The organism is Lactobacillus sp. ESL0260 (genome assembly GCF_003692935.1).
Lineage (GTDB): Bacteria > Bacillota > Bacilli > Lactobacillales > Lactobacillaceae > Lactobacillus > Lactobacillus melliventris.
Genome location: NZ_REHO01000003.1, coordinates 1 through 57,671 on the forward strand (window position 1 = coordinate 1; position 57,671 = coordinate 57,671).

At 35.9% G+C, this 57,671-nt stretch carries 55 protein-coding genes, 3 tRNA genes, 1 rRNA gene, 1 pseudogene and 1 riboswitch (1 of these 61 running past the window's edge); of the genes and pseudogenes, 30 read left to right on the forward strand and 30 right to left on the reverse strand.

The genetic code is table 11. The features are described from left to right. The first annotated feature begins 19 nt into the window (after positions 1-19). Positions 20-136: ribosomal RNA gene (rrf, locus tag F5ESL0260_RS00525) — 5S ribosomal RNA — on the forward strand. Positions 137-146: 10 nt separating this feature from the next. Then, positions 147-219 (forward strand) — tRNA-Asn (locus F5ESL0260_RS00530). 78 nt (positions 220-297) lie between these two features. Here the strand turns inward: F5ESL0260_RS00530 and F5ESL0260_RS00535 are convergent. Further along, entirely contained in the window at positions 298-1,224 is a 927-nt protein-coding gene (locus F5ESL0260_RS00535) for a LysR family transcriptional regulator (RefSeq protein WP_122025474.1), read from the reverse strand. Between the two features lie 118 nt (positions 1,225-1,342). Between F5ESL0260_RS00535 and F5ESL0260_RS00540 the strand changes: the two genes are divergently transcribed. Then, positions 1,343-3,223 carry a flavocytochrome c gene (locus F5ESL0260_RS00540; protein ID WP_122025521.1) on the forward strand — a complete coding sequence of 627 codons (1,881 nt, stop codon included), beginning with the start codon at positions 1,343-1,345 and terminating at the stop codon, positions 3,221-3,223. Between the two features lie 49 nt (positions 3,224-3,272). On the opposite strand, the gene F5ESL0260_RS00545 is transcribed toward F5ESL0260_RS00540, so the two are convergent. After that, positions 3,273-4,112, reverse strand: coding sequence for a triphosphoribosyl-dephospho-CoA synthase (locus F5ESL0260_RS00545; RefSeq protein WP_233557690.1), 840 nt, complete (start codon positions 4,110-4,112; stop codon positions 3,273-3,275). 176 nt (positions 4,113-4,288) lie between these two features. Next, the gene (locus F5ESL0260_RS00550; RefSeq protein WP_122025475.1) at positions 4,289-5,203 is read right to left on the reverse strand and encodes a LysR family transcriptional regulator; all 915 of its coding nucleotides are present in this window, start codon (positions 5,201-5,203) and stop codon (positions 4,289-4,291) included. A 543-nt stretch (positions 5,204-5,746) separates the two neighbouring features. On the opposite strand from F5ESL0260_RS00550, the gene F5ESL0260_RS00555 reads away from it, so the two are divergent. The 8 genes from F5ESL0260_RS00555 to F5ESL0260_RS00590 all read left to right on the forward strand — a co-directional run bounded on the left by F5ESL0260_RS00555 (position 5,747) and on the right by F5ESL0260_RS00590 (position 16,178). Further along, a complete protein-coding gene (locus F5ESL0260_RS00555; RefSeq protein ID WP_122025523.1) occupies positions 5,747-6,946 on the forward strand; it encodes an MFS transporter in 1,200 nt (399 codons plus the stop codon). 21 nt (positions 6,947-6,967) lie between these two features. Further along, positions 6,968-8,737, forward strand: coding sequence for an FAD-dependent oxidoreductase (locus tag F5ESL0260_RS00560; protein WP_122025476.1), 1,770 nt, complete (start codon positions 6,968-6,970; stop codon positions 8,735-8,737). Positions 8,738-8,777: 40 nt separating this feature from the next. Beyond that, positions 8,778-9,692, forward strand: a complete 915-nt coding sequence (locus F5ESL0260_RS00565) for a shikimate dehydrogenase (RefSeq protein ID WP_046324097.1) — start codon at positions 8,778-8,780, stop codon at positions 9,690-9,692. Positions 9,693-9,707: 15 nt separating this feature from the next. Continuing rightward, complete coding sequence (aroD, locus tag F5ESL0260_RS00570) at positions 9,708-10,466, forward strand: type I 3-dehydroquinate dehydratase (protein WP_122025477.1); 759 nt, start codon at positions 9,708-9,710, stop codon at positions 10,464-10,466. 319 nt (positions 10,467-10,785) lie between these two features. Further along, positions 10,786-11,787, forward strand: a complete 1,002-nt coding sequence (locus F5ESL0260_RS00575) for a LacI family DNA-binding transcriptional regulator (RefSeq protein WP_122025478.1) — start codon at positions 10,786-10,788, stop codon at positions 11,785-11,787. Between the two features lie 175 nt (positions 11,788-11,962). After that, a complete protein-coding gene (locus F5ESL0260_RS00580; protein ID WP_122025479.1) occupies positions 11,963-13,174 on the forward strand; it encodes an MFS transporter in 1,212 nt (403 codons plus the stop codon). Next, complete coding sequence (locus tag F5ESL0260_RS00585) at positions 13,167-15,143, forward strand: alpha-amylase family protein (protein WP_122025480.1); 1,977 nt, start codon at positions 13,167-13,169, stop codon at positions 15,141-15,143. The genes F5ESL0260_RS00580 and F5ESL0260_RS00585 overlap by 8 nt, the downstream gene beginning before the upstream one ends. Positions 15,144-15,152: 9 nt before the next feature. Further along, complete coding sequence (locus F5ESL0260_RS00590; protein WP_122025481.1) at positions 15,153-16,178, forward strand: alpha-L-fucosidase; 1,026 nt, start codon at positions 15,153-15,155, stop codon at positions 16,176-16,178. Between the two features lie 225 nt (positions 16,179-16,403). On the opposite strand, the gene F5ESL0260_RS00595 is transcribed toward F5ESL0260_RS00590, so the two are convergent. Both F5ESL0260_RS00595 and F5ESL0260_RS00600 read right to left on the reverse strand, forming a co-directional pair. Next, complete coding sequence (locus tag F5ESL0260_RS00595) at positions 16,404-16,667, reverse strand: type II toxin-antitoxin system prevent-host-death family antitoxin (protein WP_233557691.1); 264 nt, start codon at positions 16,665-16,667, stop codon at positions 16,404-16,406. Positions 16,668-16,812: 145 nt separating this feature from the next. After that, entirely contained in the window at positions 16,813-17,940 is a 1,128-nt protein-coding gene (locus F5ESL0260_RS00600; RefSeq protein WP_122025482.1) for a helix-turn-helix domain-containing protein, read from the reverse strand. A gap of 138 nt (positions 17,941-18,078) precedes the next feature. On the opposite strand from F5ESL0260_RS00600, the gene F5ESL0260_RS00605 reads away from it, so the two are divergent. The 4 genes from F5ESL0260_RS00605 to F5ESL0260_RS00620 are packed head-to-tail and all read left to right on the forward strand — an operon-like array spanning position 18,079 to position 23,243. Beyond that, complete coding sequence (locus tag F5ESL0260_RS00605) at positions 18,079-19,266, forward strand: MFS transporter (RefSeq protein ID WP_370448570.1); 1,188 nt, start codon at positions 18,079-18,081, stop codon at positions 19,264-19,266. An 18-nt stretch (positions 19,267-19,284) separates the two neighbouring features. Beyond that, complete coding sequence (locus tag F5ESL0260_RS00610) at positions 19,285-20,853, forward strand: family 78 glycoside hydrolase catalytic domain (protein ID WP_122025483.1); 1,569 nt, start codon at positions 19,285-19,287, stop codon at positions 20,851-20,853. A gap of 22 nt (positions 20,854-20,875) precedes the next feature. Next, positions 20,876-21,790 carry an ROK family protein gene (locus tag F5ESL0260_RS00615; RefSeq protein WP_122025484.1) on the forward strand — a complete coding sequence of 305 codons (915 nt, stop codon included), beginning with the start codon at positions 20,876-20,878 and terminating at the stop codon, positions 21,788-21,790. Then, positions 21,780-23,243: a glycoside hydrolase family 1 protein gene (locus F5ESL0260_RS00620; protein WP_122025485.1), complete on the forward strand. Its 1,464-nt coding sequence runs from the start codon at positions 21,780-21,782 to the stop codon at positions 23,241-23,243. Before F5ESL0260_RS00615 ends, F5ESL0260_RS00620 begins: the two co-directional genes overlap by 11 nt. Before the next feature lie 62 nt (positions 23,244-23,305). Here F5ESL0260_RS00620 and F5ESL0260_RS00625 read toward each other — a convergent pair whose 3' ends face one another. From F5ESL0260_RS00625 to F5ESL0260_RS00665, 9 genes and pseudogenes are all read right to left on the reverse strand, one after another. Next, positions 23,306-23,536 carry a cytochrome b5 domain-containing protein gene (locus F5ESL0260_RS00625; RefSeq protein ID WP_110445406.1) on the reverse strand — a complete coding sequence of 77 codons (231 nt, stop codon included), beginning with the start codon at positions 23,534-23,536 and terminating at the stop codon, positions 23,306-23,308. A gap of 70 nt (positions 23,537-23,606) precedes the next feature. Further along, positions 23,607-24,494 carry a lysophospholipid acyltransferase family protein gene (locus F5ESL0260_RS00630; protein ID WP_122025486.1) on the reverse strand — a complete coding sequence of 296 codons (888 nt, stop codon included), beginning with the start codon at positions 24,492-24,494 and terminating at the stop codon, positions 23,607-23,609. Beyond that, positions 24,491-25,438, reverse strand: coding sequence for a glycosyltransferase family 8 protein (locus F5ESL0260_RS00635; protein WP_122025487.1), 948 nt, complete (start codon positions 25,436-25,438; stop codon positions 24,491-24,493). The genes F5ESL0260_RS00630 and F5ESL0260_RS00635 overlap by 4 nt, the downstream gene beginning before the upstream one ends. Before the next feature lie 20 nt (positions 25,439-25,458). Further along, positions 25,459-26,298, reverse strand: coding sequence for a glycosyltransferase (locus tag F5ESL0260_RS00640; RefSeq protein ID WP_046324106.1), 840 nt, complete (start codon positions 26,296-26,298; stop codon positions 25,459-25,461). A gap of 10 nt (positions 26,299-26,308) precedes the next feature. Next, positions 26,309-27,073, reverse strand: a complete 765-nt coding sequence (locus F5ESL0260_RS00645) for a 1-acyl-sn-glycerol-3-phosphate acyltransferase (protein ID WP_122025488.1) — start codon at positions 27,071-27,073, stop codon at positions 26,309-26,311. A 283-nt stretch (positions 27,074-27,356) separates the two neighbouring features. Further along, positions 27,357-28,192 (reverse strand): annotated as a pseudogene (locus F5ESL0260_RS00650) (PTS system mannose/fructose/sorbose family transporter subunit IID). A gap of 15 nt (positions 28,193-28,207) precedes the next feature. Beyond that, complete coding sequence (locus F5ESL0260_RS00655) at positions 28,208-29,053, reverse strand: PTS sugar transporter subunit IIC (protein ID WP_122025489.1); 846 nt, start codon at positions 29,051-29,053, stop codon at positions 28,208-28,210. 18 nt (positions 29,054-29,071) lie between these two features. Next, the gene (locus tag F5ESL0260_RS00660) at positions 29,072-29,566 is read right to left on the reverse strand and encodes a PTS sugar transporter subunit IIB (protein ID WP_110445413.1); all 495 of its coding nucleotides are present in this window, start codon (positions 29,564-29,566) and stop codon (positions 29,072-29,074) included. A 23-nt stretch (positions 29,567-29,589) separates the two neighbouring features. After that, complete coding sequence (locus F5ESL0260_RS00665) at positions 29,590-30,003, reverse strand: PTS sugar transporter subunit IIA (protein WP_158593797.1); 414 nt, start codon at positions 30,001-30,003, stop codon at positions 29,590-29,592. Between the two features lie 161 nt (positions 30,004-30,164). Between F5ESL0260_RS00665 and deoC the strand changes: the two genes are divergently transcribed. Together deoC and F5ESL0260_RS00675 are read left to right on the forward strand one after the other, a co-directional pair. After that, the gene (deoC, locus tag F5ESL0260_RS00670; protein WP_122025491.1) at positions 30,165-30,872 is read left to right on the forward strand and encodes a deoxyribose-phosphate aldolase; all 708 of its coding nucleotides are present in this window, start codon (positions 30,165-30,167) and stop codon (positions 30,870-30,872) included. 108 nt (positions 30,873-30,980) lie between these two features. Beyond that, on the forward strand, positions 30,981-31,700 hold the full coding sequence (locus tag F5ESL0260_RS00675) for a GntR family transcriptional regulator (protein ID WP_122025492.1): 720 nt from the start codon (positions 30,981-30,983) through the stop codon (positions 31,698-31,700). Positions 31,701-31,755: 55 nt separating this feature from the next. On the opposite strand, the gene F5ESL0260_RS00680 is transcribed toward F5ESL0260_RS00675, so the two are convergent. The 8 genes from F5ESL0260_RS00680 to F5ESL0260_RS00715 all read right to left on the reverse strand — a co-directional run bounded on the left by F5ESL0260_RS00680 (position 31,756) and on the right by F5ESL0260_RS00715 (position 39,133). Continuing rightward, positions 31,756-32,496: a DUF4097 family beta strand repeat-containing protein gene (locus F5ESL0260_RS00680; protein WP_122025493.1), complete on the reverse strand. Its 741-nt coding sequence runs from the start codon at positions 32,494-32,496 to the stop codon at positions 31,756-31,758. Between the two features lie 357 nt (positions 32,497-32,853). Further along, positions 32,854-33,588: a DUF4097 family beta strand repeat-containing protein gene (locus tag F5ESL0260_RS00685; protein WP_122025494.1), complete on the reverse strand. Its 735-nt coding sequence runs from the start codon at positions 33,586-33,588 to the stop codon at positions 32,854-32,856. 203 nt (positions 33,589-33,791) lie between these two features. After that, on the reverse strand, positions 33,792-34,682 hold the full coding sequence (locus F5ESL0260_RS00690; RefSeq protein ID WP_122025495.1) for a DUF4097 family beta strand repeat-containing protein: 891 nt from the start codon (positions 34,680-34,682) through the stop codon (positions 33,792-33,794). Between the two features lie 80 nt (positions 34,683-34,762). Further along, on the reverse strand, positions 34,763-35,572 hold the full coding sequence (locus F5ESL0260_RS00695) for a DUF4097 family beta strand repeat-containing protein (RefSeq protein WP_122025496.1): 810 nt from the start codon (positions 35,570-35,572) through the stop codon (positions 34,763-34,765). A 2-nt stretch (positions 35,573-35,574) separates the two neighbouring features. After that, positions 35,575-36,219 carry a DUF1700 domain-containing protein gene (locus F5ESL0260_RS00700; protein ID WP_122025497.1) on the reverse strand — a complete coding sequence of 215 codons (645 nt, stop codon included), beginning with the start codon at positions 36,217-36,219 and terminating at the stop codon, positions 35,575-35,577. After that, positions 36,200-36,526, reverse strand: coding sequence for a PadR family transcriptional regulator (locus tag F5ESL0260_RS00705; RefSeq protein ID WP_046324117.1), 327 nt, complete (start codon positions 36,524-36,526; stop codon positions 36,200-36,202). The genes F5ESL0260_RS00700 and F5ESL0260_RS00705 overlap by 20 nt, the downstream gene beginning before the upstream one ends. Before the next feature lie 555 nt (positions 36,527-37,081). Then, positions 37,082-38,167, reverse strand: coding sequence for a DUF4097 family beta strand repeat-containing protein (locus F5ESL0260_RS00710; RefSeq protein ID WP_158593798.1), 1,086 nt, complete (start codon positions 38,165-38,167; stop codon positions 37,082-37,084). Positions 38,168-38,257: 90 nt separating this feature from the next. Continuing rightward, complete coding sequence (locus F5ESL0260_RS00715) at positions 38,258-39,133, reverse strand: alpha/beta hydrolase (RefSeq protein ID WP_122025499.1); 876 nt, start codon at positions 39,131-39,133, stop codon at positions 38,258-38,260. A 139-nt stretch (positions 39,134-39,272) separates the two neighbouring features. On the opposite strand from F5ESL0260_RS00715, the gene F5ESL0260_RS00720 reads away from it, so the two are divergent. After that, the gene (locus tag F5ESL0260_RS00720; RefSeq protein WP_122025500.1) at positions 39,273-39,794 is read left to right on the forward strand and encodes a zeta toxin family protein; all 522 of its coding nucleotides are present in this window, start codon (positions 39,273-39,275) and stop codon (positions 39,792-39,794) included. A gap of 63 nt (positions 39,795-39,857) precedes the next feature. On the opposite strand, the gene F5ESL0260_RS00725 is transcribed toward F5ESL0260_RS00720, so the two are convergent. The 3 genes from F5ESL0260_RS00725 to F5ESL0260_RS00730 all read right to left on the reverse strand — a co-directional run bounded on the left by F5ESL0260_RS00725 (position 39,858) and on the right by F5ESL0260_RS00730 (position 40,397). Continuing rightward, a tRNA-Lys gene (locus tag F5ESL0260_RS00725) sits at positions 39,858-39,933 on the reverse strand. An 84-nt stretch (positions 39,934-40,017) separates the two neighbouring features. Beyond that, positions 40,018-40,158, reverse strand: coding sequence for a hypothetical protein (locus F5ESL0260_RS09430; protein ID WP_158593799.1), 141 nt, complete (start codon positions 40,156-40,158; stop codon positions 40,018-40,020). A gap of 166 nt (positions 40,159-40,324) precedes the next feature. Further along, a tRNA-Lys gene (locus F5ESL0260_RS00730) sits at positions 40,325-40,397 on the reverse strand. Between the two features lie 140 nt (positions 40,398-40,537). On the opposite strand from F5ESL0260_RS00730, the gene yycF reads away from it, so the two are divergent. The 8 genes from yycF to F5ESL0260_RS00770 all read left to right on the forward strand — a co-directional run bounded on the left by yycF (position 40,538) and on the right by F5ESL0260_RS00770 (position 49,829). After that, positions 40,538-41,254, forward strand: coding sequence for a response regulator YycF (gene yycF / locus F5ESL0260_RS00735; RefSeq protein ID WP_046324122.1), 717 nt, complete (start codon positions 40,538-40,540; stop codon positions 41,252-41,254). Positions 41,255-41,315: 61 nt separating this feature from the next. Beyond that, entirely contained in the window at positions 41,316-43,169 is a 1,854-nt protein-coding gene (gene walK, locus F5ESL0260_RS00740) for a cell wall metabolism sensor histidine kinase WalK (protein WP_122025501.1), read from the forward strand. Then, on the forward strand, positions 43,159-44,493 hold the full coding sequence (locus F5ESL0260_RS00745; RefSeq protein WP_122025502.1) for a hypothetical protein: 1,335 nt from the start codon (positions 43,159-43,161) through the stop codon (positions 44,491-44,493). The genes walK and F5ESL0260_RS00745 overlap by 11 nt, the downstream gene beginning before the upstream one ends. Positions 44,494-44,495: 2 nt before the next feature. Then, positions 44,496-45,323 (forward strand): two-component system regulatory protein YycI, encoded by an 828-nt coding sequence (locus F5ESL0260_RS00750; protein WP_046324125.1) that lies wholly within the window; start codon positions 44,496-44,498, stop codon positions 45,321-45,323. A gap of 15 nt (positions 45,324-45,338) precedes the next feature. Continuing rightward, on the forward strand, positions 45,339-46,136 hold the full coding sequence (locus F5ESL0260_RS00755) for an MBL fold metallo-hydrolase (protein WP_122025503.1): 798 nt from the start codon (positions 45,339-45,341) through the stop codon (positions 46,134-46,136). Between the two features lie 64 nt (positions 46,137-46,200). Next, positions 46,201-47,409, forward strand: coding sequence for a S1C family serine protease (locus F5ESL0260_RS00760; RefSeq protein WP_110445430.1), 1,209 nt, complete (start codon positions 46,201-46,203; stop codon positions 47,407-47,409). Positions 47,410-47,900: 491 nt separating this feature from the next. Then, positions 47,901-48,380 (forward strand): 23S rRNA (pseudouridine(1915)-N(3))-methyltransferase RlmH, encoded by a 480-nt coding sequence (gene rlmH / locus F5ESL0260_RS00765; RefSeq protein ID WP_122025525.1) that lies wholly within the window; start codon positions 47,901-47,903, stop codon positions 48,378-48,380. 33 nt (positions 48,381-48,413) lie between these two features. Continuing rightward, on the forward strand, positions 48,414-49,829 hold the full coding sequence (locus F5ESL0260_RS00770) for a sucrose-6-phosphate hydrolase (protein WP_122025504.1): 1,416 nt from the start codon (positions 48,414-48,416) through the stop codon (positions 49,827-49,829). A gap of 40 nt (positions 49,830-49,869) precedes the next feature. Here the strand turns inward: F5ESL0260_RS00770 and F5ESL0260_RS00775 are convergent, their stop codons facing one another. Both F5ESL0260_RS00775 and F5ESL0260_RS00780 read right to left on the reverse strand, forming a co-directional pair. Next, positions 49,870-50,523: an energy-coupling factor transporter transmembrane protein EcfT gene (locus F5ESL0260_RS00775; RefSeq protein ID WP_046324129.1), complete on the reverse strand. Its 654-nt coding sequence runs from the start codon at positions 50,521-50,523 to the stop codon at positions 49,870-49,872. A 9-nt stretch (positions 50,524-50,532) separates the two neighbouring features. Continuing rightward, positions 50,533-51,963, reverse strand: coding sequence for an ATP-binding cassette domain-containing protein (locus F5ESL0260_RS00780; protein ID WP_158593800.1), 1,431 nt, complete (start codon positions 51,961-51,963; stop codon positions 50,533-50,535). Beyond that, positions 51,932-52,023: riboswitch (TPP riboswitch) on the reverse strand. (Overlaps the previous gene by 32 nt.) A gap of 160 nt (positions 52,024-52,183) precedes the next feature. Between F5ESL0260_RS00780 and F5ESL0260_RS00785 the strand changes: the two genes are divergently transcribed. Beyond that, positions 52,184-53,122, forward strand: coding sequence for a helix-turn-helix transcriptional regulator (locus F5ESL0260_RS00785; protein ID WP_122025506.1), 939 nt, complete (start codon positions 52,184-52,186; stop codon positions 53,120-53,122). A 30-nt stretch (positions 53,123-53,152) separates the two neighbouring features. Here the strand turns inward: F5ESL0260_RS00785 and htpX are convergent, their stop codons facing one another. The 3 genes from htpX to F5ESL0260_RS00800 all read right to left on the reverse strand — a co-directional run bounded on the left by htpX (position 53,153) and on the right by F5ESL0260_RS00800 (position 55,836). Then, the gene (gene htpX / locus F5ESL0260_RS00790; RefSeq protein ID WP_122025507.1) at positions 53,153-54,049 is read right to left on the reverse strand and encodes a zinc metalloprotease HtpX; all 897 of its coding nucleotides are present in this window, start codon (positions 54,047-54,049) and stop codon (positions 53,153-53,155) included. 16 nt (positions 54,050-54,065) lie between these two features. After that, positions 54,066-54,626, reverse strand: coding sequence for a LemA family protein (locus tag F5ESL0260_RS00795; protein WP_110445437.1), 561 nt, complete (start codon positions 54,624-54,626; stop codon positions 54,066-54,068). A 109-nt stretch (positions 54,627-54,735) separates the two neighbouring features. Then, positions 54,736-55,836, reverse strand: coding sequence for an SLC13 family permease (locus tag F5ESL0260_RS00800; protein WP_122025508.1), 1,101 nt, complete (start codon positions 55,834-55,836; stop codon positions 54,736-54,738). A gap of 188 nt (positions 55,837-56,024) precedes the next feature. On the opposite strand from F5ESL0260_RS00800, the gene F5ESL0260_RS00805 reads away from it, so the two are divergent. From F5ESL0260_RS00805 to F5ESL0260_RS00815, 3 genes are all read left to right on the forward strand, one after another. Next, positions 56,025-56,384: an iron-sulfur cluster biosynthesis family protein gene (locus tag F5ESL0260_RS00805; RefSeq protein ID WP_122025509.1), complete on the forward strand. Its 360-nt coding sequence runs from the start codon at positions 56,025-56,027 to the stop codon at positions 56,382-56,384. Positions 56,385-56,561: 177 nt separating this feature from the next. Next, positions 56,562-56,702 carry a hypothetical protein gene (locus F5ESL0260_RS00810; RefSeq protein ID WP_090094091.1) on the forward strand — a complete coding sequence of 47 codons (141 nt, stop codon included), beginning with the start codon at positions 56,562-56,564 and terminating at the stop codon, positions 56,700-56,702. A 117-nt stretch (positions 56,703-56,819) separates the two neighbouring features. Then, positions 56,820-57,671 carry the 5' portion of an HNH endonuclease gene (locus tag F5ESL0260_RS00815; protein WP_122025510.1) on the forward strand. 66 nt of this gene lie beyond the right edge of the window, so only the first 852 of its 918 coding nucleotides appear in the window; the start codon lies at positions 56,820-56,822; the stop codon falls past the right edge of the window.

A 57,671-nucleotide genomic window follows, 5' to 3' on the forward strand; every position in this document is an offset into this window, starting at 1 on the left:
AAGCTCACAAGGAAAAAAGTACGGTGGCAAGAGCAAGAAGGAAACACCTGTAACCATGCCGAACACAGCAGTTAAGCTTCTTCACGCCGAGAGTAGTTGGTGGGAGACTGCCTGCGAGGGTAGGACGCTGCCGTGCTTTTTAGTATTCCGGCTTAGCTCAGTTGGTAGAGCGCTTGACTGTTAATCAAGATGTCGTCAGTTCGAGTCTGACAGCCGGAGCAAAGAGAGAAGAGGACTTGGAAAGGTCCTCTTTTTTTGTGCCTGATTATTTAAATACCCTGGATTAATTATTATGTCCTATTTGATATTAGGTTCAATTTTGAGCTTTTGGAAAGCTGAAATTAATTTCTTTAACCCTGGTTTTAGTTCTTGTCCATGCTTGACTGCAATGAAATATTTAATTTGGATCAAGTTATGATCAACAGGAAGTAAGTTAATAGGGGTCTGTGCCATTCTTTTGATTATGCTGGCAGCGGAAATAGTTAATCCTACACCTTTTATTGCTAAGTTTGTGGCAGTGATAATACTACTGCTTTCTAAAATAATATTAGGCTTGATATGAAATTTTTGAAACGCACCGTTGACTTGGTGACGTATAGCAGAATTAGTTGAACTGACAACAAAAGGCTCTTGCAAAATATCTTTAATGTCATATTCCTGCGGCTTGAGTATAAATCGTCCTTTTTTAAAGTATTTTGATCTTGGCGAAATAATAACAAAATAGTTTTCACCACCATTGACATAGAAGTCTAGTCCTTGATTAAGTGATTCAGGAGTTTGACCGAGATAGCAATCTATTTGTTCATGCAATAGATGCGTTTCGCTCACTCTGGGAAAGTTTTCTGCTAATTGTATTTTAATATGAGGGTTTTCAAACATAAAATTAGGCAGCAATTCGGGTAATAAAAATGTACCTAGACTTTCTAAAACACCAATTCTAATTACTTCTTGATTAGGTGATACATATGGTATTAATTGCTCAGTCAGTTTTTGTTTGTTGGAAATTTTAGTTTCTAAATAATTGTAATAAATTATTCCGGCTTCTGTTAACTTGAATGGAATTGACTCACGGTCAATTATCTTAGTTCCCAATTTCCGCTCTATTCTTTTAATTAGTTGCGTTAAATAAGGCTGTGAAATATATAGTTCGCTGGCTGCTCGTGTAAAATTACTTTCTTTTAGTAGTACATCAATAAAATGTAAAACTGTTTCAGGGTCATTCATGTTTTACCTCCAATAACAATTTTATTATAATCTTTTTACTTTAAAACTATTTCATTTTGCCCGAAAAAGTTAGTAAAATTTAACTGATGAGTATTAAAAGAAAGGAAGTATATTAATGATGAAACCTGGTACTTACAAAGTTAAGGCTAAAGGTCATGGTTCTAGTTTTATGCCTATGGAAGTGACTCTTTCTGAAGATAAAATCAAAGAAATAGGTATAGATTCAAGTGGTGAAACTGCAGGAGTAGCCGATGAAGTTTTTAAACGTTTACCAAAGCAAATTATTGCTAATCAAACTTTAAATGTTGATGCGGTTAGTGGAGCTACTATTTCCAGCCATGGAGTAGTCGATGGTGTGGCTCAGGCAATTAATGAGGCCGGTGGAGACGCACAAGAATGGTTAAACAGGCCAAAACCTCAGACCGCTAATAGTTCAGACGCTGAATACCAAACTGATGTTGTGGTGATCGGTGCCGGCGGGGCTGGTCTTGCGGCAGCCGCAAGAACAATTCAAAATGGTAAAAAAGTAATAGTATTGGAAAAATTCCCTCAAATCGGTGGTAATACTACTAGGGCTGGTGGTCCTTTAAACGCTGCTGAACCAGAATGGCAAAATAAGTTCAAGGCTTTACCAGGTGAAAAAGAAAGCCTGGAAAAATTAGCCGCTACTCCAATTGCTGAAATTGATCCAGAATACCGTGATGATTTTAAAGAATTGCAAAAGCAAATTAAGGCTTATGTGGATTCAGGAGAAAATTATCTTTTTGATTCGGTTTTACTACATGAAATACAGACTTATTTAGGTGGCAAAAGAACTGACTTAAATGGTAATGAAATTCATGGCAATTATGCTTTAGTTACCGAGCTTGTCAATAACGTACTTGATTCAGTTAAATGGCTAACTGATTTAGGAGTAAAATTTGACCGCTCTGATGTCACTATGCCGGTTGGAGCTTTATGGCGCCGCGGTCATAAGCCGGTTGAACCTATGGGCTATGCATTTATTCACGTTTTAGGTGATTGGATAAAAGATCATGGCGCTACGGTTTTAACTGAAACTAGGGCACAGCATTTAATTATTGAAGACGGTAAAGTTACAGGTGTTGTAGCCCAAGGAAACGATGGCAGTAAGGTTACTGTTCATGCCCAAAAAGTAATTTTGACTTCTGGCGGTTTTGGTGCAAATACTAAAATGGTACAAAAATACAACACTTACTGGAAGCACATTGATGATGACATTGCTACTACCAATTCACCAGCGATAACAGGTGATGGCATTGCTTTAGGCCAAGAAGCCGGCGCTGATTTAGTAGGTATGGGCTTCATTCAATTAATGCCAGTTTCTGATCCTAAGACTGGTGAATTATTTACCGGTATCCAAACTCCGCCTGAAAACTTTATTATGGTTAATCAAAAGGGTGAACGTTTCGTTAACGAGTTTGCAGAGCGTGATACTTTAGCCAAGGCAGCAATTGCTAATGGCACTTTGTTCTACTTAATAGCAGATGAAAAAATAAAGGCTACTGCCTATAACACAACTGAGGAATCACTTGAGGCTCAGGTAAAAGCCGGCACATTATTAAAAGCTGATACTCTTGAAGAACTAGCCGAAAAAGCTGGTATGGATCCTGCTACTTTGGTTAATACCATTAAAAAGTATAATTCATACGTTGATGCTGGTAACGATCCGGAATTTGGTAAAAGTGCATTTAACCTTAAATGTGAAGTTGCCCCATTTTATGCAACGCCTCGTAAGCCAGCTATTCACCATACAATGGGTGGCTTAAAGATTAATCCAAAAGCGCAAGTATTAAATAAAGAGAGCCAGGTTATTGCCGGCCTCTACGCTGCTGGCGAGGTTGCTGGCGGCTTGCATGCTGGTAATCGCCTTGGCGGTAATTCACTAGCTGATATCTTTACCTTTGGTAGAATCGCTGCCGATACTGCATGCGGTGAAATTGCACATAATGATGCCGTGACTGGTGCATCGGAAAAATAAAAAAATATTTTGATTCTATTAAAAGAGGAAGGCGATTAGCCTTCCTTTTTTATATATATCCTCTTTCAAAAGCAACAAAAATGGTGACAATTAGTAAATCTGCACAGCCGCCTAAGCTGTAATTATGTACTAGACATTCTTTATTTAATTTTTGCAATTGCCTTTTTCCAGCTGCAGTAGCATAGCCGCCAAGATCTAAATATTTTGTTGCTTCTTGGTGGAGCCATTTAACTACATCATAATTTCCGGCCCGTTTAATTAGGTTACTGTCAACCGCTACTGTAGCTATTTTCATTAATGTGTCAAGAAGCCTGGTTTGAACAGTCCCAGTACTGCTTTTTAAAAAAGGCAATGCCACTTCTCTAACTATGGGATAGCCCTGCTCTGCCTGTGCCCTGGCTCCGCCTATTTTATATTTAACAAATTCTTGTTCACCAGCTGTTTGTAATTCATTATTTTGAACTAAATCATGCTGTACAAGCCCTTTACACATCTTGGTAATAGTAAGAAACAGTTCGGTCTTGTTTGTCATACTGTAACTTTCGGCACAAACAAAAATTCCTAATGCAAAAATTGCTCCTTTATGGGTATTGGCACCATGGGTAGCGGTAAACATTTCTTTTTCAGCAGTAATGCCTCTTTGCCTTAATTGCTGAAACATTTGGGTTAAATCAGTTGAGTGAAAAGTCTGGCCAATTTTAACGGCATCGACAAAATACGATTTTAAACTGATAGAGCTGTCAATAAAAGTATAAATATCCATATCGGGATGTGGGCCTGAGCTCCCAGGATCTACCAGACCAGGTTTGGGTTCAGTAACAACTTCATACAAAAGCGAGCGTAAAGCGCTTTGGGTAATTAAATTAGTCATATTATAGGTTTGATTCATTAGTTAATTAATTCTTTGACAACTTGTTGAACGATTTTAATAATTTTTATGTTATATCTCTTTGCCATAATATCAGTATATCCTATTTCAAGACCCCTCTACTATATCATTTACTAATTCCTGATAGATATTCGGTTTGCTTTTTACGTCATTTTAGCTTCGTATTTTTTTAGATTTTAGTTGACAGGAATGTTATCAACAATTTTTTGAATATCTGGTTTATGACTTTTAAGAAAGTCAATGAAATCAACAGTTCCTGGTGAGAAATTTTGACTGGAATCATAAACTAAATAAACCTGACGGGTATTTTTAGGTAAATCCAGTTTGATAATGTGAATATCGAAACCACTCAGATAAATAGTTTTGGCAACGATGCCGACAATGTCATTGGTCAGTACTTGTCCTGCAATTGCTAATTCATCATGTAGTCTATTCGTGATATTTAGATCAGATGCAGTCGCCAATAAAGCATTAGTTATGTCTTTACCAATCTGAATTTTTTTAGAGTAGGTAATAATTGACTCGCCTTGTAATTCTGCAGGCGTAATTTCTGTTATTTTAGCCAAGTTGTTTTCCTTTGAAACGATAGCAATAATTTCTTCAGTGTAAAGGGGAATATAAGTAAAATAACTAAATTCAGGTACAAATGAGGAAATTCCAATATCATACCAACCATTTTTAATACCTTCGCAAATTTGATATGAAGGATTATCGTGGTAGATGAAGTGAGGGGAAATATTACTTTCTTGTTGATACTGCTTAGTTAAGTGGGGCAATATAGTTCCAATTGCTGTAGGTATACCGGCAATATGGATATTGCCCTGATCCTGACTGATACGCTGCTCAATCTGCTTTTTACCACGGTCTAAAGTATTTAAAGCTTTGGTTACAGTATCATAAAAAATTCGCCCATATTCAGTTAATTGCACATAACGTCCATTATGGTTAAACAGTTTGCATTGGAGCTCATATTCCAGTTGCTTAATCGATATCGAGAGGGTAGGTTGACTGATGAACAAATTGTCTGCTGCTTTTGTGTATTGTTTTTGATCTGCTAATTCACGAAAATAATAAAGCTGATTTAGATTCATGATGTTACCTCAAAATTATTTTTATATTCAATATTCATATTAATAAATACTATACTTAGCTTGATAAAGCCTTTACAAAATTTATTTATATTGTTATTGCTGAAATTAATATTCATACGTTATTGTTAATTTTACTATGTTTTGACGCTTTTAACTAATGAGTCTTTTTTATTATTGGCAACTATTTACGGCTAAACTTTACATTTTTGTTTCCTTTATCTGACTGCTGCAAAAGAATTAATTGACATAATTCAAAAAAATAGTTTTGAGTTAAAGTAACGGTTCAGTTTTTATATGCGTAAACTATTATTTTTTGCAATAAACATATTAATTAATTATTGGTATAAAGACAACTTGCTATTCAAAATGAGCCTAAAAATTAATAATCTGAAATTATGAAAATGAAAAATATTGTTGTAGTAGCACTTTTAACTATAGTTATTTTTTATAATTCCGTAACCAAAAATAATTATTCGTATCAGCTTTAATAGGATATATTTATTTTTGAGATTATCAGCAGTCTTAATTTTGAAAGGTAAAGCTATGAGAAAAGGGAAAAGTTATAGTGGCGTTGCTGCTTCTGTTTATACCCATTTTGCAGTTGTGGGCGCAGCTACCTTATTTATTAGTCAATACAGAGAAATATTGGCGCATTCTTGGAATGCCAGTGCGACCCAAGTCTCGCTTGTAATTGCAATGGTGGGTTTGGGTAGAATTTTCACAATTCTATTTGCTGGTGCTATTTCGGATAAGATTGGTCGTAAAAGAAGTTTATTAATTGCACTGTTAAGCGATGCAATTTTTCTTCTTGGTGCTGCTTTTGCAAACAATATTTGGATAGCTGGTTTAGCAGCAATGTTTTTCGGTGCAACCAATTCATTTGGCGATACAGCCGGTTATCCTGCACTAGCAGATGCTTTTCCAGACAAAACAGCCACAATGAACTCGTTTGTTAAAGCCGCAATGCAAGTCATGCAAATGTTATTTCCATTTTGCGTAAAAATAATTAAAAATCCTAAGATTACAGCGTTAATATTAGTTATTATTATTTTACTGGATGTTGTTTTTACAATAAAGACGACTTTTGCTCCACAAGCTGAAGCAAAAGCCGCACCTGCAACAGAGAAAAAACAAGAAACTGGTGTTAGTGAGCAGAATCAGCCTAAGTTAGCAATTGATGGCTTAATGATTATTGGTTTGGGTTTTACGATTTGTTTTACATTCTATATTTTTTCTCTTTATGCTCCCTACTATGGGCAGTACGTGTTAAATGAGCCCGCTGCTAACGCCAACCAGCTTGTATCATGGTATTCGATTGCTTCCTTAATATCTGTGTTTGTGACCTCAGCTTTAGTAACTAAGGTAAAAAGGTTGAATTTGATTATGGTATATTCGGCTATTAGTGCTCTTGGTTTGCTATTGATGGTCTTAAAACCGTCCCTGCTAGCTGGTGAAATAGGTTCTTTAGCTGTCGGTTTCTTTACTGCAGGGGGAGTCTGGCAAGTTGCACTTTCCGTTTTGACTTCTTATTTTCCCCAAAGTCACGGAAAAATTACTTCATACTACAGTTTTGCTCCAGCCGTAGTTTACTTTGTAGCACCACTTATAGCTGCGTTTGTATTAAAGGCCAATGCTGCAAGTACATTGATGGTATTTTGGATAACTACAGTGATAACGGTCATTTCGGTGGTTCTATGTGTTGTCCTGATTAGTCGTAGTAAAAATTTCAATATCAAAAATTAATATAAAGTAGAAGGTGAATTTATGTCAGAAAAAACAATTAAAGCAACAGCAGAAGGCAGAAATGGTCAAATCGACTTTGATATCAAAGTCGAAGACAATCAAATTACTGATATCAAGGTAACCAAAACTGCCGAAACCCCGGGTATCTTTAACCAGGTTGTGGGTAAATTAAAAGAGAATATTATTAATAATCAAAGTTTCGCTGTTGACGCTATTTCCGGTGCTTCCATTATGACGCAAGCCATGCTTGACTCTGGGAAGAAGGCCTTAAAAGAAAATGGTGTAAATATTGCTTCTCAGCCTAGCAATCAGTCACATCAAGATGTAACTTATGATGTAGATGTAGCCGTAATTGGTTCAGGGATGGCTGGCTTAATGGCTGCCTCTCGGGCTTTATCAATGGGTAAAAATGTTCTTTTACTTGAAAAAAATGGCTATCTCGGTGGAGCTACAATTTTAAATGGCTCAAACGTAGTTGGCACGGGTTCAAAATTAGCAGCTACTTTATTTGGTGAGCAAGCAGAAAAAGATTCTCCGCAGCTTTTAGTTCAGGATATTGCCCGAGAATGCCGGGGGACAAACTATCCCTTACTTTCAGATTTACTAGCGCAAAATATTGGTAAAGCAGTTGACTTTATCACTGAATTTGCGGACCTAACCTATCAAAAGGCCGAAACACAAACTATTGAGCATTCTGTTAACCGCCAAATTGAAATGCCCACTGAAAGTTCTTATGAATTGATTTCTAAAGTGGCAAATGCCTTTACCAAAAAGGGTGGTAAAATTTTACTGGAAACTCGGGTGGAGCAACTTAATAAAAACAAACAGGACCAGCTTGTCTCATTAGTTGCTGAAGGCAAGCACGAAACAGTTACCGTAAACTTTAAATCTTTAGTTATGGCAGCTGGCGGCTGGGGTGCGCGTGATTACCTTAAACATAAGACCAATATTCCTTACTATGGTCCAATGACTTCTACTGGTGATTATTTCGCTTTTGCTAAAAATATGAATTTGGCTTCCCGCAATCTTGACTGGTATAAAGTTTATCCCCATGGTTTAGAAGTTGAGCCTGGTATTGCCAAATTAACCACCTATTCAACAAAAGAAGCGACGGACATGGGTGCTATTTTTGTTAATACTAGTGGTAAGCGAATTGTAAATGAATCTGCCCCATACACTCACTTTAGGGATGCCATTGCTGAACAAAAGGATAAAATCGCTTTTGTAGTAATGGATGAAAGAACTTGGAACAGATTTTATGAATTGCTGCTTAAATATGGTTTTAATAAAGACGAAGTGCAAGGTTTCTTCGATCTTGACGGCAAGAAGAGTCCGATTTTAGTTAGCGGAGACCTGCAGACGGTGGCTCAAAAAGCCGGCATTGATTATGAAAACCTCAAGAAGACTTTAGCTGACTATGATAAATTTGTAGCTTCAGGTAATGATCCTGAGTTTGGTCGCCCTTGTCAGTTTATGCATAAATATGAAGGCGATACCTACTTTGTGATTGAGCAGAAATTACGCTTTTGTACTACTCTTGGTGGTTATGAAACTAATCAGCGTATGCAACTTTTAGACCAAGATTTAAAAGCGTTAGACAATTTCTATGCCGCCGGAGAGATTGTTGGCGGTGCTAACGGTCATGATTCAATGCCCAGTATGATGAATTCTTGGTCTTATGCTTCAGGTTTTGTGGCCGGAACAGAGGCTGCTGATAATGCCAATTATCAAAAATTGGAAAAGACTGCACCTGATCCAACTGATGCAGTGTCTGGTGCTTCTAAAAATTAGTATAGAATAATTATTTTAAATTTAATAAAGGAGAAAAATGATGACTAATAAAATTACTGGTGTTAATGGTCCTATTACTGGCTGGCTCGATGGTCATACCTACTTAATTGGATTGATGGCTTATCCTATTCGGCATTCAATGTCACCAACAATGCACAATAATGCGTTTGCTAAGCTGGGCTTGAATTACACCTATCTTTGTTTTGAAGTTGGCAACGATAAATTAAAAGGCGCAGTTGACGCTATTCGCACGTTAGATATGCGTGGTTCCAACGTTTCGATGCCTAATAAAAAAGAGGTTATTCAATACCTCGATAAATTATCACCTGCTGCTAAAATGTGTGATGCTGTTAATACTATTGTGAACGATCATGGCGTTTTGACAGGCTACACCACTGATGGTATCGGTTTTGTGCAATCACTTAAAGATGAAGGCTTTGATATTAAAGGTAAGATTATGACCTTAACTGGTGCAGGTGGTGCTGCAACACCGATAGCGGTTCAGTCAGCTTTAGATGGTGCTAAGGAAATTAGAATGTTTAACATTAGAGATAAAAATTGGCCTCAAGCTGAAAAGACTGTTAAAACTATTCGTGAAAACACTGACTGCAAGGTTTCTCTGACTGAATTATCTGATCAGGAAGCATTCAAACAATCAATTGCAGAAAGTGATATTTACTGCGATGCAACTAGCATCGGAATGAAGCCGTTTGAAGATAAGACGTTAGTTTCAGATCCATCATGGTTCCATCAGGATATGGTAGTATTTGACACGGTTTATTCTCCAAGAACTACTAAGTTAATGAGAGTGGCACAAGAGGCCGGAGTTAAGCATGTCTATGATGGTATCGGCATGATGATTGATCAAGGTGCAGCATCATTTAAGCTGTGGACAGGCAAAGAGATGCCAACTGATTATATTCGTGAGATTATATTTTCAGACGACAACGATTAGTTGAGGGATTAACTAATGGCTACTGTAAGGATTAGAAATACTGTTTTAGGTGCAGGGCTGCCCAAAATTGCCGTACCTAATGTCGGAACAAGCACAGAAGAAATTTTGACTGCAGCTGAAAAGATTAAGTCTGCCAAACCTGATTTAATGGAATGGCGGATTGATTATTATGCTGCGGGAGTTAATGACTTTGCCAAGCTAAATACTACTGCCAAGAAATTGCGGCAGGAAGTGGGCGAGCTGCCTATTTTGGTCACCTTTCGCACTAAAAATGAAGGTGGGGTCTGCAGTCTGGCTGAAGACGAATATTTAAATTTAATAGAATATGTCGTTACTAATAGGCTGGGTGATGCAGTTGATATTGAACTTTTCCACACGGAAAAAAGAGTAAAGTCTTTAGTAAACTTAGCTCATGACTACAATGTCGTAGTAATTATGAGTAACCATGACTTTGAAAAGGTGCCTGCTAAAGACGTAATTGAATTTCGCTTACGAAAAATGGCTCAACTTGGTGCAGACGTCCCTAAATTAGCCTGCATGCCTCATAGTGCTACTGACGTTTTAACTCTTTTAGCAGCAACGACGGAAATGAATGCAGAAATTGCTAATCCCTTGATTACTATGGCCATGGGCGATATTGGTAAAGTTACTAGAGTAGCCGGTCAAGTTTTCGGTTCTAGTTTGTCCTTTGGTGCTGTTGGCAAAACTTCTGCACCAGGTCAGCTGTCGATTGCAGATTTGCGGAATGCGGAAAAGTATTTGGCAGTGGATTAAAATTAATGTAATAATAGTATTAAAAAGCTAACTTTATATTCTGATAAAGTTAGCTTTTTGTGTACAAATTTTATTTTGAATAGTAAAAATTGAAATAACTAAGACGGTTTATATAATAAGATTTTTTTATTTTATTTTATATGTAACTAAGTAATATTATAATGTCTATTTTTTGTGAGACAGTACAAGAGTACAATTATCAAGAGAAGTAATTTGAAAGCATATTCAAACTTTAAATGATAAAATGTTTAGAGCAAAAGAATACTATTTTATTGTAAATCATTAAACTTTTAAAATAAATGTAAGGAGAGATCATCAGTTGGCTACAATTCGTGATGTTGCGAAAGAAGCAGGTGTGTCTTTAGGTACTGTTTCGCGCTATTTGAATGGATATACTCTAAAAAAAACAAATATGGATAAAATTGCTGCAGCTATTAAGAAACTTGGTTTCAAGCAAAATTATTTAGCAAAGGGCTTAAAAACAAAGAAAAGTCATGCAATAGGTGTTGTGGTAAATGCTTTAACAGATATTTTTGCTGCATCCATAGTCACTTCTTTAGAAGAACTATTGGAAAAAAATAACTATGAATTAATAATTGCTGATTATAAAAACAATATAAAATTGTTAAACGAAAAACTTAAATTTCTATACTCAAGGAATGTAGATGGCATCGTTCTTTTTCATGTTGAACAAGCAGTGCCCATATTAAAAGAATTCCGGAAGAAAAAAATCCCGGTAGTAGCTGTTGATACTCCTATATCTGGGTTTGAGTGCGATACAGTATTGCTGGATAATTATCATGCCTCTGTTGAAGCTGTTGAATCTCTCTATGAAATAGGTCACAGACAAATTGGCATTATTTCGGGTGGACAACAAGGGTATGTTGGCTCTGAAAGATTGCGCGGTTATGTTGCTGCAATGAAAAAATATGGTATTTTTGATCACGAGTTAATAGCGAGTGGAAGTTCATTTAAAGATTCAAGCTATGATGCTACTTTAGATTTACTTAAAAATAGCCACAAAATAACCGCACTATATTCCACAAATTATTATATGACAATAGGAGCTATTCAAGCAATAAATGAGTTGAACCTCAGAATTCCTACGGATATTTCTTTTATTGGCTTTGATGATTATGATATTTCTACAGTGATAAAGCCCCAGCTAACTGTTGTAGCACAACCAGTCGTAAAAATTGGCAGAGAAATCGGGAAAATAATTTTACAAAAAATTACTAATCCGGCTGACTTGAACTACCAAACCAAGCTTTTCAAAGCCAAAATTATTTGGCGAGATTCAGTCATAAATAAAAACTTTTAAGAAAGCGATTGCAATTAATTTCTAAAAGTAATATTATTATTGTGTAATTGAACCGGTTCAATTATTAAAAGCTTTTTATTGTTTAGATACATTTAGGGTTCATTTTCGTAATATATTTTATTATAAAAATGAACCAGTTTTAAAAATTTTACTTATTTAAGTAAGGAGAAATTTTATGGATGACAAAAGTGTTATTCAGCAGAGTAAAAAACTAATGATAGCGATTATGGGTATTTCTCTGGTTTTATCTACTTCAGGAGCTATTAGTGGTACTATTCCTTTAATGGAAAAGCATTTTGCTAACATGCCAACTTCTACCGTAGAGCTGATTGTCACTATTCCGAGCTTCTCTGGAATTTTTATTCCGTTGCTTGCTGGGTTTATTGAAAAAGTTACTGGCAAAAAACTGTTGGCATTGCTGGGATTAGGTATCACTGCAATTTGTGGTGTTATTCCAGTATTTACCGGTAATTATTGGTTAATTTTATTTTCCAGAATAATGGTAGGAGTAGGGATCTCTCTTCTTACTCCATTAAGTGTTTCATATATCACTGATATTTATGAAGAAAAAAGAGCTAATGAGCTTTTAGGTTACAGAAACTCTTTTATTAATATTGGTAGTACCGTTTTACTCTTTTTAGCTGGTTATTTAATAAAAATTGGTTGGCATTCTGCTTACTGGGTATTTGCTCTAGCTGTTATTCCGTTCATAATGACGCTGGTTTGGATACCTAAGCGTTTTGATAACTATAGTGTTACTGTGGGCGAAGATGTCGATCAGCAAAAGATTAAGCAGACAACTAATTGGCAAATAATTGGCTATGCGGTTTTGTTTGGCATTATGCAAATTAGTTATATGGGAATTAGTCTTAAAATTCCAAGCTACATTGTTAATAATCATATTGGTGATAGTAGTACAGGAAGCTTTATCTTAAGCTTACTACCAATTGCAGCTATTGTTTCAGGATTGCTCTATAAATACATTTATCATGTCTGGCAGAAAAATACTACTGCGTTTAGTGCTACCATTGCTGGTCTTGCATTAGGAGCTACACTATTTTCGCGCAATTCCTACTTAATTGGCGCTTGCATTATGATTTCCGGCTTTTTCTGGGGCATTATGAATCCTCATATGACTGAATTGTTTGCCCTTAGTTCGCCAAAAGGTTCAATGACGTTGAGTACGTCCATAGTTATCTTTGGAATTAATATCGGTGGAACGTTTGCTCCATTTATCTTCCAATTTTTAGGAGCTTTATTCCATAATTATAGCCCTGAAATGGGTCTGATCATTTCAGCACTTATTTGGATTATTTTTGGTGTGGTATTTTTGATTGTAAATTTGATGTTAGCAAATAAAGCTAAAGGAGACAATAAAGATGCGTAAAAGAACTGTTCACTTGGATTTTCACACTAGTCCGTATGTTAAAGTTGGTGAAAAATTTGACAGTCATGAGTTTGCTCAAACCTTAAAAAAAGCTCATGTCAACTCCATTACCTGTTTTGCTCGGGATCATCATGGGTATCTCTGGTATAATTCTAAAAATCATCCTGAAATGATTCATCCAGGACTAGTCAATCATAACTTGCTTGCAGAACAAATTAAAGCTTGTCATGAGGTAGGAATAAAAGTTCCTATTTATTCTACATGTCAATGGGATGAATATTGCATGCTAAATCACCCAGAATGGCTCTGCCGAGATCCTGAAGGCAATAGAATTAATATAGGTATTGAAAAACCTAATTTTAATGATGTTTTATGTTTAAATAGCGATTATCGTCATTATTTGTTCGACCATGTTAACGATGTGATAGACAGTATTGGAGCAGAGAACATTGATGGTTTCTTCTTTGATATTTTTTTCCTAGTGCCATGCGATTGCAAACATTGCAGAAAAGAAATGGCTCGTCTAGGTATCGACCACACAATTGAAAGTGAACGTGTGCGGTATTGTCATTTAATGCTAAAAGAGTTTAAACGTGAAATGACCAGTCTAATTCATAAACGAGTTAAGAATGCTACTATTTTTTATAATGGTTCTCATGTTGGACCTTATATTAAAACTTCACTGCGTTACTACTCACATCTTGAAATAGAGAGTCTTCCTGGTGGAAACTGGGGCTACGATAATTTTCCTCTAGTGGATAGATATGCTAGGACCTTGGGTAAGGACATTATCGGTATGACTGGAAAGTTTCATACATCCTGGGGTGATTTTCAATCCTTTAAAAATAAAGAAGCTTTGGAATATGAAGTTTTTCAAATGCTGTCTTTTGGTGCAGGGTGTTCAATTGGTGACCAATTACATCCTAGTGGTCAATTATCTCCTGCTACCTATGAATTAATTGGCCATGTGTATAAGACTGTAGAACAACTAGAACCAGAACTTGAAAATACAAAGCCTTTAGCAGAAATTGCTGTAGTTACTCCGGAAAGCATATGGGACAACGGTATGACTTTAGACGAATCCCTTATCGGAGCCAACCGAGTCCTCGACGAACTGGGATATCAATTTAATATCATAGACTTAGAAGCAGATTTTTCTCAATATAAATTGCTGATTCTGCCAGACAAAATTAAAGCTACCCCAGAAAGTTTTGCTAAACTACAAAATTATGTCAAAAATGGTGGCAAGGTGTTGTTGTCATACCAGTCAATGGATCAAGGAGTTTACAACGAAAACTCTCTGACTGGTAATTTAATGGAAGGATACTCTTTCTGGGATCGCGATTATATTTATCCTAATTCACAAATAGGACGTAATTTACCTCAAGAAGAACATGTTATGTATGAGCAGGGAATGGCTGTTGAACCAATTAGCTCAAAAGTTATTTTGGAAACACGTGAACCCTACTTTAACCGTGAAGGTAAATATTATTACGGCCATAAACATGCTCCTTCCACAGGCAAAAAAGGTGTACCAGCAGCTACTATGAAAGGAAACTGCATTTACTTTTCACATCCTGTTTTCAAGATTTATCGTGACTATGCTCCTCGGTGGGTAAAAGAAATCATCTCTGATGCTTTGAACATATTACTTCCAGATCGGTATGTTGTTAAGCCAGAAGATAAACCAAGCCTGTCAGCACAGTTACATTACTCATCAAATGAAAATAAGTTTTTGTTACACCTATTAGATTATCCTCTAAAGAAAAATGCGGTTAATTTATATACTATTGATGAACGAACACAGTTGATAAATCAAAACTTTACAGTTTTAGTAGGAAACAGAAAAGTCAAAAAGGTCGAACTTATAAGGCAAAATCAAGAAATTGCTTTTCACCAAGATGATACCAAAATTAGCTTTACTGTTCCCAAAATTGACGGCTATGAAATTGTAAAAATACAATGTTAGGAGAAGTATATGAATAAAAATAATAATATTGAATGGTTCAAAAATGCTAAATATGGCATGATGATTCATTGGGGATTATATTCTCTTCTTGCTGGTGAATATGAAGGAAAATCTTCAAGTTATTATGCCGAATGGATTCAATCTAAATTGCAAATACCTATTGTTAAGTACCGCCAACTTGCAACAGCTTTTAATCCAATTTATTTTGACGCTGATAAGATTGTCGCATTTGCTAAAAATTGTGGTATGAAGTACCTGGTAGTTACTACTAAACATCATGATGGTTTTGCAATGTATCATTCACAAGTTGACCCATACAATGTTTATGACGCGACACCTTTTCACAGGGATGTAATCGGAGAATTGGCAGAAGCTTGCCAAAAGGCAGGTTTAAAATTTGGCCTTTATTATTCACAAGACTTAGACTGGCATGAACCTAACGGTGGCGGCTACCTTTCAAATGATATCGAATCAGCTGGTACTACTTGGGATAACAGCTGGGATTTTCCACAGAAAAACAAGAACTTTGCTCAGTGTTTTAATGACAAAATCATACCCCAAATTAAGGAAATAATGAGCAATTACGGTGAGATAGCTACAGCCTGGTTTGATGTACCGATGACTTTGACTGAGGCTCAGAGTCAGGAAGTCTACGACACGGTGAAAAAACTGCAGCCAAACTGTTTAATCAATTCCCGTCTTGGTAATGGTAAATATGATTATGTTTCACTTGGTGACAATGAAATTCCAAGTGACAAAGAAGAAAACCAGCAAAATGTTGATTATAATTCAATTGAAGGATTTAAACCGTCTCCTTATGGCTTATATGAAACGGCTGGCACAATTAATGATTCTTGGGGCTTTTCATACCGTGATCAAAATTGGAAATCTCCCGCAACAATTTACCAATACCGCAAACATTTAAATAGTTTAGGAATCAATTATCTTTTAAATGTTGGACTTGATGGCTTAGGCAGAATTCCTTTACCAGCCCAAGAAAATATTGCTGCTGCAGCAAAATTGGTTGAAAATTAATAAAATGTTTTAACAATGATATGACCTCCGAAATTAAGTCAGTTTCGGAGGTCGTATTTTTTAACTATTTAATACAATAAAGGGAGTGCGTCCTAAATGGATGCGTTTAATTAATGAAAGTAATTTTGGATTTTTGGAATGAAATCTTCTCGTGCTAAAACTTCTTTTTTTACTTTTTCACCTAATCTAGTCAATAAGTATGTTTTTAGGTTTTCAAGATATTCTTTAGAAGGACTTGATAATTTTAATGAGAACGTTAGCTAAATAGTTTTCCTTTAATTTCATCAAAATTATAGTGCTTTGATTTTTCAGCTTTTTCAGCTTATTTACTAGCTCAAGAGCAGTAGTAAATTCATCATATTCTTCAATATCTATGAGCGCAAATTTGCCATAGCCATTTTTGGTAAGAAAGACGGGATTATCTTTTTTAACTTTATTAAGGACTTTATTGTAATTTCTTAATTCTGAAACATGTTGGATTTGTAGCATAATTAACACTTCTTCTAACAAATATTGTTTCTTAATTTCTCATTACTCTATAGTATTGGCACTAACTAGTTATTAGGTATGGGATTCTATAAGCTTTTTAAATACTAAATATATACGGTAATCTTTTGAGTATACTTCGGAATTTTTATGCTTGAAATTTACTACGGTATTGTTTAGGGGATAAGTGCGCATATTTTTTAAACGTTTTAGAAAAATAGCTTGGACTGGTAAAACCTAATGAATTAGCAATATCAGATAAGCTCTTTTTTGAAAAAATAATCTGATTTTGTGCTTCAGTGATCCTTATTTCGTTTATGTATTGAACAATGGTTTTACCAGTTTCTTTTTTAAAAGTCGCACATAAATAATTTTTGGAGTAATTTAACTGCAAAGCCAGGTCCGTTAAATTGGTTCTGGAGTTTAAATGATGGTATACAAAGTCTTGAATGCTGTAAATTAACTTAAAGTGCGGATAGCCTTGGTTAATTCTAATATGTTTGATAAAAAGTTTACCTATATCGAGCATTATTTCATAATGATTTCCAATTGTACTTAAAGCCTCTACTTTTTGGATACATAAGTCACTTAAGTCATATGCGGCTTCGGGGCGCATCCCTCCCTGAATTGCAGCTCTGGTAAAAAGAGTTATTGATACTATCAATAGGTCCTTCTTTTCTCGTAAATCATTACCTTTAATCATTTTTCCAGGTGAACCGCTCGGAATAAAAGTTTTTAACTGTCTTTCAAATAAAGCAGGATTTCCCAGTTTAATAGCATTCATCATTGATTGCTCTTTTAAATAGTTTCCATGATCAGTATTAATTTCATTTTGCACTATTTTATTGTTTTTATTGTTACTAAGATATGCGTGTTTCAAGATGCTTATTGGCTGGTTAATAATAGGCTTCTTCTGATAAATACTAAAATAAAGTATCGTACTATACTCGATCAACAACTCGATATTTATTTCCGTGAAATTAGAGGTCAGGGTTTTCATGTTGTTTAAGTTGTGAGAACTAGACCAAAGCACAATGATATTATTTTGGGGCTTATCTAGATAAATGACGCTGAAGCTGTCTTGCTCTTGTGTAACATATAAATAAATAGTATTTATTTGACCTAATGGATTAATGTGATTCAAATATGACCTCGGAAAAACAGGGGTCAAACTATTTTGAAATTTTTTAATGATATGTTTTTTGTTATCAAATAAGAGTATTGGCAGCTTAAAAGCTGAACTAAAATGCTTTAATATGTACTTTAAATCATCCATTTTTTGAAAGCGCCTTCTTTAATAATAATATAATACAAAAAATATTAATATTGAGCAAATATTTCTGTGAAATTTTGACTATAGTTATTGCAGAATCTAAGTGCACTAGGATTGATCAGAATTAATATTTATTGGAAGGTGAAGATATTGATTAAAACAAGAAAAATAATGTTGATTATTGCATTATTGTTTTTAAATATTGTTGAACAAGCAGCTAGTGTTATTACTGCTACCATACCAGGTATGGCAAAGACTTTTAGTAATGTTTCTCTAACAAACGTAGAAATGTTAACGACTATTGTCTCAATGTTTGTGACAGTATTTGTACTAGTCAGTGGCGTAATTGTTAAAAAAATAGGACAAAAGCAAACAGCTCTGTTAGGTATAGTAATAGCAGCTGTGAGCTCAATTGTTCCTGCTTTTTCTAATTCATACATGGTAGTATTAGTTTCTCGTGCAGTTTTGGGTATAGGTATTGGTTTAGCTAACCCTTTAGCAATTAGTCTAATAGGGACCTTTTTCAAAGGTGATGAACGAGCAAAACTAATGGGCTGGCGCTCAGCCATTGCTGGTGTTGGTACCTCACTTATGACTTATTTTGCTGGACAATTGTTAAAAATTAGTTGGCATGCTTCGTATTTAGTTTATTTGTTATTTATTCCAGCTGTTATTCTGTTTGTCATTTTCGTACCTGTTCCTGAAAAGGAAGGTTACATAGACGAAGAAAATAATACTGAAACAGATGGTAAAAAATCAGATCAAAGTCAAACAGGAAAAGGACTACTTATTACTTTAATGTTCCTCATGTTTATGGCAATGGTTTGTTTTATGATTCTTTCAGTCAAATTGCCAACCTTTTTAGTTCAAAACAAAATTGGTACTGCCCCTCAAGCAGCAACAGCTTGGAGTATTCATAATTTAGCTGGCTTATTAGGCGGAATGTGTTTCGGCTATTTATACAAACATTTAAGGCAATATTTATTACCAGCTGGCTTAGCCTTAGTCGGACTGGGTTTCATAATGATTGGTTTTACTAAAGTAATGGGCATAATTTATTTGTTAAATATTGTAACTGGTTTTGCTGCTTCTAATGTAACCCCGTATATTTTTAATCGTATAAGTGAAGTTGCTTTACCACAAAATGCGCCATTTTATACATCTTTAGCTTTAGTCGGATCTAATTTTGGCTCATTCATTTCGCCATATGCAGGTAGTTTTATTGGTAAAACTGGCAAGTTCGCTATTATTAATGCTGGAATAATATTAATTGCTTTGGCAGTAATTACATTAGTAGCATCTTTTAGAAAAGTAAAAACTGCAAATTAAGTATAAGGAGATAATTTCATGCATTTTCAAACAGGTAAAAAAATAGATTTTGACAGAAATAACAAGTTTTTGGATAAAGCTAAAGATGCACAAAAACCTTTGTTAACAGAAACGGTAGTACCGCAAAAACTGGTAACCGTTATTAAAGGCAAGGGCATAGACGGTATAACTATTGAAGCTTCAAATCAAAAGTTGGAGAATCTTAGTCACATTAAATTGGGCAAAGGAGATTCTATTATTCTAGATTTAGGCAATCATCATGTGGGCTACTTTAGCGTCGAAATTTCTTCTGTGGGTTCGCCAATGGATGCACCTTTATTTTTACACTTGGTTTTTGCTGAACAACCAATTGAGTTTGTAAAAATAACAGAACCGTATGATGGTGCACTCAGTAAATCCTGGCTTCAAGAAGACTATATCCATGTTGACCAACTCCCTACAGTTTTAAAATTAAATAGAAGATATTCATGCAGGTATATCAAACTAGAAGTAGTCGATACTTCGCCTAAATGGAAAGTTGTATTCCATAATCCCGCTTTTGAAGCTAAGAGTGCAGTTTCACTAGCCAATATAGCAACTTTTAAAACAGATGATGACCAATTAAATAAAATTATTGCAGTAAGTGCAAAAACTTTGCAGGACTGTATGCAAGATGTTTTTGAAGATGGTCCCAAAAGGGATCGAAGGCTCTGGCTGGGTGATTTGCGCTTGCAGGCATTAGCAAATTATGCTTCCTTTAATGATCAAAACTTAGTAAAGCGTTGTTTATATTTATTTGGAGCTTTGCCGACCAGTAGTGGCAGAATTACCAGCAATTTATTTACAGGTTCAGAACCTATTCCTGATGATACTTTCTTATATGATTATGGTTTATTTTTCATTTCAACTTTGTTTGATTACTATCAACAATACCATGACAAAGAAACTGTCAAAGATCTATTTCTTCCAGCTAAACGGGAATTGGCACAAGCACTGCTTTATTTAAATAAGCAAAATTTAGTTGAGCTAAAATCAGATTGGCCAATATATGTTGATTCTGGCAATAACTTTGATAAATCAACTTGTGCAACTGCTATTTTGATTTATGCACTTAAGCAGTTCATTTCTTTGGGTCAAGTTGTTAATGAAGATATGACAGACTATACTAGAAAACTACAAGATATCGTAGAAGCTGTTCTTAATAATTTATATGATAAAAAAACTGGCTTTTTTGTTAGTGGTAAAAATAAAGAAATTAACGTAGCAAGTCAAGTTTGGATGGTATTAGCTCACATTTTAACTGATGAAAAAAACCAGCAACTTATGGCTGCAAGTATGAAAAAGTTTTATCCGTTTAAAGATATTACTACACCATATATGTATCATCATATTGTCGCAGCGCTTTTTGAATCAAGTAATAATGAGCTGGCTATAAATTTAATTAAAAAATATTGGGGTGGCATGCTTGACTTAGGTGCAGATACTTTTTGGGAAGCCTTTAAGCCAGATGATCTAGACTTTTCGCCATATAATAATTTAGCAATAAACAGTTATTGTCATGCGTGGAGTTGCACACCAATTTACTTGTTAAAGAAGTATTATAAGTAAGATAAAAGATGGGAAAGGTAATATGTGTAAATATCTTAGTATAGATATAGGCGGCACGAATATTAAATTTGGCTTATTTGATAAGTCAGGAAATTTAATAACAAAAGATTATACTAGTACACCCGATAATATTTCTGATTTTGTCAAAACACTTGATAAGATCGTGAAAAAATATTTGGTTAACATTAAGGGAATTGCCGTCAGTGTCCCAGGTAAAGTTGATTCTAAAACCGGAATTGTATATCATGGGGGCTCGCTACACTATCTTGATCAATTTAATTTTAAACACATATTAGGAAATAAATATCATGTTCCAGTTGAAGTAGAAAACGATGGCCGAGCTGCAACTTTAGCTGAAATATGGCGCGGTAGTATGCATAATATAACTAATGGCGCGGTAATTATTTTAGGCACTGGCGTTGGTGGCGGCATAATAGTAAATGGCAAAATTTTGCGCGGTTTTCATGATCAAGCTGGAGAAATAAGTTTTATTACTTTAGGAAGAGCTATTGATCAAAATAATATTGTTGGTAAGTTATGTTCTGCTTTAAATATGATTGAAAAATGTGCAGAATATAAAAATTTATCCAATATTGATGATGGTAAAAAAGTTTTTGAGGCTATCAATAACAAGGATCCGGTGATTTGGACTATATTTAAAAACTATTGTGCAGCCATTGCGACTACTATCTTAAATATACATAGCGTGATTGATATTCAAAGAGTAGCAATTGGCGGGGGCATTAGTAATCAGCCAGTTTTGCTTAGGCAAATAAAAGTAGAATTATTAACTGCTGTTGAAAAATCTCCCAAAATTGCTAATAACATCGAACTACCGGAAATCGTAACTACCACTTTTTTGAGCGACGCTAACTTATATGGAGGTTTATATAATTTTTTGAATCAGCAGACGGAGTATAAAGATAATGAATTATAATAACTTTCCTAAAAACTTTCTTTGGGGTGGTGCTACTGCAGCATCTCAGATTGAGGGTGCATATTTAGAAAATGGTAGAAAGCCTTCAACGGTTGATGCAATGCCTGGAGGGAAAAATAGATTAAAAATAGTTAATCGTAACGATTTTAACTGGCAAATAGATGAAAAGAACTATCAATATCCCAATCATTTTGGTATTGACCACTATCACAGATATCAAGAAGACATTCGTTTATTTAAAGAAATGGGCTTTAAATGTTATCGTTTTTCTATTTCATGGAGTCGCGTTTTTCCTAATGGTGATGAAGAAAAACCTAATAATGCAGGGTTGCAGTTTTATGATAACTTAATAGATGAGTGTTTAAAATATCAGATTGAGCCAGTTATTACACTTTCTCATTATGAGATTCCTTTAAACTTGATTAAGAAGTTAAATAGCTGGGCAAACAAAAAAATGATTGACTATTTTGTTAAGTTTGCACAGGTGATTTTGTCCAGGTACGCAAATAAGGTAAAGTATTTTATTACTTTTAATGAAATTAATTCTGCATTGCATTTTCCAGTTCTTTCTCAGGCTCTAATACCACGTACTGGATCTAAAAACTTTAAGAATGTTTTTCAAGCATGGCATAACCAATTTGTAGCAAGTGCCAGAATAGTTAAGTTTGCACACCAATTGGCTCCAGAAATTAAAATGGGATGCATGATTCTTTCTACCGCTAATTATTCTTACGACTGCAATCCAGAAAATCAGCTGGTAACTTTACACAGAGAGCAAGATTTTAATTTCTTTTGCTCAGATGTTCAGGTAAGAGGGTATTATCCTAGTTATACGCACAGGTTTTTACAGGATTATGGTTTGACAGAGAAAAATATTGACTGGACAAAAACTGAATTTAAAGAAATTGCTGACGGAACAGTTGATTTTATTTCTTTAAGCTACTACCAATCTAATACTATCGATAAGATTAATAAGCGAGAAATTGTGCCAGGAAATCTAATCCAAAGTGTTAAAAATCCGTTTTTAACTGTTAATCAATGGGGTTGGCAAATAGATCCAATAGGCTTGCGCGTGATTTTAGACAAACTATATGATCGATACCAAAAACCGCTCTTTATCGTTGAAAATGGTGTCGGAGCTAAAGATAAAGTAACTGTACAAAATAAAATTTATGACGATTACAGAATCGATTATCTCAAAAAACATATTGAAGCAATTAGTGGTGCAATTTATGATGGTGCTCAAGTAATTGGTTATACTCCTTGGGGCTGTATTGATTTAGTGAGTTCGTCAACAGGAGAAATGAGTAAACGATATGGACTTATTTATGTTGATCTGCATGATGACGGCAGTGGTTCATGTAAAAGGTTAAAAAAGAAATCATTTTATTGGTACAAGAGGGTGATCCAGAGTAATGGTAATAATTTATCAGAAAAAGACATAGATTATTAAATTATTAATCATCAAAAAAGCAGGCATACAAACATATGCCTGCTTTTTACTATTTATGTTAATTAATCTTCGTAAGTGCCAACCTTTTTCAGTTTACCTAGAACACTCTCACCGTGAGGTGATTGTCCTATTGCAACAGTTAAATCACGGCCGGCTAGATTGCCATGGTGCTCACCATCAGTCCAGTGCGGATTACCAGTTACATCATAAACAACACCTTTAATAGCAACATAGGCTGGATTGCCATTTTTGCCATCATATTTTGCTAAAGACTCTTTTGTGAATTTTTCCATTGGAAATATCCCCTTTCCAAATACACTTACTAATTGTCACCTCAATTATAGTCGCAAAAAAATCACAAGTCTAACTTTTATTTTGATTTTTTTGATAGTTGAAACGCCAGCCGGCAATATCCCAGGGGGTAAAAGTCAGATCCAACTTACGCTGGTAAGCCTTTTCATAAGCTGCAACTTTTTGCTGATAATCACATACCATCATCTTCTTGGAATTTTCATTGGCACTGAGCTTAACATCCGGAAAAATTGGTGGTAAAACGTGGACTACATATTTTGTTTGATAAAAATTAGGATGATCTTTTTCTAGTTTATCGATTGTCTGAATTTCAATAAAAGTTGAAATAACGGGGACATTTTGCTTAGCAGCAAAATAGTATGCGCCCCGTTTTAATTCACGGGGTTTGCGGTAATTCCACCACATTTCCTGTTCAGGATAAATTAAAACCCAGTTGTTTTGCTCTAAAGCATCATGCAGGTGACGAGGAAACTCGTTACCGACATAGCTGGGAGTTTCTATTAAGGGAATAGTGCCCACATAGTTCATTAAATAGCATAAGATTCCCGGTAATTTCAAATTAGTATCTTCAATAGCAATTTTCAATGAATGATGAGCTTTATTAGCTAAATGTTTAATTGGCAGAGAATCAATTTGATTAAAATGATTGGCCGTAATAATTGCTCCGCCTTGAGGCAAATCAGCCAGGTTTTCAAGTCCGGTAAATGTGGTCGATGATGTCAAGATATGCATCAAAGTATCAAAAAGCAAGTGACCAATTCGATCATTTATTTTTCCCTTGACAGTTTTTTGTTCATGCCAAAAATTGTTGACTAATTCTTTACTCTCTTTAAGGGATAATACAGGGTCACCAACCTCGACTTTGGCATGCCAATCCCTATTAGCAACAGCTTTTTTAATATTTTGAATTACTTGTTCACGATTGTCACCGATAATCATAAACTAACAGGTCCTTGTTTTTTTACATTAGCCCAGTTATGAGGGTCATTAATGGTTTTGTCTTCTTTGGCTAGCATATGATCCAATTTGTGCCGGTCTTCATCACGCTGTTTACCAGTATAATTATTTAATTCTGCTAATAAATCATTGTAAAACTTAGTTTCTTTGGCGCTGTTCCAAAAATATTCTTCATACTGCACATCTTGAAAATGCCAAGGTTTAAAGAATAGATTGTAGTGAATTAAACTGGGATTGGCTAAGGGCTCAGTATTATCATTTGGCATGGCATCCCATTTGGGATCTAAATGTAAAATTCTTTTATCGCCAATTTCATTTAAGTAGTCTTGATCAGGAGCAATACAGTCAAAATGATATTTTTTAAGCAGATGCATAAAATGATCAATAAAATGTTCAGCGCGAAAGGCTTTGCAGTTTAAAACCAGCATTCCGGAGTTGATATATTTCTTCGGATCAAGCACTAGCACTTCTTTAATATACTTCACCATTTTTGTCACATGTTGAATTGAAGAGTCGGTGCAAGCGGCAAAGAGGTGATCTCCTAGCTTAGTGTCATACAGTCTGCCAATATCATCGTTAACGATTGTGTCGCTGTCGATATAAATAGCCTTATCGTATTGGGGAAACAGATCAGGAATAAACAAGCGGTAGAAAATTGACATAGTAAAAAAGTCAGCCCGCAAAAAGTTTTCGGTACGATTCTGAATAGGGGCAACTATTTCATCATTAATATTAAAGAACTTAACGTGAACATTGCTGGTGCTTATTTCTTGTAAGTCCTGTTTATGCTGTGTAGTTAGATCCTGACTTAAAAAATAAACTGTATAATCTTTATCAATAGCGGCATTTTTAACCAAAGAATTGAGCGATACTGCCGCGTATTTTGTAAAGTCATCACTGATAGCATAAAAAACTGGAATTGTCATGTTGTTATTTTCTCCAAACGTTATTTTTTTATTAAATTGCTTTTAACATTAAGATAATTAGTCAAAATGTCATCATATTCATGCAATTTTAGCACTTTATGTACACGTTGAACATCCCATGGCTTAACCGTCAAGGTATGAAAGACGGGCCAAAAGCGAAAACTGGTAGTAAAGTGCTGGATCACAGTGTCTGGCTGCAATTTATACTGTTCATTATAGCGCCTGGGAGCAATTTTCTTTTCTCGTGCATAACGGTTAAGCGCAGTTTGATCCGGCATTAAAACTGTTCTGGTTTGTAAAAGATGTCGAATGCGGGCAAATAAGTTAGTTTTCCTGATTTCAGGCAAGTTAAGCAGCAAAACGCCGGAATTAACGTAATCAAACACTTTGTGTTCGTGCAAGTTGTGGAAAAAGAAGCGCCCCCAGTAATCAAGGACACCAACAAGTTCAGTGCCAGTTAAATCTTGCTGGTAAAAGTTGACTAAGCTGCGTCTGACAATCACGTCAGCATCAAGATATAATATTTTATTTGGCAACTGCGGTATTTCATCCGCAAAAAGTCTGAGCATAGCATAGGGAGTAAAATGAGTACTCATATTTGCTATGAGAGGTTCTCTGACAAATAAACCAGTACAGTCCATCAATTTTAAAGTGTTTTGGGGATTTTGCTTTACTAAGAGTGATTTGAGATAATCAGCCGCTTGCTTACTAAAAGGCTGAAATTTTTTATGATAACTTTGAGTATACATTGTTAGGATGTATATATGGAGTTCTTGGGCACCACTGTTTTTCAATAATGAAAGAGTAGCGATAAGAATGCCATCTTCGGCGTTATGGTCACCGCAAAAAAGAATATTCATTGAGAACTCCTTAGTTTATTTTTTGGTACGTACAATATTCATAATTACTTTTTAAGGCTCGTTTTTGCATTGCTTGATAAATTTCCTGGTGCAATTTTTCTTGTGCCCGCTTTTTATCAATATGTGAATCCGGGTAAAAAGGGCCGTCGAGATATACAATTATGCGCGGCCTTTTACCCCATTTGGGCTTCGTATAAGTTGTAGTCATAGTAAAACTGGCCACGCCAAGTGTAACGGGAAAGTGCATACTGGTTGCAGGAAAAGGCCTGATTTTAGTGTAATAGGGCCAAACGTGAGCTTCAGGATAGATGACAACTACTTTTTTAGCCTTAATAACGGTAGCTACTGCCTTAATTAGTTTACCAGATTGCTGTAGGTTCTGACCCACAGGAAGCCCAAAATAAGGCAAAACCAGTTTGCCTAACACAGGGATACCCCAATTTGACTGGGCCCCAATAGCATAATAATTTTTGGTCGGAATAATGCTAAGCGGTAAAACCACGTCACCAAAAGCTTGGGTATGGTTGCCATAGATAAAATAGCCTTGATTTGCGGTAGCTTTTAGCTTGTCCTTGCCAACTATCTTTACCCTTAAAACCAACTTAATATAGATTATACTAATTAAATGTCCTAATGGACGTACAATTTTTGCCCAGACTTTTCCACCTAAAGAATGGGGGAAAATATTATAGCTATTTGGCAAGTGATAATCCTGGCTCTGGCTAACTACCAAATCATCAGTTAAATGATGATAAAAGTATTTTTGCTTACCCATGAAACCCTTCTTTCGATAATGCCATCAAGTAATTCTATCATGAATCTTGTGAGATTAAAAAGGGTGCGGTATAGGTTAGTTATCATAACTTTACCTATGCAATCAAACTTTACATATTTGCTTAATTTATTAATAGTTAAGCAAGTACTTACCCAAAATATTATAAGTAGGTAATTACTTCTAGATTAAATTAACTTTATGTACACAAAAAGAGCACACAATTAACATGTGCTCCTAAATTAACTGAAAATAAGTATAAGATATGCTCTTTACAAATACGTGGTTAAAATAATCCAATCAAACAACCAATAGTTATAATTACTACCATGATGATAATGACTTTAGTAGCTGTCATTTGTTTACTGGAAACAAGCCACCAGCCTAAAATAACCATAGCTAAAGGCAATAGTCCAGGGAAAATACCGTCTAGAACCGTTTGTAAAGGTTGCGATTTGCCACCTAAAGGAATTTTCGCCACTGTTTTTAAGACAATGGTATTTGCGGCTAATGCGCCCACGACCATTACACCTAAGATGTTAAAAGCATCGGTAATTCTTTTGGAATTTTCGCCCACAATAGTGTCGATTGCGCCAACTCCCAGTTTATAACCACTATGAAACGCAATATAGGAAATTGTAGGGCCAATTATACCGTAGGCAATGATGTAAAATAATGGTCCGACAGGACTGCCGCCCTTGGCTAGACTCATAGCAATTGATAATAGAATAGGAACAATAATTCCTTGAATAATTGAATCACCAATACCGGCCAAAGGACCCATTAAAGTAGCTTTAATGTTAACTGGCATTTCTTCTGAAACGTCATTACCCAAAGCGATTTGCTCTTCTAGGGAAGCAACAATCCCATTAATATTTGACCTGTTTGTGGTTCAGTATTGTAAAACATGGAATGACGTTCAAGTAAACGTCTTTTTTTCTCAGGATCATTTTTATAATATTTACGTGCAAAAGGTAAGTAAGAATATGCCCAGGCATGTCCCTGCAGCTTTTCATAGCTCATTGAACTGAGGTGTGTAAAACCCCACCGATACCAAATTTGATTAAGTTCATGTTTTGATAGTAGCTTTTGTGGTTCAGTATTATTTTCATTTGTAGCCATTTTTAACACCTCTCGTTAAAATAAGTCTTCATCTTCATATTCGTCATCATTATCAACCGCTTGTTCTGCATTATTTGCAGAGCTGGTAGCAGTTGGAGTACTGCTTTTACCAGTTGCCATATAATACAAATATGCGACTAAAGCGGAAATAAAGACAATTGCAATCATGCTTAATTTGGCAAAAGCAAGTAAAACAAAGCCGACAAAGAAGAAAATAAAATGTGATTTGTTTTTGATTACTATGCTCATTAACATTGCAATACCCAAGGCTGGCAAAACGCCACCCAAAACCTGAATAATGTGGGTTACAATAGCGGGAATGCTGTCGATTAGCCAATTGACTAAACCTTTACCATAATAAATTGCCAGAAAAACTGGTACAGCACGTAAAAGGAAGGTAGTGATTTGTGGATAAACTAGATGGTTCAGGATGATACCGCGATCATCATTATTATGAGCAGCGTTTTCAGCACGAGTGTTCCAGAAAGAATAAAGAGCCATTCTGCCGTTGTAGAAGATTAAGCCAAATGTCTGACCAATGAGAATGGCTAAGGTAACAGCGATTGCAGGATTTTTAGTAGTCGCCATTGCTAAGCCGATTCCACCATAAGCTGCATAAGTAATTTCACTGTTAGTAGCACCTCCAGTTGATAGGTTAGCGATGAAAACTGCCTGTACAGCTAAGCCGCACAAAATACCATTTTTAATGTCACCAAAGGCAAGACCGACTAGTAATCCGGCTACCAAAGGTCTACCAACAATGTAGAAGCCTCCAGTCATACCAAAGAGCCAAGGTGTTTCAATCGCTCCCAGATAACAGAAAATTCCTGTTAAAAGTGCGGGAAAAAATAAATTATTCATTTTTATTGCCTCCAAAAATTAGGACATAGAATCATATTTCTTTTTCATAGTTGACCAAGGCTTAATTTCATCATCAGGTAATAGCTGAAATTGAATATCAATACCATGCTTGGCAATATCTTCAAAAGCGTTATAGTCGTCTTGATCGATGGCTACTGTCCGTCCGAGTACCTTAGTTCCAGGACGGGTATTCATCGGGCCAACATTTAATACTTTGCCAAAGTCAACGCCCATGTCTGCCATTTGGGCAAAAGTCTTAGGGGAGTCGCTGATTAAGAAAAATTTCTTTTTAGATTCAATCCCCTTTTTGATTTTTTCGCCAGCTTCAGCAACCGTATAAATGCCAACTTTTAAGTCGTTAGCAGCAGCTTTTAATACCTTGCGGCGCAACTTGTCGTGGGCAATATTATCACCGACAACTAAAATGCCGTCCACAGGACGCGCTTTGGTCCAGCGGGTCATGGTTTGGCCGTGGATTACCCGATCATCAATTCTTACTACTGAAATACTCATTATTAATACACCTTTCTTATTTTTTAAAATTCAATATCGTCATCATCATCTTGCTGGTCTTGAGCAACTTCGATACCATTGGTTCCTGCCTGTAGAACTGTCTGTACGGCTTCATCAAGCGTTGTATTGTCAGATAACTGAGGAACAAGTTCTAAAAGCATTGGTAGATTCAGTCCGCTGACCACTCGTATTCTTTCTGTATGAGACAAATAGTACTTAAAGGACTCATTGTATGGAGTTCCACCTTTTAAGTCAGCCAGAATTAAGATTGGTTCTGTTTCACTGTCAAGCAGCTTTTGTAGACGGTCACGATATGAACCAATTCCTTTTTCATCTAATTCAAGTGTCATGATCTGGTCCGATTTGCCGGCAATAAATTCAAAGCCGGAAGCGATACCTTGTGCTAAATGTCCATGTGAAGTTAATAATATTTTCACTAAAATCACCCCTTTTGTAAATACATATTAATTTACAACACAATTATATGTAATCGCTTTATATAATTCAAACACTATTTTTATATTAAAAAGTAAGCGGTTGACATTATCACTTTCTATGGGTAAAATCAATTTATGTAAATACAAAAAGGAGAATAACAATGAAGTATACAATAGATGATTTTGCGCGACTAATTGATCATACTAACTTACATGCGGATGCAACCGAAGAAGACATGAAAAAGCTTTGCGATGAAGCTAAAAAATATCATTTTAAGATGGTAGCAATTAATGAAGTCCAATCTGAATTTTGTGCCCAGCAACTAAAGGGGACGGATATTGATACTGGGGCTGCGATCAGTTTTCCTTTGGGCCAAACTACAATAACTTGTAAATTGGCAGAAACTAAAGATGCATTACAAAATGGTGCTAATGAAATCGATTATGTTGTTAATTTAACGCAAGTGCGAGCTCATAATTGGTCTTATATCGAAGATGAAATGGCACAAATGGTTAAACTTTGCCGTGACCATCATGTACCATGTAAGGTCATTTTTGAGACCTGCTACTTGACTAAGGCTGAAATTAAGCAGCTGGCCTTAATTGCTAAAAAGGTTAAACCAGATTTTGTCAAGACTTCCACTGGCTTTGGCACCGCTGGCGCAAAAGTAGAAGATGTTAAGCTAATGAAAGAAAATGTTGGCCCAGATGTCAAAGTCAAAGCAGCAGGGGGCATCCGTAATACTGATGATTTCTTGGCAATGATTGCAGCTGGGGCCGAACGTATAGGTACCAGTTCAGGTGTAAAGATTATTGAAACTCTTAAACAACGATTTGAAAAAGATGGTATCAACGCAATTGAAATTTAAATAAAAAGTCAGTGTAAAAAAGTAAAAGCTAACTCTTTACACTGGCTTTTTGCATGGTATATTATTTTTATAATGACATAATTAATAATGTGAAAGTGATGGAATAAATTGGCAGAAAAAGAACCCCCTAAATACCAAGTAATTGCCAATGATCTTTTGAATAAAATTCAAACTGGTTTTTACCCGCAAAATACAATTATTCCACCGGAAACTGTATTAGCGGGTAAATATCAGGTAAGCAGGCCAACAATGCGGCAAGCAATTTCATTGTTAGTTAATCAAGGTTATCTGGAGCGAAAACGTAAGCGAGGGACATTAGTTAAAAAGGTTAAGATTGAGCAAGAATTTACCCATTTGATTGAAAGCTATAGTGCAGAAATGAGTGCTAAGGGTATCTACCCTAAAACTAATTTGCTTTATTTTGATGAAGAAAAAGCTACACCCGAAGTATGCAAAAATTTACAGCTGCCTGAGAAAGCACCAGTTTTTAAATTAGTGCGGCTGCGCTATGCCAATGATCAACCGATTGTTTTAGTTACAACTTATGTGCCTAAACAGAGGATACCTGAGTTGATTAATTATAATTTTGCCCAGGAATCTTTATATAGTACTCTTGAAAAATACCATTTAAAAGTTACGCGGGTAGTTAGGAGGTTGGAAGTAATAGAAGCTGACGAAACTACCGCCAACTTATTAAACATTGCAGTAAATAAGCCGGTGTTCTACTTTCACACTCAAGGACTGACAAGGGATGAACGGCCAATTGAATATTCGATTGCTAAATATCGGGGAGATATTAACTCGTTTATAATTGATGTCCAGCGCTAATTTTATACATTAAAAAAGTCTTACTTTGCCTGTGCAGGTCAAAGTAAGACTTCTTTTATTGAATTTTGATTGAGCCCACCGAGCTGATAGCAGTTAATTGGTTGGCACTGCCTTCATGCTTGTAAAAGTGCTTGCCCATTCTACTGCCGTGAAAGTAGATTGAGCCAAGAGTAGTAGATAAATCATAATCAGTCTGATTATCTCTGTCGTCTAAAGTTTTTAGTGATCCGGCAGCCAGTTGAAAGTGGTTTTTTCCTTGTAAACCTTTGATCTTGACAGATCCAGCAGCTAGATTTGCATTAGAATTCATCTTACACTGGTAGATATCTAAATTACCCGCATCTAAACGTATTTTAGTATCATTTTGAATCGTGACGTCCTGTAATTTTAAGGAACCAGCATTTGCTCTGACATCAAGTTTCTGCATATTCAGGCCACTCAAATTAAGTCTACCGGAAAAGTCGTTTATTCGTATCTCATTGAGCACGGCAGTCTGGGGAACCGTAATTGTCATTTTATATTCGGCTTTGCAAATATAAATTTTTTTCTGATGATTATGAGGATAATTAGGCTTTTGCTCACGAATAAAAAGAGTTTGTTCTGCCACACTAATTTTCATGCGCTCAGGATTAATGTCATGAGTTGATATATGAAAATCAGCGCCCACTCGAACAGTAACATTAGCAACATATGTTTTTGCATCTATGTTGCTAAAATTTTCCAAATCAATTTCTTGTGATTCTACTTTTTCATCTTCAAATTCTTGATCAAAGTCTCCGTCAATATACATTTTCATAATTAAGCTATCTCTTATCTTTTAACACTAATTTAATTTTTCCTTATGATATCATGCTAGTTTAAGCTAGGCAATAAAAAATTAAACTTTGTATTTATTACTTTGATCTAGACAGTTAAAAAGATTTGAATTAATTTTAAAAATCAATCCAAATCTTTTTGCTTTATGCTGGTAATTAGCTGCAGATAGTATAGAAGTTAATTTCTGAGAATGCCTCCGTCACCACAGGAAACTTTGAGTAGCGACGCACCCCTCTTAATTTTTAGTAAAATGTTTGTGATAGGTTATTACCGTGAATACAAGTTCATCCTCAGAAGAAATTGCCAACTGGTAACTGGCCTTAAATGGTCTACTCATTTATTGAATTTTGATTGAGCCCACCGAACTGATAGCAGTTAATTGGTTGGCACTGCCTTCATGCTTGTAAAAATGCTTGCCCATTCTATTACCATGAAAGTAGATCGATCCTAAAGTGGCAAATAAATCGTAATCTGTCTTATGCTCTTCATCATCTATCATTTTTAATGAACCAGCGGCTAGATTAAAGTGGTTTTTCCCTTGCAAGCTTGTGACCCTGATAGTTCCGGCAGCTAGATTTGCATTAGAATTCATCTTACAGTGATTGATGTATAAACTACCAGCGTCTAGCACCATTTCGGCTTTATTTTGGATCGTGATGTCCTGTAATTTTAAGGAACCAGCATTTGCTCTGACATCAAGTTTCTGCATATTAAATCCAGCTAGGTCAATGTTGCCAGCAAAGTCAATTATCTGGACTTCATTGAGCTCTGCAGCTTGAGGTATGGTAATAGTTATTTTAGGTTTAATTTTGCGAATATAAACTTTTTTGTTAAAATGAGACTTTCGTGCACGAATAAAAAGGGTTTGCTCTACCACACGAATTTTTATCCGATCAGGATTAATGTCATAAGTTGATATATGAAAATCAGAGCCTACTTGAACAGAAACACCAGAGGCGGCTATTTCAACATCTATGTTGCTAAAATTTTCTAAATCAATTTCTTGTGATTCTACTTTTTCATCATGAGTTTCAAATTCTTGATCAAAGTCTCCACCAATATGTATTTTCATGATTAATCTGTCCCTTATCTTTTTAACACTAATTTAATTTTTGCTTTATCTTATAATATCATGCTAGTTTAAGTGAAGCAATAAAAAATAAAGTATTAGATTTAGTCAACTAAAATAACCAATTAAAGAGACTTGGATTAATTTTAAAAATTAATCCAAGTCTTTTGCTTTATGAGCTTAATCAGCTGCAAGATGTATAGAAGTTAATTTATGAGAATGTCACCGTCACCACAAGAAACTTTGAGTAGAGGCCCACTCTTTAATTTTTTAGCAAAATGTTTGTGATAGTTATTACCATGCAATATAAGTTCATCCTCTGAAGAAGTTGTCAACTGGTAACTGATCTTAGGCGGTCTGCTCATTTGGAAATCTCCTTCACTTAAATTAAAGGAGCTGTCAGCCAATAATTTGGAATCATTGACTCTGACGTCACCATCACCCAAAGTTGCCTTAATTTTAAATTGACTATTCGTAATAGTTAAATCACCTTCATTAAAGTTTAAAGTACTATTCGTTAAAATTGAATTATTAACTTTTAAATCACCGTCGACCAGGTCAAAATTGGCTTTGCGAGCTTTCACGTTTTCAGCACTGACATTACCATCTTCAAGCTGTAAGTTGAGGTCAGAAACAGTTAAGTTAGTTAAATGAATATTACCTTCAGAACATGATCCTGATATTTCTGTGATAGAGTCATCTGCCGGAACGGTAACATTTACCTGATATGTCCCGTCCTCATAAGCATTATTGTCAGAAATGGTCAGCTGGTCGTCTTCAACTTTAGCACTAATCTTTTTGATATTAGGACCGCTGATAGTAACTTGAAAGTCGTTTCCTTTAGTGATTTGGATATTGGGCTCTTCGGCGTCAATATTAATCTTAGAAAATTTGCCTACATTAAAAGTACGTTTTTTGGCTACTACGTGGTGGGATTTTCTACTTCTTTGATTATGATTAAAAAAATTGCCAATATTAGTTGTCTGGCCCGAATGAATGTTATTGATATCTTCATTGCCGCCTTTGGCATGGCCAAAAATAAATAAAATTATGCCAATAATGACGATCAGCCCGCTAATTTGGTAAAACTTTTTCATTGCTCTCCTCCTTGTTTGGGCTACGTTTTTTTGAATAGGTGCTACTTACCAAGAAAGCATCTATGTAAATTACTTGCCCACTAATTAATTAGAATATCGCCATCCATACTGGTAACTTTTAGTACGGGTTTATTTTTAACTTTTTTTGCAAAATGGTTGGAATGGTAAGAACCTTTAAACATGATTTTATCATCCGAATGGTTTGTCAATACATAGTTGATTTTAGGGGCGTTTGACATTAAAAAGTCGCCGTCATTCAATATAACTGAGCTGTTATTTAGTATTTGAGAGTCGCTAATTTTAACATCGCCATCATTTAGTTTTAGTGAACTACGTGAAAAAGTCGATTGATTTACTTTGAGGTCACCGTCATTTGAATTTAGGTCAAGGTTTTTTGCAGTAAGCTTATTAAGCAAAACGTCGCCATCTTCTATTGTCAAATTGATGTGGGGAACATTTAAACTGTTGATATAAAAATCGCCTTCTGCACAAAAACCAGTTATCTTTTTCACTGCGTTTTTAGCAGGAATATAAATGTCGACTGCATAATAACCATCGTTATAATGATGTTCTGGCTGATCCGAAATAGTGAGCTGATTGTTAGCGACATTAGTTTTTATTTTTTTGATGTCTGCTCCGTGACCACCTCTAACTACTACTTTGAACTTGTTAATATCCTTAAGTGAAATTCGGATATCGGGTCTGTAACAGGCTAACTTAATACTGTCGAACTTTTTTACGTAAAAAGTCTTGCTTTCATTATAATGAGTGCGTTTACCATTATAATCATGTGACGGGTTATCATTTAATCTGAATACGACTAGTAGAATGAGACCAATAAGCAGTATCAGTCCAAAGATTAGTCCACAGATTTTATAAAACTTTTTCATTTTTATTTATCCTCATTGGTATTCTTTTCAGAGCTCGTCTGAAAGTAATTTTTCTTAAGCAGGTTTTTACCTAAGTTTCTAATAATTTGGGTACACTTGGCAATCAAAATTTTGCCCAGTTTGATAATAAACGGCATTAACAGTAGGATGACGCCGATACAAATTAACGATTTACCTAGGTAGACGTAGCCTGTTGGCCAATTACTGGTGAATAGGAGAGATAGCGACTTCAGAAAGTTTAAACCGCCACCAACAAAAAAGTTAAACAAAAATCTTATTAAAGCAAAAAGTAAGCCAAAGAAAATTGCCAGTAAAAAGAAAATTACGAATAAAATTACCAAAATAAGCGGTATCCCGATCGGAGCAGCACAAATGCCCAATAATATATACCAGCTGGCCTTTAAGTTTGACTTAGGAGTTTCTGTTTTGGCAGGTGCTGAATCATCTTTAGTTGAATAATCAGCTAAAATATTGATTGCCAGCTGTTTAGGAGTTCCTAATTCCGCCTCAATTGTAGAACGTCTGACGAAGTCGCCATCTAATAAAAATTCACGGTAAAATTCAACGACATCTTCGCGGTCTTTTGCAGGTAAATCGACTAAGGTTTGTTCAAGTTCGGCAATATAATCAGCAATTACTTTGGTCATTTTGTCCTCCTAATACTTGATTAACTTTTGCACTAAAATCTAGCCATTCATCTTGAATTGAGTTTAGCATCGTTATTCCTTCAGCAGTAATATGGTAGTAGCGCCGGTTTCGCCCCTGATAAGGCTCATCGTAAGTTGTTAAGCAGTTATCCTTTTTTAGTCTTCGTAAAACAGGGTAAATAGTTGACTCGGAGATAGAGAAAATCTTTTGCACATTTTGCGTCAAAGCGTAGCCATACAGATCATCTTGTTTTAGAAAAGCTAAAACCGCACCATCTAGCAAACGAGTTGGTATTTGGATTGCCATGCTTTGCCTCCCCTAATATTATATGTTATATAATATTTTAATTTAGGCCGCAGAAATTAGCAAGTACTAAACCGTAACTTTTTATAAATAGACCGAAAAATGAACAATTGACCTTTCTTAAAAAGTTAGGACAAAAAATAACCGTCTCTGTGTTGGCATACGTTGGCGGTTATTAATTTGGCTCTATAATTTATCCTGTTGATGACTTATCCATGTGGTAAGCTTTTAAGTTTACCTGTTACATTATTATATGTAACCCACACATATGATGATGACTTAATAGCTAAAGCGGATGAGGCTATTCGATTTTAAAATGTTGTAGTAGTGCAGCTTTTTAGAGGAAGCTTTATAGCTTGAATAAAATAGAAAAAACCTGATAAGCACAAAGTTATCAGGCTTTTTGCTAGCAATAATACTGGCTAGAATCTAAATTAATGATCAAAGTGGTTACCCCACATATAGTGGAGAAACACGTTAACTTTTGTTAATAAGCGCAATACAAAAATATATGTGATGGTAAATTGATTAGACAATATCTTTTTAACAGATGTATTTCTAACTGATGATGATATCTCCATCTCTTGAAATTGCTGTTAAGGAATCACTTTGTGTGTTTTGACTATTAAAGCTGTTGCCAATATTGGAATGGTGATAAATGATGTCCCCATTACTTGTTTTTAATTGTACGCTGATCTCGTGAGCAAGATGGCTTAACCTCAAATCACCGTCTGCAGTTTTAACAATGTTTTGGTTAGTAAGCTGACTGCGCTCAATCTTAATATCCCCGTCTTTTGCTTCTAGGTTGAGGTTAGCGTGACATTGGTTAATTTCTACATCGCCATCACCTGTTTTGACGACAATTTGCTTAAGAATACTGCGTTTAAAACTGACATCTCCGTCATGAACTCTGCTTGCTAACTGAGCAATTTTTGACTGGGTGACAAAGAAGTCAGAGTCTCTGCCAGAAAAGGTTAGTTGGTCTGAGACTTGAACGTTATTTAAGTATAAATCTCCATCATGCAAGTCAAGTACAATATTATTAAGACTGAGATTTTGTAACATAACGTCACCATCGCGGTTATGTCCACTAATTTCAGTTAGCGAATCTACATTAGGAACGGTAATTTCTACGCGACTGGCATTGGTAAGTCTGTTGAACATAAGCACATGAGTTTTTTGTTCAGTGGGAAACTCTTTAACTACTAATGTCTGCTTAACTAAATCTATTTGTATTGGCCGACTACTATAATCTGCCACTAATACTTGAAATTGCTGACCTTGACGAATCACTACATCAGTGTCCAACACTTCCAGTTTTACTTCACTAAAGCCTCCAGGAGCAATAGTACGCTCCTTGCGCGGATATTTTTTAACACGCAAGCCGTTAAAATAATTATCACTGGCATGCGGAGCATTAGCAGAAGATGTGGCTGCTATTAAAAACCTAACATAATCATGTTTAATTTGTTGGGCCAAACTGTCTGGAGTTCCTAATTCTCTGTTAATTTCTTCTTTTGTTTGAAAGTCACCATCAAGTAGAAAATCACGGTAAAAATCTAATGTGTATTTTTGCTCAGCTGTGGACAAAGTTGATAAATTAAGAGCTAATTTTGAGATGAAATTTTCAAATAGTGGATTCATCATTTTTCTCCTGTTACTAAAGATATACTTTTTCTTTTATTATACGCTAAAATTATGAAAATAATATTAAAATTACTTAAAAATAAAAAATTATTTAGACCACAAAAAATTCCCAATGATCTGATCAACTTTGTAATTTTCATGTAATTTACTGTGTTGACCATTTGCGCCCTTAATTTCGATTTCATGATACTTGCCTTTGCCTCTTAGCAGGTAACGTAAAGATTGCGCTGAAACACAGCTGACATCATCATCTGAATTAGTACCGTCTTCTTTATTACCAAAAATATTTAATATAGAAACATTATTGGGAAAACTATGACGGTGCTTTAAAAAGTATTTGTAGGATTGAGTCATGTACTTTGGCCGCCCATTTTTGAGTAGGTAATTATGGTTAGGTTCCTCATCTATGCCAATGATGCCATTAAAGGGTGCACCAAGATTAACTTGCTTTTTTAATCGCGGTAAGTTACTATCTTTACCATATTTTAGCTGGTAGGCAAGTGTCATAATGTTTCCCATGGAATGAGCAACGGTATTATAGTATTTAATATGATATTTTTGTTTTAAAAGTAAAATCAAATTATAAAACCACTCGCGGGTAGTATAATAATTACTGTTTTTATTGTCCTGTAAAATCACTTGAATAAGTGGTCGTTTAGTAGCGCGGGGCCAACTTCCTCGTAAATCAACTTTGCCGCTAGCAGAAATTCTGGCTGTTAAGACTTTATGAGCACCATTATGCTGCTGAGCATATGCAATCATGCCCGCAGTAGATCGTGCTCCCGCACCATAGCCATGCAAATAGATGGTAGGCACTGCTGCAAAAGGAGTTTTTTTCTTGTATGTGGAGCTGACTTCTTCATCCGGCTGAGGGCTTGTCTTTTTAAAAGTATGGCATAACATGGTTATAAGCAGCAGCACACCTAGAATACTGCCTAATCCGATTAACCACTTTTTCTTCATAATATTACCTTTTTTATAATTGATTATTAATTATATCTTACGTGTATTATTCTAATATTAAAATGGCAAAGTGATAATAATATAGCTTAAATAGCAACGCTAGCTCTAGATGTTCTTACATTGAAAGGAAATTTATTTCATGGCACCAATTTTTATTTTAATCAGAGGAAACTCAGGCAGTGGTAAAACCGTTTTAGCTAATTATTTGCAAAAACAGTTTGGCTACCAAAGATGTTTACTTTTGCATGAAGATGTATTGCGCCTTGATCTTTTACATGTTAAGGAAAAAGTAGCAGCACCAACTGCCAGTCTAATAGACTCACTGGTAATGTGGGGCCGGCAGTATTATCCCATAATTATATTAGAAGGGATATTGCCTAAAAAGATTTATGGCCCAATTCTAACTAAAATAATTCATGAATTCGGTGCAGGAGCTTTTGTTTATTATTTAGATATTTCTTTTGCACAAACAGTAAAAAACAATGATAAAAAGAGCAGTCCTTTTCCACTCGCAACTCTTCAAAAATGGTGGCTTGAAGAGGATACACTTGGCGGAAATGAGCGTAAACTGGCAGAAGGCTCGATCAAGGAATCGGCAGAGGCAATTTTGACAGATATTGTAGATTATAAAATGAAAAAAGGTGACCGGAACGTCACCTAAAATTTAATTAATTAAAAAAGGCAATAAAAAAAGCACCGACTACTTGCAGTGCTATTTTTATTATGGTGGGTGGCCAGGGGCTCGAACCCTGGACCCACGGATTAAGAGTCCGTTGCTCTGCCAACTGAGCTAGCCACCCGTTATCATTTCTGTTGACAGTTAATTATGATAACAATTAATTTGCTTTTTGACAAGGCTTTTGTGTAAAAAAGTATGAAGAATTCTACTTATTAAGTTTATCCTCTAACTGTCGTAAATATAGCTTATTTTTGAAAATACCCATTTCTTGTGATTCTTTGAGTTGATACTTAGTAGCTTTACCATTTCCAACTCTATCAATTACTTTTTTATTTTCTAAGTTCATAAAATTTCCTCAAAAGTAAATCAAAAGTAAATCAACACGAATTGACAAACAATTATTATACCATATAGTAAACAAGAAATTAAATAGGCTTTATATTTAGATTTAATATCATTTTTGACAAACAAAAAAAAGAAGCAACTAAGTGATCGCTTCCTTTAATAATCAATGGGTGGCCAGGGGTTCGAACCCTGGACCCACGGATTAAGAGTCCGTTGCTCTGCCAGCTGAGCTAGCCACCCATAAGCGTTATTACAAATAACCAACGGAGACTATTATGCTATTATTTTCAGTGAAATGCAAGTTTTTTTATTAAATTTTGATGACTTTTTTGGCTAATAAACTAAAAACCAGTATAATGGTAACAAAAGGGGGCTTTTCGATGTCAAAGAAAATTCTCGTTGTTGATGATGAAAAACCGATTTCTGATATTATTAAATTTAATTTGACAAAAGAGGGTTTTGACGTTGACACTGCATATGATGGTGAAGAAGCCATCAAAAAAGTTGACGAGTACAATCCTGACTTAATGATTTTAGACTTGATGTTACCCAAAAAAGATGGTTTGGATGTAGCTCGTGAAGTAAGACAAACACACGATATGCCCATAATTATGGTTACGGCTAAAGATACTGAAATTGATAAAGTTTTGGGTCTGGAAATGGGTGCAGATGATTATGTGACTAAGCCTTTTTCTAACCGTGAACTAGTGGCACGGGTGAAGGCTAATTTGCGTCGGCGTAATATTGTTAAAAAAGATGAAAGTGCTGGCGATGATAGTTCAACGAAAAATATTACTATTGGCAATTTGGTAATTATGCCAGATGCCTATATTGTTGAAAAAGAAGGCAAAAAGATCGAGCTGACTCACCGTGAATTTGAGTTGCTCTATTATTTAGCCCAGCATATGGATCAGGTGATGACCAGAGAACATCTTTTACAGACTGTTTGGGGTTATGACTACTTCGGTGATGTCCGGACAGTTGATGTTACTGTGCACCGTTTACGTGAAAAAATTGAAGATAATCCAATTCAGCCGCAGATTTTAGTAACTCGTCGCGGTGTTGGCTATTACGTTAAACAGCCTAATGAAGACTAACAAAGAAAGCCCCGCAGTATTTAGCAAGCGCGGCTTTCTTTTTATTTAATTTTGTAAAACTATGAAAAAATTCAAGAATAAGTTTAAACATTTAACCATTTCGATAAATACTACTTTAGCTATTGTGTTCATGGCGATGATCATCGCTACCATTGAAGTTATTGGTGCCTATTTTACACGTCAATTGGAACAAAACAGTATTGAAAATTTTCAATCATCCATTCAAGTTTTGCCAATAGTTTCTAACCAGTTGTCAACGCAATTACTAAAAGACAATAAGCATACTGACAGTAATTTAAACAGAATTGTCAATGACTACAGCAATGGTATTGGTACGATTAGTGAAATTATTGTGGTAGACAATAAGGATATCATTCGTGCAGTTTCAAACCTAAATGATAAAAACCGGATTGGTCAGCGTGTCAATAATACTTTGGTTAAGCAGGTAACTTCAACTGGCAGACAGGCAACTAAAGTTGTCAATGAAAACGGAGACTATATGGTGCAAGTTACCCCTTTGAACGCTGGTAACGGCTCCGCCAACACTGTTGGTGCCATTTATGTCCGAGCGTCAATGCAGGGGGTTTTTAATGACCTGCGCAATATTTCACTGATGTTTTTGGTCACTTCTATGATTGCCGCAGTAATGGGGGCAATCTTATCTTTAGTAGTCTCCCATGCGATTACTAAGCCCATTGAGGAAATGCAAAGCCAGGCACTTAATATTGCTGATGGTGATTATTCAAGTCAGGTAAAAATCTATTCCAACGATGAATTAGGGCAGTTAGGTCAGGCTTTTAATACCTTGTCTGTTAGAATTGAGCGCTCTCAAGAAGAATCTGAAAGTGAACAGCGTAGGCTGGACAGCGTACTGTCTCATATGAGTGATGGCGTTCTTGCTACTGACAGGCACGGCAATGTTAATGTTGTCAACCAAATGGCGCTCAATTTTTTAAACCAAACGGAAGATGAAATCATTAATCAGCCCATCGCTACAGTTTTAGGTTTAAAAGAGTCCTCACAAGATTTAATTGGCAATCAGAAAGGCATAGCAATTACTTTGAGTAAGGGAACAAGGGATGAAGTCATTCTACATGCCAGCTTTTCTCTTATTAAAAGAGTTACGGGCTTTGTATCTGGTAGTGTCTGTGTTTTGCATGATATTACTGAACAACAAAAGAATGAAAATTCACAAAAACAGTTCGTTTCTAATGTTTCCCATGAATTACGTACGCCACTTACTAGTTTACACGCATATATTGAGACGTTAAATGAAGGAGCATGGAAAGATCCCAATGTTGCCCCCAAATTTTTGCAGGTAACACAAGAAGAAACTGAGCGCATGATTAGAATGATCAGTGAACTTCTCAGCCTGTCAAGAATGGACAGGGGAGTTTCCAAAGTTGATTTAGAGTGGGCTAACTTTAATGATTTTGTAGCTCATATCTTGGATCGCTTCGACATGATTGTTAAAACGGATAAAAAAGAAAATAAAAAGTACACCATTACTCGTGAGTTGGGTACGCAGGCGTTATGGGTAGAAATCGATACTGACAAGTTTGCGCAGGTAATTGATAACATTATGAACAATGCCATTAAATATTCGCCTGATGGTGGCGTGATCACAGTAAAACTGCACTCAGAGCAAAAACGCATTGTTTTGAGTATTGCCGATCAGGGCTTGGGTATACCGCGAGAAGATTTAACTAAAATTTTTGATCGCTTTTACCGCGTTGATAAAGCTCGCTCACGGGCTCAGGGTGGTACAGGATTAGGCTTGGCGATTGCTAAAGAAATAGTGGAAGAACATCACGGTCATATTTGGGCCAACAGCAGTGAAGGAAAGGGCTCTACTTTTTATATTTCTCTGCCATATGAGCCAATGAGTGAAGGGGATGATTGGGATGAAGTCTAAATTTAAGCTTGGCGACGCGTTGCTTTTAATAGGAACTTTGGCGGTTTTTGGTCTGTCAATTGTACTCTGGATATTCATTATGACTAATGACCAGTATTTCAATCGTATTAGTCAAACCAGTAGGGTTGCAGAACAAACACGAAGCCACCGCGATCGGATTGTTTCCAATCTTTATATTCCTACTAATTCTTATGGCTTTAAAAATGGTCAGTTGTACCGCTTGTATGATGCTAAAAAGAATTTACCTCTGGAATTTGTCAAAGAAATAAAAGGGGTAAAATACCATAATATTAAGAAAATTAGCACGGATAAAAAACAATATGAGGAAATGTTGCATAATTCGGAGTGTGTCCAGTTAAGCTTTCCAAAAGAAGTCAGCATTAATTTGTTCACTAAGAAAAACGTTAAAAAAGGCGATCCTAAGTTTCGTCGTATCTTCATCACAAATAGTAATGATTTCCTTTATTTAGGTAATGATAAGACTTATACCATTTACCGCATTAATTTAATTAAGGGTGACTTTAATAAGCTGCGTAGTTATGCCAGTAACGCTCGAGGCAAGATCCCCGTTGAGTTTGTGCGTCTCAAAAATTGCTATGAGGTATTTTTTACCAGACAAGACCACTGGCGCATATACAGCTATCTGACAAATACACAAACCGATTCTTACTTTGTTTCTCGCCTTCTCGGTACGACAAATGTAACTACACGCTCTAATAAAAAAGGCTGGGTTACGTATTCGCTTAACTACTATACTAACTTAAGAGTGCCAAAGGCTAAAACCGACCGGCATGATTTTCACTATACTCGTTATGAAAAGCGCAAAGACAAAACGCTGAACGATCAACTGCTGGAAAGTGTCAGTTTTGTTCATAAGCTTGGCTTGAGTGAACAAGATTTACGTTATTTTGATACAACGGATGATTCCATTAGCTATGCTAATTATGTTGAAGGGATACCCGTCTTTTGGGATAACAGCAGTCCTCAAGTGATGACATCATTTACTGGAGATGCAGTTAAAGTTGACTTTAACAATACGGATTTACAAATTCCGATACCTTTTGATGGACAAACAAAAACCCTGCCATCAAGTATAACGGTAATGCAAAGATTAGTTAATGCCGGCATGAGAAAAGAAGAAATTCAACGCATAATAGTGGCTTTTGGTGTGGAAAAGGATAATTCACATGACCACTTGGTTAATCTAGTACCAGGTTATTATGTGAAAGCTTATAATCAATGGAAGAGTTTAGCTGAATGGGAAAAAGTTGATTTTCTGAGTTTAAATAAATATAAACAGGCAATAATGGAAGAAGGGAAATAAAAATGGACCGTAAAAGAATAGAATGGTTATTTTTCATTATTTTCTTGTTAATTGATATTTATTTAGGAATAGAAATTTGGCGTTCTCCTATTAGCTTAAGTGATACCTCCGGTTCCACTGCAACAAGTATCCGGGCCGAGATGCGTGCTGACGGCATTGATATTCCCCTCCATATTTCGCATAAGCAACAATCTGGTTATTACTTAGCTGTTAAGAATCGCGACTATCTTTCTCGTAAAAGCAGCAGTTTAACGCAAGTTACTACTCATTATTCCAAGAGTGATAATTCTTTAACTGGTACACCAAAATCCCTGATTTTGCTTAGTGGGAATCGTAAAAAGAATTTACAACAACTAGAGGATTTTAAAAATGATCCTAAAAATGTTCCTTACGGTAAAGAATTTAAATTCGAACCCAGTATGTCGGGCGATAATACCTATTGTTATGTCCAAAATACTGATTATGGTCGGATTTATGATAGCGATGCTCAGTTAACAATTAATGTGCGCGATAATCAAATTGTTAACTATACTATTTCTTATATGGGTCCTATTAATGCTGTACGTGAACCACAATTAATTATCAGTGCCTGGCATGCTGTCAAAGCAATGTATACTGATAGGGAAATTGTCAACAATTCACGTGTGATGCAAGTTAGCCTGGGTTATTCTAAATTAACCGACGTTCGCGGGAGCACTATTTTATTACCAACTTGGTTAATCCAGGTAGAAAATAAGACTACTAAGAATATCACTGTTAAAAGAGTTAATGCATTTACAGCACAAATCTTGCAGGGCAGCTCATATAATGTTAATGTACAAAAAAATTAGGAAGGAAAGAATGCGGTGCAGGTTTCCGTTTTGGCCAGCGGTTCGACTGGCAATACCAGCTTGATTGAAACTGGGCAGCATAAGATTTTGATGGATGCCGGCTTGTCAGGCAAAAAAATCAAGATGTTGCTAAGTGAAGTTGGCGTTGATATTAAAGATATTGACATGGTTTTTTTAAGCCATGACCATTCAGATCATAGTAAAGGATTGGGGGTTTTGATGCGACGCTACCCTCAAATTGCTGCTTTTGCCAATAGTGGTACCTGGGAATATTTAACTGAAACGCAAAAGATTGGGCAAATACCGGTTGAACAAATTAATGTTATTGAACCGGGACAAACTAAGACTTTTGGAGATTTGGATGTTACTGCTTTCGCAACGAGTCACGATGCGGCTCAGCCACAATATTATGTTTTTACAAGCGGCGGTAAACGAATGGCCTTTTTGACAGATACCGGTTATGTTTCCCGTAAGGTAAAAAGTGTAATTGCAGACGCAGATGCTTATCTAATGGAATTTAATTATGACGACATGATGCTGCGTAATGGTCCTTATTCCTGGGGTTTAAAACAGCGCATACTATCAGACGTTGGTCACTTATCAAACGATGATGCAGGGCAGGCTCTGCTGGATGTGGTAACAAGTAAAACAGAACATATATTTTTGGCACACAGGAGTCAGCATAATAATACGGCAAAGTTAGCCTACAATGCTGCTAAAAAAATAATGGTTGACGGAGATGCTAATTTGCCCAGTGATGTTAAAATTGTTTTGACCGACCCGGTCCAGCCAACTAATTTAGTACAAATTTAAGGAAATTTTTTACCTTTTTTCAAATTTTGTTAGTATAGTAAAAAAGATGTATAAAGGAGACTAAATGATGAATAATCAAAACTCTGGTCGTCAGCAACATGGCATTTTGAAGACTGCTATTGTTGGTGTTGTAGCCGGACTTATAGGTGGTGGGGCCTCATATGTGGCCTTAGATCAAATTAATAATGCTAATATGAATAATAATGCACAGACTAGTATTAGTTCCAGCAGTGCTAAAACCTCTAGAAACAGTGCTAAAACCAGCGGGACAATGACGCCAGCTTATAATGACGTTAAAGGTGCTGTGGTTTCAGTTATTAATATGAAAAGGCAGACAAACAGCAGCAATTCCCTTTTCGATTTTTTCGGCGATTACGATAATGATAATAAGGGCAAAGGAAAGCTGCAGACATACAGCGAAGGTTCAGGCGTAATTTACACTAAGTCCGGTAATAAGGGCTATATTGTTACCAACAACCACGTTGTTTCTGGTAGTGATAAAGTTCAGGTTATGCTGTCTAATGGTAAAACAGTTAATGCACGTATCATTGGTACGGATGCTACAACAGACTTAGCTGTACTTTCTATTGATAGCAGCTATGTTACTCAAACGGCTGAATTTGGCGATTCCAAGAGCTTACAGGCAGGACAAACAGTAATTGCGGTTGGCTCTCCTCTGGGCAGTGAATATGCTTCTACGGTTACGCAAGGGATCATTTCGGCTCCTGCACGTAGCATTACTACTTCATCTGCTAATCAGCAGACAGTTATTCAAACGGATGCAGCAATTAACCCTGGTAACTCAGGTGGTGCATTAGTTAATTCTGCAGGGCAGGTTATTGGGATCAACTCAATGAAACTTTCGCAATCAAGTGATGGTACATCAGTTGAAGGAATGGGTTTTGCTATTCCTTCCAATGAAGTAGTAACTATCGTTAATCAATTGGTTAAGAAAGGTAAGATTGTGCGTCCACAATTGGGAGTTAAAGTAATTGCTTTACAAGGCATTCCTTCCAGTTACAGAAACCACCTTAACATCAAATCTAATCTTAAAAATGGTATTTATGTAGATTCAGTTACTAAGCACAGTGCGGCTGCGATAGCAGGAGTTAAAGCAGGCGATGTAATTATTAAAGTTGACAACAAAGCTGTTTCAGATGTCGCTTCGTTACACAGCATTTTGTATAATCACAAAGTCGGAGATAACGTCAATTTGACCGTTAATCGTAACGGAAAAGAAATCAATTTACGAGTAAAATTGCAGTCAGACTAAATCAAAAATATTCCAGAATTAAGTAAAAAAAAGGCTATACTATGCGGTTTGAAACATAAGTATAGCTTTTTTCTTAATATTGTTATTGGGAAACAAATTAAAGTTCGGAATTAAAAGCTGTCAAGTAAAACACAAAGATAAAAATCTTGTTGATAACTGTGGATAACTTTGTGGATTGTGCATAAAATGCGAAAAAGTAGTTGGGACAAATTGTGGAAAACCTGTGAATTGTGTGTAAATAATAGTGAAAATTAATTAGCTCAAACAGTTGTTCAGGGCTTAACAGCAGTATTTGAGAGCAAAAAGTTTGTGAAAATTACCTATAATTAATCTCACTGTGGGTAAATTTAGTCTGACAAATTTAAAAAAATAAGCAAAACACAATTTATTCGCTTACTAAAGGTAAAGACCACAAAATGTAGTTTTTACCTTTACACAGTTGTGGAAAAGGTAAGTGGAAACTTTGGGAATTGGGGGATAAAATAGCAGTTATGAATATCAAAATTGTTTGTGTGGGTAAGTTAAAAGAAAAGTATTTTAAGGATGCTATTGTTGAATATCAAAAAAGGCTGAGCCGTTTTGCTAAAGTACGGTTAATTGAAGTTCCGGATGAGAAGGCACCAGAAAAGTTTAGCCAAAAAGAGCAGGAAAATGTCAAAAAAATAGAAGGACAAAGAATCTTGAGCAAAATAAAAGATAAAGAATACGTTTTTGTGACCGCAATTAATGGCAAGCAGAGAACCAGTGAAGAATTTGCGCACGAGATTAAGGACCTTACAACCTACGGACATTCTGATCTTACTTTTATTATCGGTGGCAGTTTAGGTACCAGTTCGGAAGTAGATAAAAGAGCAGATGATTTAATGAGCTTTGGCAAAATGACTTTGCCGCACCAGTTAATGCGGGTCGTTTTGATTGAACAAATTTATCGCGGCTTTATGATTAATAGTGGCAGTCCGTATCATAAGTAGATTTGATTATGCGAAAGGCAATAAAAAACAAAAATGCAAACTCCGGCTAAAATTACTAGCAAGCGGTATCGGCTAAATTATCACATAACAACACCTTCCGGGTGGATGAATGATCCTAATGGCTTTTCATATTATAAAGGCTACTATCATATTTTTTACCAGTACTATCCTTATTCATCTAAAAGAGGCCCTATGCACTGGGGCCATTATCGCAGTCAAGATTTGGTTCACTGGGAAGAATTGCCAATTGCACTGGCTCCGGATAGTTCTGAGGATAAAGATGGCTGTTATTCTGGCAGTGCAATTGAAAAGGATGGTCGCTTGTATCTGATTTATACAGGTAATCATTACTACGATGTCAATGATCATAGTCGCTTTTATCAAACGCAAAATGTTGCCTATAGTGACGATGGTATTCATTTTGAAAAGTATAGTAAAAACCCTGTGATTGCATTGCCACCGACGGATAACTCACAGCACTTTCGTGACCCTAAAGTATGGCAAGATGGAAATGAATATTATATTGTTGTGGGTGGTCAGGATAAGAAAGGATTAGGCCGTGCAATTACTTATAAGTCGACTGATTTATTGCACTGGGATTATTTGGGACCAATTGCTGTTTCTCAGGGAGCCAACATTGAGGGACACACCTGGGAGTGCCCTGATCTTTTTTCATTGGGCAGAGAGGACGTTTTGTTATGTTCACCTCAAGGAATCGTGGCAAAGGGTAAAGAATATCTTAACTGCTATCAAACGGGATATTTTATCGGTAAAATGGATTATCGCAACAATCAATTTAAACATGGTGCATTTCATGAACTTGATCACGGACACGACTTTTACGCTGCCCAAACTATGTTAACGCCTGATAATAGGCGTATTGTTTTTGGCTGGTTCGATATGTGGCATGCAGACTTTCCCGAGCAGGCTGATGGCTGGTGTGGGGCGTTAACTTTGCCGCGAGAATTAACTTTAAAAAATAATCAGCTGTATATGACGCCAGTCAATGAGTTAAAACAATTGCGGCAAGAAAAAGTAGTTGACGAAAAACAAACGAGTTCTTCAATGCAAGTTAATGTTTCTGATCCACAGCACTTGGAGTTGCTTTTAACTGCTAAAACTGAAAATTGGTCAGGTAATGAGATTAGCTTCATTTTTAAAAATGAACAGGAAAATCTGGTTACATTATCTTGGAATAAGGAAAATAATGAAGTAATTTTGATCAGAGCGTATAAATCGACAACCGACGCACAACGTTATGGCAAACTGAGACCAAACTCAAAATTAAAAATTCAAGTTTTTATTGATACAAGTTCAATTGAGTTTTTCTTAAATGACGGGGAGCTGGTATTTTCAGAACGCTATTACACAACCAAAAAGCCAGCAATTTTTATTAATGCAGACGAGCCGGTTAATATTAGTGTTGCAGGTTATTCTTTAGCTGAATAAATTAAGGGATAGAAAAAAGTGGACAAGAACGTCCACTTTTTTATTTTAACGTCAATAATGCTAGATTTACTAAAACCAAAATTGCAATTGACTGCAGCCAGTCACTTTTTTTAACAGGAACAGCTGCAATGACAGAACGCTTGGCATTTTCGCGGTAACCATGGGATGCCATACCTTGAGCTAAATTTTCTGCAGAATTCAGAGCAACTAAGATAGCTTTAAAATAAAGAACCGGTGACCAAAAACTCAAATATACTCCCCGCATCATGCCAGCAGTACGAATTTGCTTAACAGCCTCTTTCATTCGGGGAACGATATTAAGAGCAGCTAAAACTCCATAAGCAAACTTGCTGGGCAAATGAAAATTTTGTTCAAAAGAGCGGGCAAATTCTGTAGCAGTAGTGTCTATTGAAACGCAGTAGATAGTCAAAGTATAAACGTAAATTCGACTAGATAAGCTTAGTGCGTTCTGTAAGTTGGGCTGTGGCGAGAACCAGTATAAAGTCGCAAAAACTGTAAAAGCGGCAATTAAAGGCATTAGTAGAGTTAAAAGCAAATTGCTTAATTTAATGTGTTTGTAAATTAAATAGACCAATGCCAAGAATATGATTAAGAGGTTTGTTAGTAAACTTGATTTCAGTGATATTTCTACAGAAATAATCAGAGCCAAGATAAATTTAAAACTAGGATTCATGATAGTACCTCACTTGTTCGTGTAAGCTAGATGCTGGTCTTTAAAAATAAGGTGAAAGTCACACCAATCAGCTAAATTCTTTAACTCATGGCTGATAATTAAAAGCGTTTGCTTCCGTGCTTTCTGACTCTCTCTTAATAAAGACATTACTTTGACAGCGGAGTCTGCATCCAGGCCGCTAAGTGGTTCGTCAATTAACAATACATCCTGATCTGAAATCAACATTAACAAGATTTGCAGTTTCTTTTGTTGCCCACCGGATAATGAATACACGACATGATCAAGCAGTGAATCAAGTTCAAGAGTGGATAAAGCAGCAGCTATTTTGTCATCAGTAAAATAAGAATTGGTCCGCTTTTTTTTGCTGAGGTTAATTTCATCTGCAACAGAGACATTGATAAACTGGTCAGTTGCATTTTGAAATATTTGGCCTACATGAAGCAAATACTTACGAGTAGGTAATTTATTAATTTCACGGTTGTGGTAGGTGATGCTGCCTGAATAAGGGATCATTTTAGTCAGAGCATTAAAAAGCGAAGTTTTGCCCACACCGTTGGCTCCTGTAATCAGAGAGGTTTTACCGGAAACAATATTTAAATGTTCCTGCTTTAGAAGTAAACGATTTTGCCTAATCTGAACGTCTTGCAGGGTAAAGCATGACTCCTCAGTCTGTTGCGGTAAGACAAAAGTATAGGAATTAGAATCCGTACTTTTTCGCAATAATTTTTCCTGCTCTGCTTGAGAAAGCTGCACCAGGCGTTTACCCTGAAATTGAAAAAGATTGTCGCAGATTCCTTCATAACCAGCTAGCACATGGTCACTTAAGATGATTGTTTTTCCTTGATCGCGCAGATGTGCTAGTTTAGCGATTAAGAACTTGCGGGCAGCGGGATCACAGCTGGCGAAAGGCTCATCAAGTAAAAACAGGTCAACATTCATTGCTATGAGGACAGCTAATGCCACTCTTTGTTGTTCACCACCAGATAATGTGTTAATTTTTTGATCAAGTAAATAATCAATTTGGGTAAACTGAACGGCTTCATTTAACTGTTTTAGATACTGGGCTTTATTAAGGCAGAGGTTTTCCAGTGCAAAAATAATTTCTTCTCGAGGAGTTGCCATAGTAAATTGCTCACTGGCATTTTGAAACATCATGGCAGCCTTTAAGCCGCCCAGAGTAACAGTGCCGCTTAGTTGTCCCGCAAATTCAGGATATAACTTTGCTATTATTTTCAATAAGGTAGATTTACCACAGCCAGTTGGTCCAACTAACAATGAAAACTGCTTTGTAGGAATATTTAAGTTAATGTCTGTTAAAATTTGGTTTTGTTTATCATATGAAAATGTTAGGTTATTTAATTTAATCAATTTAGTTACCAAAAAAATCGTCAGGATAACGGCCTGACGATGTAAAATCTTTCGTTTTCCCTTCGCTGGCATTATCCATAGCAGGTTCTGCGGGTTTAATCTCAGCCTTTACAGGCACCCCGATGTTAAATTTTATTATACAGAAAAGAAAATTAGTTGTCTAGATGCACAAGGACTTTCCGTTACCCATGTAGCAATGATAAAGGTAAAATAACAAAATTATATTAGTAAGATGAAAATTTGCTATATAATAAAACTATATAACCCCAAAATTGTATAAGAGGTGAAAGAAATGGCAGCAGTTAAATTGGAACAATATTTAGCCAGTATCATAGATGCGGCTAGGTCTGATACTAATGAAGTGAAAATAAAACCAGGTAACAGCAACTTTGATTTGTTTATAGCCTTTTTAGAAAATCGTAATACGGGAATTCATCGCTACCAAACAACAGGGCTAACTATTCTGTATGAGGCAAAAGGTTCAACCAAAGTGAGGATAAATAGTCAGAATTTTATGCTCAATGATGGTAATATCATCTTTTTACAGAAAAAGAGTAATTATGAAATATTAAAACCTGGCAGTAAAGATATTTTAGTTAAACTCGAATTTGATCCTAATATAGATATCCAGAACTTTTTCGATAGCCTGACTGTAATGAACAATTATGAAAAACAAGTGCTTAAAAAAATCAATACCACTTTTGAGCAAAAAAGATTATTAGGGTTAAACGGAACCTTAATGTCAGAATCTGCCCATCTACTTAAAAAGATAATTAATGAATATCTTAATCATGACTTATTTACCCGCAACGCTATCATGGCAGAACTTACTTTGCTTTTCGTTTCTGCTGTCAGAAAGCAAAATTTAACTTCCACTCCAGCAACAAGTCATCAGTTTGCACAAACGGATATGGAAAAATACATTGATGCCCATTTTACTAATATTACGCTTAATGATGCAGCCAAACATTTTGGCTTTAATCCTAATTATTTTTCAAGTTTGGTTAAACAAAAAACTGGCAAAAGTTTTGTGGAACATGTTGATGAAAGGCGCATGCTGGAAGCACGAAGTTTACTTGCTCGCCCAGATATTTCCGTCAAAGAGATAATTACCCGTGTTGGTTATAGCGGCAAGTCCTTCTTTTATAAGAAGTTCAGTGAATATTATCATGAAACGCCAGTACAAATGCGTGCAGAACTATTCAGGCAGGCAAATATTAATTTGAAATAAAAAACAACCTTGAACAAGAAGGTTGTTTTTTTACATTTTTTCTAAACGTTTAATTCTGTCCGCTGTTGGTGGATGACTGTCAAACAAATGGGTAAAACTGCGTTTTTTACGCATAGGATCTTCAATATACATTCCCGCACTGCTGGGATCAGCTTTTTTCATTGGTGCAGAGCCGTCAATTTTTTCAAGCGCCGAAATTAGCCCTTGAGGATTGCGCGTTAGCTCTACTGAAGAAGCATCAGCAAGGTATTCGCGGTTACGTGACAATGCCATTTGCGCTAAACTGGCACAAATAGGCCCCAAAATTAAGACAAACGCTATAGCTATTACCTTAAAAATGACAACGATAGTGCCACCACTATCATGATCACTATCGCGATCATCATCAATCCACCAGATATAGCGGCTGGCGATCCCAGAAAGATAAGAAATGACTCCTACTAGCACTGCCGCAATAGTAGAAACTAAAATGTCGTAGTTTCGGATATGAGAAATCTCATGACCCAAAACCCCTTCCAGTTCCTCGCGGTTCATCATATCGAGTAAACCTTGAGTAACTGCAACTGCTGAATGGTTCGGATCTCTTCCTGTCGCAAATGCATTAGGGCTGGCGTCATCAATAATAAATACCCGCGGCATGGGCACCCGACCAACTAGTGCCATATCTTGCACAACGTGCCATAATTCAGGATTATCTTGTTCATGAACTTCTTGGGCATGATTGAGGCTCATAACCATGTTTGCCGGATTGGGCAAGACAATTAGCATGTAAATTATACTAAAAATCACTGCAATAACTAAACCTAAAATTGGTCTGTTGCTAAAAAGGTAGCCTAATCCCGCACCTACAAGTGCCAAGATAATAACAAACAATCCCATAATACCCACAGTTTTGCGCTTATTGCGGGCAATTTGTTGAAATAACATAAAACTGACCTAGTATTTAAAATTTTACTTTAGGTACTTCTTTTTCAGATTCACTGGTTTGCAAGTAGTCAACTTTCTTAAAACCATGAATGTGAGCAACAATATTGGAAGGAAAGGTTAAAAGTTTTTGATCGTATAAAGCAGCAGATGAATTATAAAGCTGCCTTGAATAGGCAATTTTATTTTCAGTATTAGTCAATTCCTCTTGCAATTTCAAGAAGTTTTGATTGGCTTTAAGGTCAGGATAATTTTCTGATAAGGCAAAGATGGACTTAAGCGCATCAGAAATTTGGTTAGAAACTTTTAAGGTTTGTGCATGGTCATCGCTGGGAATGTTAGTTAACTGATTACGCAGCTGCACAACATTTTCCAGTGTTTCTTTTTCGTGTTTGGCATATCCTTTGGTGGTTTCGACTAAATTAGGGATCAAGTCATTACGCCGCTTTAATTGGACGTCAATTTGGCTCCAGGACTCATCGGTGTAAACCTTGGCTTTTTGTAAGCCATTGTATACCGCAATATAGATTGCAATTAATAAAATAATAATAATTACAATTATCCAAGTTAAACTGTTCATAATCTTCCTCCTTATATATGTCTCTTAATTATAACTGATTAAGAGACTTTTGAGTATAAAAAAGGAGCTTATACTACCTTTCATTAGCAAAGCTTTACTAAATTGATTATTAAATTAATAAAAGTCCCCAGCCTACAACTGTCAAGACCAGCAAACCTATGAATTGCATCACAGTCCATTTTTTGAAAAATTCTCCCCTTGAGACTGTCGCATTTTGGGTAAAAGTTTTGAGCACCAGCATATTTGCCATTGAACCAATCGGTGAACCAAAGCCACCTATATTGGAACCTAAAAACAATGCTTTAGCATAAGGGGTAAATTTACCAACTAAAATGGTTGCAGGAACATTACTGATAATTTGACTTGAAATAATTGACGTGAAGTAAGTTGAAGTTTCTGAATTGATCATTGTATGGATAATGCTGACAATCAGCGGAATTTGTTGAATATCACTAATGAAAATAAAGAAACAGGTGAAAGTTAATAGCAGAGCAAAATCAACCTTAAGCAAAATTCTGGGGTTTATTAATAATGCCAGGATAATTGCAACAATTAGCGGAATTACCACATTAATAACTTTAAATACGCCCAAGAAGAATAGCGCGAACACTGCTGTAGTAATGATTGTTGGTCTTAAGCTGATATTAATCTGCTTAACATCCTGCCGCGGAATTTTTTTGCGGGGGATAAAGTGAAAAATAATCAGCGTAATAACAAGTGCCATTATTAAATAGGGCAAAGACCATGAAAAAAATTGGACAGCGTTAACAGAATATTTACTAACTAAAAAGATGTTATGAGGGTTACCCCAAGGAGTAAAGGCAGCCCCAATGTTTGCACCCATACCGATTAAAGTAACGGGTAAAATCTGGGGTAAATCACATCTCTTAGCAATATTCAAGTATAGGGGAATCAATGTAAGCGCTGTTATGTCATTGCCCAAAAACATCCCCGCGATAATTGCTAAAGCCGTAAATAAAATATTTAGTTTTTGCATATTATCAGCAATACTGGTCAGTTTATACGCGAGCACATCAAGGACGTGTAAGTAGGCGTATATTTGAATAATGATTAGCATCGCGGCGACTGAAAAGATCGTATGTAAGTTAATGTCTTCAAACCGCGGTCTAGCAAAAAAAAGACTGATAATCGTTATTACAAAAGTAATCTGCAGGATTTTATCGCTAAAAACCTTTTTCAAGACGGTCATAAAATGTCCCCTTTCACAAGTTATAATCATCTGTAATCGCTATATACATTTTGACCTTTTTTTTCCTTATTAGCAATAATAATTTTTTAGATTAAGGGATACTTTTACTATAAACATAATTTTTGACACTATAACTTAATATATCCTATACTTGAGAAAATTGCTAAGGATTAGGAGGAAATATTAAAATGAGTAATTCCGAAACAGTTAAAATGAACGTTAAATCAGGTGCTGCTGATAAAATTAAAAAGAGTGTAAAAGAGGGGCAAGTTGTTTTATTATCGTTAAACGACGGCTCTAATAAATACTCTAATATTGCTGGCAGTTGTGCTGCCGGAACCCGTTTTCAATTTGTGGTCTTGGATAAGCAAGATCCAGACTTTTCAATTAAAGTTGAAAATAATGTGGGCTTTGACTTATACACAAGTCCTGCAGAAATGCAATATTTAGGCAATAACTTGGTAGTTGATGAAAAGAATGCAGCAATCAGCTTAGCTGACGACAGTGGCGTGATTGATGCTGCTATGACCGTTAGTGAAAATAATTAGTGTGATAAACTGATAATATTTAATAAATAATATTAGATTTTAAACAGTTCCAAAGGAACCGTTTTTTGATATTAAAAATCACAGTAAAATGATCTAGTACGAGCAAATCTTGCTTCATTATAGCTTAAGTGGTAAACTATATGAGATTTTCGAAAATCTGAAAGGAAGTATAGTACTATGCGTAAAGGTGAGAATTACAACACCGGTTGTGAACCAAACCAAAGACCTAAGAACAAGAAAAACGGCAAGAAACGTGTTGCGCACGTGGCAGCAGTTGTTGCTTTCTTGAACAAGGCCAAAGCAGACGAAAACAAATAGTTTGTTTTTAATTAAGACTAAAAGGTGGATGACATTACGTCCACCTTTTTTTATTATCTTAAATTGAGTAGAATTGAGTTAAATATTAATGTCTTATTTTAAGGAGAACATTCAAAAGTGAAGTTTCAATGCAGTGCGTGCGGTTTGCGTATCAATGCCAAACATTTTAAACAAGCAGGTTTGATTAATCCCAAGTTAACCAGTATCTGTGATCTGTGCATTCAAAGAGGAAAAGTGCCGGAGAATTTTGCCAATAGCGCAGTTAAAGTTTTCGCGCAATGCCTGCTGTTTACCTTTGTAGGTAAGGATGAAGACAGTGGCAATACTTCTTTTTTGGTAGCTAAAAATGACCTGCGCAAGCGCTATGAAGCTTTTATTCAGGATTATGACGGCAATGAATTAGCCCAGCAGCAACTATCAACACATGATTTTAACCAGGCCGTAATTGACAGCGAGACGGGTCAAACTGACTTTGTGCCCAGCAGCGAGTTTACTTTTGCCGAAAACCTAAGTAAATTAGGCTTAAACGTCGACTTTAAGCTCAATGAAGTGGATTATATTGACCGTGAGCGTATTCGGGCCAAGTACCATTACCGCTGCCAATATTGCGGCAGGCGCGGCCGCAGCGTCGATCACAAAGATCCAGTTTCACTGTCACATAATAATGATTTTGACAACCTGATTTTATCTTGCACGGAATGCAACCGTATTAAGTCCAACATGCCCTATAAATTATTTGTCAGTTTGAATAATGAAATTCCTGAAGTTAACCAAAAACTGGTCAAATATGAAGACGCTCTTGCTACATTGAAGGGTGAATTTGAGGAAAGACGCCGCGAATTAGCCGCTAAAATGCACCTGAAAGGCGTTGTTAATGATCCTGAACTTGACCAGATTCGTAAGCAAAACAAAAAATTGCAGGATGCAATTGATAGCTTGGAGAGCGATTATACTGACTTGCGTTCTTTA

Excerpts from the sequence above, each read along its gene's own strand:
- F5ESL0260_RS00535 (WP_122025474.1), bottom strand. The coding sequence starts at position 1,224 with ATGAATGACCCTGAAACAGTTTTACATTTTATTGATGTACTACTAAAA.
- F5ESL0260_RS00540 (WP_122025521.1), top strand. The coding sequence starts at position 1,343 with ATGAAACCTGGTACTTACAAAGTTAAGGCTAAAGGTCATGGTTCTAGT.
- F5ESL0260_RS00545 (WP_233557690.1), bottom strand. The coding sequence starts at position 4,112 with ATGAATCAAACCTATAATATGACTAATTTAATTACCCAAAGCGCTTTA.
- F5ESL0260_RS00550 (WP_122025475.1), bottom strand. The coding sequence starts at position 5,203 with ATGAATCTAAATCAGCTTTATTATTTTCGTGAATTAGCAGATCAAAAA.
- F5ESL0260_RS00555 (WP_122025523.1), top strand. The coding sequence starts at position 5,747 with ATGAGAAAAGGGAAAAGTTATAGTGGCGTTGCTGCTTCTGTTTATACC.
- F5ESL0260_RS00560 (WP_122025476.1), top strand. The coding sequence starts at position 6,968 with ATGTCAGAAAAAACAATTAAAGCAACAGCAGAAGGCAGAAATGGTCAA.
- F5ESL0260_RS00565 (WP_046324097.1), top strand. The coding sequence starts at position 8,778 with ATGACTAATAAAATTACTGGTGTTAATGGTCCTATTACTGGCTGGCTC.
- aroD (WP_122025477.1), top strand. The coding sequence starts at position 9,708 with ATGGCTACTGTAAGGATTAGAAATACTGTTTTAGGTGCAGGGCTGCCC.
- F5ESL0260_RS00580 (WP_122025479.1), top strand. The coding sequence starts at position 11,963 with ATGGATGACAAAAGTGTTATTCAGCAGAGTAAAAAACTAATGATAGCG.
- F5ESL0260_RS00585 (WP_122025480.1), top strand. The coding sequence starts at position 13,167 with ATGCGTAAAAGAACTGTTCACTTGGATTTTCACACTAGTCCGTATGTT.
- F5ESL0260_RS00590 (WP_122025481.1), top strand. The coding sequence starts at position 15,153 with ATGAATAAAAATAATAATATTGAATGGTTCAAAAATGCTAAATATGGC.
- F5ESL0260_RS00595 (WP_233557691.1), bottom strand. The coding sequence starts at position 16,667 with ATGCTACAAATCCAACATGTTTCAGAATTAAGAAATTACAATAAAGTC.
- F5ESL0260_RS00600 (WP_122025482.1), bottom strand. The coding sequence starts at position 17,940 with ATGGATGATTTAAAGTACATATTAAAGCATTTTAGTTCAGCTTTTAAG.
- F5ESL0260_RS00610 (WP_122025483.1), top strand. The coding sequence starts at position 19,285 with ATGCATTTTCAAACAGGTAAAAAAATAGATTTTGACAGAAATAACAAG.
- F5ESL0260_RS00615 (WP_122025484.1), top strand. The coding sequence starts at position 20,876 with ATGTGTAAATATCTTAGTATAGATATAGGCGGCACGAATATTAAATTT.
- F5ESL0260_RS00620 (WP_122025485.1), top strand. The coding sequence starts at position 21,780 with ATGAATTATAATAACTTTCCTAAAAACTTTCTTTGGGGTGGTGCTACT.
- F5ESL0260_RS00625 (WP_110445406.1), bottom strand. The coding sequence starts at position 23,536 with ATGGAAAAATTCACAAAAGAGTCTTTAGCAAAATATGATGGCAAAAAT.
- F5ESL0260_RS00630 (WP_122025486.1), bottom strand. The coding sequence starts at position 24,494 with ATGATTATCGGTGACAATCGTGAACAAGTAATTCAAAATATTAAAAAA.
- F5ESL0260_RS00635 (WP_122025487.1), bottom strand. The coding sequence starts at position 25,438 with ATGACAATTCCAGTTTTTTATGCTATCAGTGATGACTTTACAAAATAC.
- F5ESL0260_RS00640 (WP_046324106.1), bottom strand. The coding sequence starts at position 26,298 with ATGAATATTCTTTTTTGCGGTGACCATAACGCCGAAGATGGCATTCTT.
- F5ESL0260_RS00645 (WP_122025488.1), bottom strand. The coding sequence starts at position 27,073 with ATGGGTAAGCAAAAATACTTTTATCATCATTTAACTGATGATTTGGTA.
- F5ESL0260_RS00655 (WP_122025489.1), bottom strand. The coding sequence starts at position 29,053 with ATGAATAATTTATTTTTTCCCGCACTTTTAACAGGAATTTTCTGTTAT.
- F5ESL0260_RS00660 (WP_110445413.1), bottom strand. The coding sequence starts at position 29,566 with ATGAGTATTTCAGTAGTAAGAATTGATGATCGGGTAATCCACGGCCAA.
- deoC (WP_122025491.1), top strand. The coding sequence starts at position 30,165 with ATGAAGTATACAATAGATGATTTTGCGCGACTAATTGATCATACTAAC.
- F5ESL0260_RS00680 (WP_122025493.1), bottom strand. The coding sequence starts at position 32,496 with ATGAAAATGTATATTGACGGAGACTTTGATCAAGAATTTGAAGATGAA.
- F5ESL0260_RS00685 (WP_122025494.1), bottom strand. The coding sequence starts at position 33,588 with ATGAAAATACATATTGGTGGAGACTTTGATCAAGAATTTGAAACTCAT.
- F5ESL0260_RS00690 (WP_122025495.1), bottom strand. The coding sequence starts at position 34,682 with ATGAAAAAGTTTTACCAAATTAGCGGGCTGATCGTCATTATTGGCATA.
- F5ESL0260_RS00695 (WP_122025496.1), bottom strand. The coding sequence starts at position 35,572 with ATGAAAAAGTTTTATAAAATCTGTGGACTAATCTTTGGACTGATACTG.
- F5ESL0260_RS00700 (WP_122025497.1), bottom strand. The coding sequence starts at position 36,219 with ATGACCAAAGTAATTGCTGATTATATTGCCGAACTTGAACAAACCTTA.
- F5ESL0260_RS00705 (WP_046324117.1), bottom strand. The coding sequence starts at position 36,526 with ATGGCAATCCAAATACCAACTCGTTTGCTAGATGGTGCGGTTTTAGCT.
- F5ESL0260_RS00710 (WP_158593798.1), bottom strand. The coding sequence starts at position 38,167 with ATGAATCCACTATTTGAAAATTTCATCTCAAAATTAGCTCTTAATTTA.
- F5ESL0260_RS00715 (WP_122025499.1), bottom strand. The coding sequence starts at position 39,133 with ATGAAGAAAAAGTGGTTAATCGGATTAGGCAGTATTCTAGGTGTGCTG.
- F5ESL0260_RS00720 (WP_122025500.1), top strand. The coding sequence starts at position 39,273 with ATGGCACCAATTTTTATTTTAATCAGAGGAAACTCAGGCAGTGGTAAA.
- F5ESL0260_RS09430 (WP_158593799.1), bottom strand. The coding sequence starts at position 40,158 with ATGAACTTAGAAAATAAAAAAGTAATTGATAGAGTTGGAAATGGTAAA.
- yycF (WP_046324122.1), top strand. The coding sequence starts at position 40,538 with ATGTCAAAGAAAATTCTCGTTGTTGATGATGAAAAACCGATTTCTGAT.
- walK (WP_122025501.1), top strand. The coding sequence starts at position 41,316 with ATGAAAAAATTCAAGAATAAGTTTAAACATTTAACCATTTCGATAAAT.
- F5ESL0260_RS00745 (WP_122025502.1), top strand. The coding sequence starts at position 43,159 with ATGAAGTCTAAATTTAAGCTTGGCGACGCGTTGCTTTTAATAGGAACT.
- F5ESL0260_RS00750 (WP_046324125.1), top strand. The coding sequence starts at position 44,496 with ATGGACCGTAAAAGAATAGAATGGTTATTTTTCATTATTTTCTTGTTA.
- F5ESL0260_RS00760 (WP_110445430.1), top strand. The coding sequence starts at position 46,201 with ATGATGAATAATCAAAACTCTGGTCGTCAGCAACATGGCATTTTGAAG.
- rlmH (WP_122025525.1), top strand. The coding sequence starts at position 47,901 with ATGAATATCAAAATTGTTTGTGTGGGTAAGTTAAAAGAAAAGTATTTT.
- F5ESL0260_RS00770 (WP_122025504.1), top strand. The coding sequence starts at position 48,414 with ATGCAAACTCCGGCTAAAATTACTAGCAAGCGGTATCGGCTAAATTAT.
- F5ESL0260_RS00775 (WP_046324129.1), bottom strand. The coding sequence starts at position 50,523 with ATGAATCCTAGTTTTAAATTTATCTTGGCTCTGATTATTTCTGTAGAA.
- F5ESL0260_RS00780 (WP_158593800.1), bottom strand. The coding sequence starts at position 51,963 with ATGCCAGCGAAGGGAAAACGAAAGATTTTACATCGTCAGGCCGTTATC.
- F5ESL0260_RS00785 (WP_122025506.1), top strand. The coding sequence starts at position 52,184 with ATGGCAGCAGTTAAATTGGAACAATATTTAGCCAGTATCATAGATGCG.
- htpX (WP_122025507.1), bottom strand. The coding sequence starts at position 54,049 with ATGTTATTTCAACAAATTGCCCGCAATAAGCGCAAAACTGTGGGTATT.
- F5ESL0260_RS00795 (WP_110445437.1), bottom strand. The coding sequence starts at position 54,626 with ATGAACAGTTTAACTTGGATAATTGTAATTATTATTATTTTATTAATT.
- F5ESL0260_RS00800 (WP_122025508.1), bottom strand. The coding sequence starts at position 55,836 with ATGACCGTCTTGAAAAAGGTTTTTAGCGATAAAATCCTGCAGATTACT.
- F5ESL0260_RS00805 (WP_122025509.1), top strand. The coding sequence starts at position 56,025 with ATGAGTAATTCCGAAACAGTTAAAATGAACGTTAAATCAGGTGCTGCT.
- F5ESL0260_RS00810 (WP_090094091.1), top strand. The coding sequence starts at position 56,562 with ATGCGTAAAGGTGAGAATTACAACACCGGTTGTGAACCAAACCAAAGA.